The sequence below is a fragment of the Levilactobacillus sp. HBUAS70063 genome (assembly GCF_038374745.1).
Lineage (GTDB): Bacteria > Bacillota > Bacilli > Lactobacillales > Lactobacillaceae > Levilactobacillus.
In genome coordinates this window covers 1-57,462 of record NZ_JBANSM010000005.1, presented here as the reverse complement: position 1 = coordinate 57,462, position 57,462 = coordinate 1, and the positions used below count along the sequence as shown (strand labels likewise).

The window sequence follows — 57,462 nt, the reverse complement described above, 5'->3', positions numbered from 1 at the left end:
GATGGCGGCCGTTCATCGGTCGGTGAACGCTCACGCGCTGAGTCTCCGGCGACACCAGGGGCATTTGCACACGGCTTATCGGTGGACGCTGACGGCAACCCCCACGAAGCGTTGGGCCTACCTGAGTGTCCCCCAGGAGCAGGGCTGGCGGATTACGGTAAATGCGCAACCGGTTAAGCCCCGAACCGTGTTGGGTGACATGACGGCGGTGCCGGTGACGCCGGGGCAGAATCGGATCGTCATCAGTTACCACGTCCCGGGGAGCTTACTGGGGCTAGCGGCGACGCTCATCAGTGTCCTGACCTACCTGGCTTGCTGGTATCGAAAATGGTTGTAAGTTAAGCGAATGCGGTTACAGTTTCGCAGTGGAAAGTGGTCGCCTTACCGTTCGCCAAATATGGGTTGGATCGCGGTGGGCGGACGGGCCGAGCCACAGTGCGGTCTCGACACCTCGCTTTGAGCCGAGAAATCACGTCTCAAAGACGCCAGTTCCCTAAGCGGCATGAACCCGCGCCACTAAGGGAACTCCCACGGCTGAACCCATATTTGGCTCACTCACGGCTGCGAGAGTGCTGACCAGCAACCAATGGCTTACCCCGACGTAACAACCAACCTGTCGATAAACGACGGCGTTACTGATAAAAATCATGCCCGCCGGAGATCGCCAGGGGTGGAGCCAGCTGTGTTGACGCTGTAAGCTGAGGGGGCTTCTCAGCTTACAGCGTGGGGCGACTTGGGAGACTTGCGGGTTTGGCAAGGCTTCCAAGCGAACCGGAAGCCCGCTTTCCAGGCTGGAGGTGGCCCCCACAGCAGGCGGAACCCTTGGCAGGTGCAGGCTCCTGGTCTTACTAATTTTAGTGGACAGAACACTGCCGTTCCGGGAATCAACGCGTTGATTCTACTTTCAACCTTTAGCAATCAGAAAAAATAAGCACCGTCATCACCAATTTAGGCGATGACGGTGCTTTTCGTATCCAGTGAAGACGTTAAAGTTTAGGCTGGTCCTGGTTTTCAACGGCAACTTGTTTGGTATCCACGAGTTGACCTTGTTCATCGGTTCTGACGACCAGCACGTCGACCTTAGCCATTCGACTGACGTAGGCGGTGACGGACCCTTCGACCATCTGGGCCACGGCGCTCATCCCGGTGGCCCCCAGCATGATCAAGTCATTCTGGTGGTCTCGCACGAACTCGTGGGCAATGACCGTCTTGGGATTGCCGAACCGCACGTGGATGTCGAGGTCTTTAAAGCCGGTGGCCGCCGTCGTCGTTTCCATGAGCGACGTCAAATAAGACGTGGCGTCCGTGGCCAGTTCGTGGATGACACTCCCCGGCATGGAGCCGCTCGCGTAGAAGCCGTAGTGGTTGATCCGCAAGACGTTGAGCAGATCGATGTGAGCGTGGTTGCGTTGGGCCACGGTCACCGCCTTCTTCAAGGCCAGTTCCGCCTGAACGGAGCCGTCCACGGGCACGAGGATCTGTTGATATTGTTGTCCCATAATTAGCCTTCTTTTTTGAACGAAATTAAGGTTAGACGCGACCACGCAACGTAATCGTGGCGGTATCTAAGACGTGGCCATTAATTTGATGGAGGAGGTCGTTTAACCAGAAGCCATCGGCCAGGTCGAGCTTAGTATTTAACGCGTAGATGGTCAGACTGTAGTCGTGATCGGCGTTGGGTGGGAACGGCCCCGTGTAGTTTTGGTAAACCAAGGGGTCCGTGTTGCCCACCAGGGAGCCGGCATTGCTGTTGCGGCCATGCACGTGGGGGATGGCGTTCGTCCGAGAGACGTCCATGGGAATCTCCCGGGTACTGCCAGGGAAGTTGGCGGCAACCCAGTGAATCCACGGAAAGCCACTGACGGGAACGGCATCGAAATCAATGAGGTTCAACGCTAATGTTTGGGTCTTCTTCGGAATCTTATGAAGCTTGATGGGGAACGACTTGACGGGTTGCCCGCCGTAGACGTCATCGCCCGTAGCGTATTTGCTAAATTCATCGGCTAAAAAGCCATTTTCTTCGGTTGGCACAACGATTCGCATGAAATCCCTCCTAAATGTTAAGCACACTCTTCATTATACCGCAGTCAAACCCAAGTCGCGAATATTCATGAATAATGTATAAAAATACGAATAAATAGAATATTACTAATATAATTGCAAAATTAGCTTGATTTTTGCACGGAAGGGCGTATGCTAAGAACAACTTAACGAACCGATGAAAGGATTGACGCGGATGACACCCCAAGCAAAGATTGAGATTTTACAGCATTTAATTCAGATTCCTTCAGTAAACGATCACGAGGCCCAGGTGGCCGACTACATCGCCAGCCTGTTTGCCCCGTATCCCCAAGCGCAGATTGAAAAAGTCACTTACGCACCGGGCCGGGACAACCTGGTCGTGACGATTGGCCAAGATGGGCCGCAGCTGGGTTTGTGTGGTCACATGGATGTCGTGGCCGCCGGCGATGAATCCGCCTGGCAACATGCGCCCTTTGCCGGCGAGGTAGTGGGGGACCAGCTCTTCGGTCGGGGCGCCTCGGATATGAAGAGTGGTCTAGCTGCGATTGTCATCACGATGCTGGAATTTTTGGAACAGGGCACGTCATTGCCAGGAAGTATTCGGTTGTTAGCGACCGTGGGGGAAGAGACCGGGGAGTATGGTGCCGCTCAACTCACCGATGCCGGCTACGCCGATCAGCTGGCCGGACTCGTCATTGCGGAGCCTAGTGGGCTGGACAATGTGGTCTACACGGCCAGAGGCGTCATCGACTACAAGGTCGTGTCGACTGGCAAAGGCGTTCACAGCGCTCAGCCGGAGAAGGGCATCAATGCCATCGATAATTTGATGAAATTTTACAATGCCGTGGGACCGGTTATGGCAAAACACACGAAGACCGACCCCGTACTGGGGAGCCTCCTGCACAATGTAGACCTGATTTCTGGTGGCGAGCAGGTTAATTCCATTCCCGCCCACGCCGAACTCATGGCGAACATGCGGACCATTCCCGCCTATCCCAATCAGGTCATCTATGATGAATTGGAAGCCCTGATTGCCCAGCTCAATCAGGAGCCGGGCGTCCAGCTCGACCTCAGTTATAGCTTCCCCGAAGAGGCCATCCCGGGCGATCCGAATGCCCCGCTGGTCCAATTGGCCAAGCAGATTAGCGATCAAATCTGTGGCCACGAGACGAAGGTCGTGGGGTCCGGTGGGGCCAACGATGGTGCCGAATTCTTACGGGCCAAGGCGGACTTTACCAGCATCGAAATTGGTCCGGGCAGCAATACCTCGCATCAAGTCGATGAATACATTTCGATTAAAGAATACTTGCAGGCGATTGAATTCTACGAAGCGCTGGTTCCCGCGTTCTTAAAGCAAACTCAGGCAACCGTTCATAATTAAAGGTTGAAAGGCAAAAATCGACTAAAACTATGGTCATCGCGTAATTCATGGCGTTAATATTAGTCGGTTACAGTTTCGCAGTGGAAAGCGATTGCCTTACCGTTCGCCAAATAGGGGTTGGATCGCGGTGGGCGGACCGGACCGAGCCTGAAAAGCGGTCTCGGCCTCGCTTTGAGCCGAAAGCCCACGTCTCAAAGACGCCAGTTCCCTAAGCGGCATGAACCCGTGCCACTAAGGGAACTCCCATGGCTGAACCCCTATTTGGCTCACTCACGGCTACGAAAGTGCTGGCCAACAACCAGCGGCTTAACCCTACGTAGCAAATAATTTGTCGATAAACGCCGGTGTTGCTGACAAACACCGTCCCACCGGAACCCCTGGCAGGCGCAGGCTCCTGGTTTCACTAATTTTAGTGGACAGAACACCGTCGTTCCGCGAATTTTAGTTCATAATTAAATCTTAGACGCGTTTCTCCGGTAATCATGGGGAAACGCGTCTTTTTGATGGTTGGGAAAATATTAAGTTTGCATATAGAAACTAGCAAACTGTTAAAATTTCGCTCGCTCGGCTAGTAATTTTATACAGGCGGTTTATATTGGGCGTAAGTGTCAACAGGGAGAGGGGAAAAGCATGCTAAAGCGCAAAAAACATCGATTGATGGCCTATCACGTTGGCGTCACGCTTCTCACATTGTTGTCGGTGGGGCTGGTCGTGGTGCTACTTATGGGGTGGGGGCCGTCATCGTTGGAACTCCGGTGGATTAACGGCTTACTGGTCGTCTTCGCGGTGGACTACGCGGTTCGGTTCGTGATGGCCAAGAACCGTAAAATCTTTCTGATTAAATCGGCCTTCGATCTCCTGGGAATTATTCCGCTACACCCCGTCTTCGTGTTCTTTCGATTGGGGCGCCTCGTCCGACTGATTCGCTATCACCACCTTTTCTGGCGCTTAAGGATCACTAGTAAATGGACCCGGGCCTACCACCAATTTATCTACAAAACCGGCTTCATTTACCTATTTTCCATCAGCGTCAGCATCATCGTTCTCAGCGCCTTTCTCTTCTCCCTGACGGAAAAGCAGAGCCTGGCCAATTCCCTGTGGTGGGCGATGACCACGGCCACCACGGTGGGGTACGGGGACGAAACGCCGCATACGGCCTTCGGTAAGATCATTGCCAGCGTCCTGATGGTCGGCGGCATCGGCTTTATCGGGCTGCTGACGAGCACCATCAGTGGGTTCGTGGCGGACCGCGGGCACCAGGTCGTGGCGAAGCAGGAAGACCAGGAGCAGGCCGATCTCAACCAATTACTGGCTAAAATCGAAGTCCTCACCGAGAAGGTCGACCACCTACAACACCAACTAGACGCCACCAAGCATCAAGCTAAATAGAAAGTGTGCCTGGCCTTAAGAAAAAGGAGGGACCAGCCACATTGGCTGAACTAGCCGCCTACCGTTCGCAAAAGTTGTGCTGGATCGCGGTGGGCTGGACGCTGTGAGCCTGAGAAGCGGTCTCACAGCTCGCTTGGAACCGTGAACCCACGTTTCCAAGTCGCCATTCCCTAACCGGCAAAAATCCTGCCGCTAAAGGAATCCCACGGCTGAGCACAACTTTTGCTTCACTCTCGGCTACGGTAGCTGGGGTCAATTAGACTTGGTTTAAAGTCAGTCGACATTGTCAGTGAATTTTGTTGTTAATTAGAAAAGGCATCGCAAAGTTGCCGGTAATTACCACTCGTGCCGGAGGAGGCCAGGAGTGGAGCCAGCCGTGTCGATGGTGTTGGCTGGGGTCCTTTCCCAGCCTACAGCATGGGACGACTCGGGAGACTTGCGGGCTTTGCAAGGCTTCCGAGCGAGGTGGAAGCCCGTTTCTCAGGCTGAAACCGTTCCCCACAGCAGGTGGAACTCCTGGCAGCCGCAGGCAAGGTGGAAGCGTACCGAACGTCATGCTGCTAATTTTGTGTTAGGTTTAGCAGCGATTATTGAATTTTTGCCAAACAAAAAACGCGTTTGCTCCGAAGAGCAACGCGTTTAGCGGACAAACTGTAGATTGTAGTTTCCCTGACCATCCGACGTGATCGTATAGGTGGTGTAGCCAGCCTGCAACCACTGGTTCTTTGATGCCTGTGCCCAGTTCTGTGCGTCTTCCACGGAAGAGAAGGTGTGCACGGAATCAAAGGATGTAGGGTTGTGACTGCTGGTTGAAGAACTCGAGGCGCTACTGCTTGCCGAAGAAGACGATTTCGTTTGCGCTTGGTTCAGCAGCTTTTGTTCCCGCGACTGAACGGCACTGTTCGACTCGTCATTAATCATGTCTTGAAGCTTTTGTTTTTGCGAAACGGTAATGCCGTTATCGTTATAGCCATCGTACTTATTCTTGAAGCTCTCGTAGGCGGATTGTTCGGATACGGATGAAGCTTTGGCAACGAGTGACGCACTGTTACTCGTTGATGAAACGGTATTGGATGCGGAATTGTTATGGTGAGTGATGCCTAAGACCAACAGAATAGCGATGGCCAACGTTAATAGCGTCATGACCCAGGGCCACCAACGCCGCGGTTTCCGGGGCCGCTGACGGGTAGGCCGGTTGGGGTCTTGATTAAAGTTATACCGTTGTACGCGTGATTTTGGTTCTTGGTTGTTCAACTGAAAAACCTCCATGTCAGAAACGGTGTGAAAAAACAAGCTTGCCGCTGAAACGACAAACTACCACACTCTTCATCTTAACGCAAAATGGTCGCAGAAGAAAATTTTAATCTCAAATTTAGTGATTTCCTAGCTTTCTAGCCGCGAAAATTGCTGGCGTATTGTATGATAGTAATGGAACTAAGTTTGAAAGGTGGTTTTTATTTTGCATAATGACATTCCTGAATTACCGCTAAATAATGGTAATCGGATTCCCCAGCTTGGGCTAGGGGTCTTCCAAGTCGATAACGCCGAGGATACGAAGAACGCCGTGAAATGGGCGCTCGCTGCCGGGTACCGGCACATCGACACGGCCGCTTACTACGGCAACGAACAGTGGGTTGGCGAGGCCATTCGTGAGAGTGGCGTCAAGCGTGAAGATATCTTCGTAACGTCCAAGCTGTGGAACAGCGAACGCGGTTACGATGAGACGAAGCAGGCATTTCAGACCACGCTGGACAAGCTGGGCTTCGACTACTTGGACATGTTCTTAATTCACTGGCCAGCTCCCGGCTATGCCGAAAGTTGGCGGGCCATGGAAGACCTGTACAAGGCCGGTAAGATTAAGAACATTGGGGTCTCCAACTTCAATCAAGCACAATTGGAGAAATTAATGGAAACGGCCACGGTTAAGCCGGTCGTTGATCAGATTGAAACCCACCCGTACTTCCAGGAAGACGACTTACACGCCTATCTGGAAACGCAGGGCATCTTACACGAAGCCTGGAGTCCTCTAGGTGGCGGTAAGAACAGCGCCTTGACCGATCCCGTCATCAACGAATTGGCCGCCGCACACGATGTCAGTGCCGCCCAAATCATCTTACGTTGGCACATTCAACGCGAAGAGATTGTGATTCCGAAGTCCACCCACGAAGCCCGGATTCAACAGAACCGAGACGTTTTTGCCTTTGGTTTGGATGAAGATGAGATGCGGGCCATCAGCGCCCTCGATGCCGGCAAACGGGTCGGCCCCGATCCTGCCGATGAGGCGTGGCTCAAGCAATCACAGACGTATTCGAGTCGCAAGTAATTAACGATAACGCGGAATATCTTGTTCCTTAGCCAACACTTCCAGCTGGTCGGTTAATTGGTTAACCACGCTGAGCGGAACCTTGGCAAAGGGGCTGAAGAGACGGGGATGGTCCGGATCGGGCACATCCTGCGTCTCTTTTAATTTGGCAACCATCGCCACGAGGTCGTCCTTGTGATAGCCGAGTTTTTTAGCATAGTAGATGACTTCCCGATAGCTCACGTTTTTAAAGTAAAAGTAGTAACAGAGGCCAGCGGCGGTAAAGTACCAGAAGATGGTCCACTCGAGACCGACTTGCTTAGGGTCAATGATACCGGTGAAGATGGCCACGACCACGAAAGCCACATATAACAAGATTGACATGATCGCCCAAAATCTTTTGGAGGTCATAAAATTCAACTCGATTCCTGAATGATTTCATCTAGTTTACGGAGTTGGCGCCTAGATTTCAAGCTTTTTTTGGTGATAAGTCGGTGAGAGTTCAAACGGGTGGAGCGGTTCCCGGTAGCCAGTCGGTTGCCGGTTCGTGGGATGCTTGAGTCGTTAGCGGATCGGATTATTCACTCAGTTCGTTAAGATTCGTTAAGGGCCATGGTTAAGGGCGTTCGAAAATTTCGCATTTAATGGTGAGTCGTGTATAATAGCACAGTATTGATGCAGACCGCTTTGGAAATGAGAGGTAGAAAAATTGAATTTAAGCTTTGAAACCATCCAATCAGAAGATTATCATCAGGTAGACCAATTGGTAGCGGCGGCCTTTACTCCCGCCCAAGCCAGCGCCGGGACCGAGAGTAACTTGGTTCGTCGGCTGCGGTCAACTTACGATTATCAACCGAGCCTAGAGATTGTGGCCAAGCCGGCGATCGACCAGGTCGTGGGCCATGGCTTGCTGAGCCCGGTCACGGTTCGCGGCAATCGGCATACCACCACCATCCTCGCTCTGGCGTCATTGGCGGTGGACCCCGCCTGGCAGGGACAAGCGATTGGCAGTCAGCTGTTAAGTGAATTGGAATCCCGCGCCCGGTTGGCCGGGTTCTCGGCCGTCAGTGTGGTGGGCGACATGAATTTCTTTGGTAGCCGCGGCTACGTGATGGCAGAAGATTTTTCAATCCACAATAGTCTGGCCGTGCCGATGGGTAGCCACCTCATCAAACCGTTAACGGCTGGGGCTTTGGCCCACGTCGGCGGAATGCTGGAATACCCCACCTCATTTAAATAAATTTTAGATTAGAGGTTGACGGTCTTTTCTCATCGTGCTATTATCAAATCAATCAAATAACGAACGCTAATTTCCATTACCAAGTAGCGTGTCATCTGGGTGTCAGAAAGTCGGTGGTTGCTGCGAACCGATCAGGGTGATTACGACGAAATACAGTGGAATGTCCTGCTCCGGCAGGCGGAGAATAACTAGAACCGTTACCATCTAGTGAGTGGAGTTACTGGGTCTAGAACCAGTGGCTCAAGCTGGGTGGTACCACGGTTGAAGTCTAAATCGTCCCTGTTGCAATGTTGATTGCAGCGGGGGCGATTTTTTGTACATAATCTAGGCATAAACAAAGAGGAGCGATTTCTATGAAAGAACAAAACAGTAAACGCGCATGGAAGCCAGTTAGTTTTGGCGAAGCCATGATTATCTTAATTGGGATGTTATTAATTATGGGTTTGGGCGTCATCAAGTTTGGGTTATCCCCAATGACGCCGGTGTTATTGGTCATTGCATTGGTGATTCTGTGGGCCAAGGTCCGTGGTGCCGAATGGGATGACATTCATGGCGGCATTATCGACGGGATTAAGACCGGGATTATTCCCATCTTCATCTTCCTGTTGATTGGGGCCTTGATTAGTGTTTGGATTGCCGCTGGGATTATTCCATCCATGATGGTCTTAGGGTTCCACTTAATCTCCGCACAATGGTTCGTCCCATCCGTTTTCTTAGTTTGCGCGATCGTCGGAACTTCCATCGGGAGTGCCTTTACCATCATCTCCACGATTGGGATTGCCTTGTTCGGGATGGGGACGGCGATGGGCTTCAACCCCGCATTAGTCGCTGGGGCCATCATCTCCGGGGCCATCTTCGGGGATAAGACGTCGCCGTTATCCGATTCCACCAACTTGGCCTCGGCCATCGCTGAATCCGAATTGTTTGCCCACATCAAGAACTTAATGTGGTCCACGATTCCCGCCTTCTTGGTTTCATTAGTGCTGTACTTCTTGTTAGGGACGGGTGCTTCTAACGCCAACGCGCTGGGTAAGGTTAACCAGACGATTGCCACGTTGAATGGCCACTTCTCCATTACTTGGTGGGCCGCTTTACCTATCATTCTCATGTTCGTCTGCGCTTGGCGGAAAGTTCCATCCATCGCCACGTTACTGTTAAACATTGTCTTAGGGATTGTCATGTTATTCATCGAAAAGCCAAGCACGTCACTGAGCAGTATTGCCACGATGATCGAATCTGGTTTCGTTTCCAAGACGGGAAATGCCAGCGTGGATGCCTTGCTGACGCGTGGTGGGATTAGTGCCATGATGTCCACCGTTTCACTGATTATTCTAACGTTGACGTTAGGTGGTCTGTTGATGAAATTCAACATTATCCAAACGGCCATGGTTCCTTTGGCTCAACGTTTAAAGAACACCGGGTCAGTGGTTACGGCCGCAATTCTTTCTGGGATTGGCGTCAATGTCTTCGTTGGGGAACAGTACCTCTCCGTTATCTTGCCTGGTAAGGCGTTCAAGCAAACCTTTAACGACCGGGGCTTAGACAACTTGGCCTTGAGTCGGGTCTTGGAAGATGGTGGGACCGTTATCAACTACTTGGTTCCTTGGGGGGTTGCCGCCGTCTTTGCCGCCAACACGCTGGGCGTTTCGACGCTGGCTTACTTGCCATTCTGCTTCTTCAGTCTTCTGTCGCCAGTCTTCTCCATCCTCAGTGGGTTCACGGGCGTTGGTCTGAAGCGGTTGCCATCCTCTAACGACCAGAGTGCCACGGCTGCCACGGTGGCTGCACCGCGTCGTGAAGGTCAGGGTGCCTAAGTCTTAGTCGTAAACTGATTTCGCCGGATTCGCCGCTGTGGGCGTCAGGGAAGGTCTAGACTTCACTGACTGGCGACCGGAAATGTCACCATAATTAAATCGTATCCTCTAAAAGACGTGAGCGACTGGGCTCACGTCTTTTCGTTTACTTTCTGAAGGTTGAAGGACGGAAATCAGTTGGAACTACTGTTAGCATGCGACTCATGGCGTCAAAAATAGTCGGTTACGGCCTCACAATGCGAACTGGCCGCCTACCGTTCGCCAAATATGGGTTGGATCGCGGTGGGCGGACCGGACCGAGCCTGAGAGGCGGTCAGCTCCGGACAAAAATAACGCATGCGGGCGTCCAGCCTCAATTCTTGGCGTAAATGTAATCGGCCGCCTGATCATTGATGGTCAGCTCGCGGTGTTCGGCATCTTCTAAATAGAATAGATTTAGACTCGTATCGTGCTTGGTTACTCGTAGCGGAACGCCTAGGGGTAACGCTAGGTGCTGAAGGTAATCGACTAAGGCAGCCGACTCCAGGTAGCTTTCCAAGACCACCGTGGTGGGAGCAGTGATGGTACTCAATCGCTTACATAACTGGTCGTTAAGGAGCCGACTGGGATCAATCAACCCGCCGAAGGGACTTCGCTGCGGGTCATTTAGGTAGTGCTTGAGTGCCAGCGCGGTCTCCGGCGTTAGGGTATTGGCCATGGCCCAGGCTTGCGTGGGGACCGTGGCGAGTGGCAAATGGAGTTTTTGGACCAGAAAGGTCTCACAGAGCCGATAGTGTTGGAGTAACTGACAGGCTAGGCGTTGGCCGGATTCGGTCAGGGTCACGCCAGTATAGCGCCGCCGGTTGACCAGACCCGCGTGTTGGAGCGAGCGGGTCATCTCCGTCACGGTAGCGGGGGTGACGGCGGCAAAATGAATGATTTGTTTATTGCTGACACGTGGCCGAGCAAAACTACACTCGGCGATGATCTTTAAATAAGTATTTCGATGGTGCATCATCTAATCAACTCCCCAGTAATTTGAAAATAGTTAAGGTCCCCTAAAAATTATATTTTCCAGTATGAATTTTATCCGTTCTTCAGCTTCGTTGCAAATTTTTCTGAGATTAAGCGATTGCCCCCAATGAAAGTTCAGTTTATTTTATAGACAAAACGCCTATTTATGGGCATTTTTGACAATAGATGTTAGGGTAGTCGAAAAAACTTTTAGAATGATTAGAAATTAAAATGGTTACAGATAGAAGGTTAATTTAGCGGGGATGTAACCGCTTAATCAACGTAAAAATCTGTTAATGCAACTGCATTTTAAAGTTAAGTGGGCCTAAAAAAGTATTTGCAAAGGTTAACTTTTACGGTACAATGATCCCGGTTAGAAATTTTCGAGGAGGAGGCTTTTAACATGAGCGATAATGTTAAAAAGCACAAATTGATTGAATATGCCAACGGCCGTTCACTAGAAGAAATTAACGGTACGGTGGCAGTTCCCAAGAATATTAGTTTCTGGAAGGCTTTGTTTATGTATTCTGGGCCTGGCGCGTTGGTTGCGGTGGGGTACATGGATCCCGGGAACTGGTCAACGTCAATTACCGGTGGGCAAAACTTCCAATATCTCTTAATGTCCGTTATCTTGATTTCAAGTTTGATCGCGATGTTACTTCAATACATGGCGGCTAAACTTGGCATCGTGAGTCAAATGGACTTGGCCCAAGCTATCCGGGCTCGGACCAGTAAATCCCTAGGGATTGTGTTGTGGATCATGACTGAATTCGCCATCATGGCAACGGATATTGCCGAAGTTATCGGGGCTGCGATTGCGCTGTACCTACTCTTCCACATTCCGTTAGTTATCGCCGTGTTTATTACGGTTTTTGATGTTTTGCTATTATTACTGTTAACCAAGATTGGATTTCGGAAGATCGAAGCCATCGTGGTGTGCTTAATTCTCGTGATTCTGTTCGTCTTCGCTTACCAAGTTGCCTTGTCTAAGCCAGATTGGGCGGGTGTCTTTGCCGGCTTGATTCCAAGTCCTAAGACGATCGCATCCTCACCAACCGTTGGTGGTCAAACGCCAATCAGTGGGGCTCTAGGAATTATCGGGGCGACGGTTATGCCACATAACCTGTACCTGCACTCCGCTATTTCTCAAACGCGGCAAATCAACCACAAGGATGAGGACGATGTCGCCCGGACCGTTAAGTTCGCTAGCCTCGACTCTAACATCCAATTGACCTTGGCTTTCTTCGTCAACGCCTTGCTGTTAATCATGGGGGTTGCCGTCTTCAAGAGCGGGACAGTTAAGGATCCTTCCTTCTTCGGTCTGTTCCAGGCCTTGTCCGATACCAGCACCATGAGTAATGGATTGTTGGCCGGCGTTGCTAAGACCGGGGTCTTATCCACTTTGTTCGCGGTCGCCTTACTGGCTTCAGGGCAAAACTCAACCATTACCGGGACTTTAACGGGTCAGGTAATCATGGAAGGGTTCGTCCACATGCGGATGCCACTTTGGTTACGGCGGTTAGTAACCCGTTTGATTTCCGTCATTCCTGTTCTGATCTGTGTCACGTTAACCAGCGGTAAGAGCGCGATTGATGAACACACCGCGTTAAATGATTTGATGAACAACTCGCAAGTCTTCTTGGCCTTTGCCTTACCATTCTCCATGTTGCCGTTGTTGATGATGACGGATAGCAAGCTGGAAATGGGCAATCGTTTCAAGAACTCCTGGTGGATTAAATGCCTCGGCTGGTTCTCAGTCCTTCTGTTAACTGGTTTGAACCTGTACAACATGCCAGCTTCCATCCTTGCTTTCTTCGGCAATACGCCATCGGCTAGTGATACGACGATGGCCACGATCATTGCCTGGGCCCTGAACATCGCGATTATTGCTTTGCTAGCTTGGACCATCTACGAACTTCACCGGAGTGCTAAGCAGATGGCGGCCGATGCAGCGGCCAACAACCAGGAACTTCACTAAGGAGGAGATCAGCAATGGCAACGACATTCAAACGAATTTTAGTAGGGGTCGATGATTCGGCCGATGCGCTGCTCGCGTTTAACTACGCGATTCATCAGGCCAAGCGAGACGATGCCGAGTTGGTGATTGTCTCCGTCTTGGAAAGTGACGACATGAACGTTTACCAGGCGTTGGATTCCGACTACATTCACGGCGAACATCGCGAGTTGGAACGGCACGTGGCGAAATACCAGAAGCAAGCCGAAGACGCCGGTGTCCAGCAGGTTAAGATGCTGGTCGCCGAGGGTGATCCGGGCGAGACCATCGTCAAGGATGTGATTCCGCACGTTAAGCCCGATCTCCTGATTGTGGGGTCGGAAGCCAAGAAGGGTGCGCGGCGCCACTTTGGTAGCCAAGCCGCCTACATGGCGAAGTATTCCCCAATCTCCGTCTTGGTCATTCGTTAATCAAAATGAGCTGAAATAAAAGCCGATAAGCTGGAAAATACCAGTTTATCGGCTTTTTTGTGATCGTTGACGCCGTTATCTTTCGTTTCCAAACGTCGCGATGGTGCGTGGCCGCGCGAGGTGGCTACACTGGAGGCAAGAGAATTGACAGAGGAGGGATGGCTGATGACGGTCAAATTTAAACGAATCCTGGTCGGGGTCGATGAGTCAAAGGATGCCTTACTGGCGCTGGATATGGCGATTCAACTGGCCAAGCGCGATGCGGCGGAATTGGTGATTGTTTCGGTCTTGGAGAATGAGCAGTTGAGTATTTATCAAACGTTGGACAGCGACTATCTTCACGGCGAGCATGCCGAATTGGAACAGCGTTTACGGCAATATCGCCATCAAGCGCAAGAAGCTGGGGTCAAAGATGTCCGAATGATGGTGACCACCGGCGAACCCGGCGAGAGTATCGTGAAGGATGTTATCCCGGACATCAAACCAGATTTACTGGTCATTGGGTCGTTGGCCAAGCACGGCATCAGCCGCTACTTCGGCAGTCAGGCCGCCTACATGGCCAAGTACGCGCCCATCACGGTTCTGGTGGTCCGGTAGGCGGAACTGGTCGCCTAGCTGACTAGCCTGCGGCTGCCAGAAACTCCGCCTGCTATGGGGAACGGTTCCAGCCAAAAAGCGGGCTTCCACCTCGCTTAGAAGCCTTGCCCAACCCGCAAGCCTTCCAAGTCGTCCCACTCCAGTAACCTGGCCTAAAACGCCAGCTAACTGGGTCGTCACAGCTGGCTCCGTTTCTGGCCTCCTTCGGCGTGATGGCAGTTTCCGTTGCCTCCACCAGTCCATCGGGGAGGTGATAGGCCCTAACCTAGCCGTGAGTGAAGCGAAATATGAGCTCAGCTGTAAATGGCGACTTGGAAACGCCGGTCCTTGGCAGTTTCAAGCGAGAAACGAGACCGTCTCTCTGGTCTGGTCCTTCCCGCCACGATCCAGCCCGTATTTTGCGAACGGCAGGGCGGCCGTATCGGGCTAACGTTGCCGATGGATAAAATTCAAATGAAAAGTGACCCCCTGCCAGTCGGTGGAATACCGAGAGACAGGGGGTCACTTAGTGTGTGATTTTAGAGTATTGCGAAGGTGCACGTGATGGTGTGAAACGCGACGGCTAGTAGTTGTCGCCGTTCATGATGGAGCTCTTCACGATGACGTAATCCACGGTTCGAATGTCCAGCAGGTTGCGGCCGCCGGCATAGGAAATGGAGGATTGGAGGTCTTCTTGCATCGCGTTGAGTGTATCGGCAATATCGCCGCGGAAAGGCACTAGCATCTGCTTGCCTTCCACGTTGCGGTAGGCCCCCTTTTGCTTTTCGGAAGCGGAGCCCCAGTATTGTTTGAACGTCCGGCCATCAATCGTCAGGAGGCTCCCCGGCGACTGTTGGTGCCCGGCGAGCATGGAACCAATCATGACCATGCTGGCGCCGAAGCGAACGGACTTGGCGATATCGCCGTTGTAGCGGATACCGCCATCGGCAATGATGGGCTTCCGCGCCGCCTTGGCACAGAGCCGCAGGGCCGCGAGTTGCCAGCCGCCGGTTCCGAAGCCCGTCTTCAGCTTGGTGATGCAGGCCTTACCGGGACCGATGCCGACCTTGGTGGCGTCCGCACCAGCGTTTTCCAGTTCCCGCACGGCCTCGGGAGTGCCCACGTTACCGGCGATGACGAAGCTATCCGGCAGCTTATCCTTAATCTGCTGAATCATGCGAATCACGGAATCGCTATGACCGTGGGCGATATCGATCGTGATGTATTCGGGCACCAGGTGAGCCGCGGCCAGTTCTTCGATAAAGGCGTGCTCGTCGGGTTTTACCCCGACACTGATGGAGGCAAACAAGTTCTGTTCGTGCATGCGTTCGATGAAGCCACGCCGTTCTTGGGGTTGGAAGCGGTGCATGACGTAGAAATAGTCATTTTGCGCTAACCAGACGGCTAATGGTTCGTTAATCACCGTTTCCATATTGGCCGGGACCACCGGAATCTTGAACCGGCGGGGGTCAAATTCAACGCTGGTATCCGCGTCGTGGCGGCTGTCAATGATACATTTATTCGGAATTAATTGGATATCTTCGTAATCAAATACTTCGGCAGGATGCATTGAAGTCACTCCTTAGTCGTGTAAGTTAGGCGTTCCAGACGTCTTGTAAGATATTCGTCTGTTCGCGGTCGGGGCCAACGGAAAGGGTCGCAATGTCTACACCGACCAGTTCGGCCAACCGCTTCACGTAGTTTTGGGCGTTAACCGGCAGGTCTTCTACTGAGTGGCAGTGCGTAATGTCTTCCGTCCAACCCGGTAATTCATCGTAGATGGGGTGGCAGGCGTCCAAATCAACCAGGCTAGCTGGGTAATGGTAAATGGTTTCGCCGTTGAGCTCGTAAGCCTTGCAGATCTTGACCGTCTTTAGGCCGGTCAGGACGTCTAAACAGTTCAGTGACAGGCTGGTCAGGCCGGAAACTCGCTTGGCATGGCGGAGAACCACGCTGTCGAACCAGCCGATGCGCCGTGGCCGTTTCGTCACCGTTCCATATTCATGGCCGGTTTCGCGGATGGTGTCGCCAATCTCGTCGAATAATTCGGTAGGGAAAGGACCGTCACCCACACGAGACGTGTAGGCCTTGCAGACACCCACCACGTGGTCGATCTTGGTTGGGCCAACACCGGCACCAATCGTGACGCCACCGGCAACCGGGTTAGAGGACGTCACGAATGGATAAGTCCCGTGGTCGATGTCCAACATGACCCCTTGTGCCCCTTCGAAGAGGACGTTTTTCCCGGCATCGAGGGCATCGTTGATGACCACGGAGGTGTCGGTGACGTGATGCTTGATTTGTTGCCCGAGGGCGTAGTATTTTTCAAAAATTTCATCGAAGTCTAACGGTTCTTCATCGTAGAGCTTCGTTAAAACATTATTCTTTTCAATTAAATTTTGACGTAGCTTGTCGGCAAAGATGTCGTGGTCGAGTAAGTCGGCGACCCGAATCCCAATCCGTTCGGCTTTGTCCATGTATGCGGGGCCAATTCCTTTGTTGGTGGTCCCAATCTTATTTTCCTTCGTCTTTTCCTGCGCTTGGTCCAGCAGAATGTGGTACGGCAGGATGACGTGGGCCCGATCGGAAATCCGGAGATTGTCGGTGGCCACGCCGTTCTCGTGGAGGTAAGTGAGTTCTTCGACCAGAGATTGCGGGTTCAAGACGACCCCGTTACCAATGACGCTGGTCTTGTCCGCGTAGAAGATCCCGGATGGAATCAACCGCAGTTTAAACGTTTGACCGTTGAAAACAATAGTATGACCGGCGTTGTCACCACCTTGGTAGCGGGCAATGACATCAGCCTTCTCACTTAGAAAATCCGTGATCTTTCCTTTACCTTCATCGCCCCATTGGCTACCGACTACAACTGTTGATGACATAACAACACCTCATTACTTTATTTTGCCGGGCCGAACACCCAGCAAGAATTAGTGTAACAAGTTCGGGATTAAAAATCAACTGAAAAACGAACTATTTTTATATTAATAGCTAATAAAGTTCTATTTATATCAATATAAAAGTAATTATGGGGCGCAAGTAGTGGAAAACACTGGCAAAATTGGGATAATCTGTGGTATGATGATTAACGGAGCAACAACCCCTTAAATAAAAATAATGTTCGGGTTTTAGTCCGTATTTAGAGGAGGAAACGCATGTTAGAACGTTATACGCGACCGGAAATGGGTCAGATCTGGTCCCTAAAGAATCAATATCAATCCTGGCTAACCGTTGAAATTGCCATTGACGAGGCCTGGGCCCAATTAGGAGAGGTTCCCGCGGCCGATGCCCAAAAGATTCGGGACAAGGCCACCTTTGACGTGGACCGCATCGCAGAGATTGAAGCGGTGACTCACCACGATATGGTCGCCTTTACCCGGAACGTGTCGGAATCACTCGGGGCCGAACGGAAGTGGATTCACTTTGGCGTGACCAGCACTGACGTCGTGGACACGGCGCAGGGGTACCGGTTAAAACAGGCCAACGCGGTGATCCGGCAGAGCTTGACGACCTTGATTGCGACGCTGAAGACGTTGGCGATTCGGTACAAGAAGACGGTGATGATTGGGCGGACGCATGGGGTTCAAGCCGAACCCACCACGTTTGGCCTGAAGATGGCGCGCTTCTATGAAGAGATGCAACGCAACCTCGTTCGATTTGACCGAGCGGCCGCGGAAGTCGAGACCGGTAAGATTAGCGGTGCCGTGGGGACGTTTGCCAACGTGCCGCCCGAGGTGGAAGCCTTCGTCTGTGATCAGTTGGGGATTACGCCCCAGCCGATTGCGACTCAGGTGCTCCCCCGCGACCTGCACGCGGATTATATCGCGACTTTGGCCTTGATTGGGACCAGCGTGGAGAACATCGCGACCGAGATTCGCGGTCTCCAGCGCTCGGAGATTCACGAGGTCGAGGAACATTTCAATCCCGGCCAGAAGGGCTCTTCGGCCATGCCGCACAAACGAAACCCGATTGGTTCGGAGAATGTGACGGGGCTGGCCCGCGTGTTGCGGGGAACTATGGTCACGGCTTACGAAGACGTCAGCCTGTGGCACGAACGGGATATTTCCCACTCCTCGGCGGAACGCATGATTCTGCCGGAGAGCACCACGTTACTGGATTACATGTTGCACCGGATTAACCGGATTCTGACGAACCTGGATGTCTTCCCGGAAACGATGAAGGCCAACATGGGCCGGACTTACGGCCTGATTTACAGCCAACGGCTCCTCCTAAAATTAATCGAATCCGGTCTCAGTCGCGAGGACGCCTACGACTTGGTTCAGCCGTTGACGGCGCAGGCCTGGGATCAACAGGTGCAGTTCCGACCATTAGTGGAAGCGAATGAAGAGATTACGGCGCGATTGACGCCGGTACAGATTGAAGATGCGTTTGACTATCACTACCATTTGCGACGCGTAGACTATATTTTCCATCGACTAGGCTTAGACTAGCCACTAATTATAGGGGGAATGGCGTATGAAGACGACCTATTCACTGACTGATGCACAACAGAATTTCTTAGCATTGATGCAAGCGGCTAACGCGGGCAAACCAGTTAAAATTGAAGGCGATCATCAGGGAGCCGTTCTCCTCAGCGAGGACCGCTGGGCGGCGATCCAAAAGCAACTCCTTGCCACCAAAGAAACGGTGGAACAACACCACCGCGCGGACCTGTACCGGGCGTGGGGGCATTTGTAATTAATCGGTACGGTGAGTGGCTAATTCGCCAATGTAATCGGCAAGTTAATGCATTGGAGACAGTCGGTTACGGGTGATTTTGGCTGTCAGCGCAGCCGCAGGCAAAACTTACGAAAACGCAAAAAAGCCGCACGGTCTCGGGGAGAGACTGTGCGGCTTTTTTCATGAGGAGTGAGGTCACTTAGGGGGAGTGACGCTCAGTTTAGAGGAGTTGGTTAGGCTTGAGGGAACCTAACCGGGGATTGATTCTCTTAGGGGGAGAGAATCTAAAAGGGATTGGATATAGAATTGAGTAGTAACAGTTATTGGCTAATTACTATGGTTATTACTATACAGGACGTTTGTGAATAGAATCGGGGGAAAGCTGTGACGACTTTTTGACCATTTATTAAAGGAAGTCTTAACGTGTGAAGATTTTCTAGCGTTTATCGTCAAAGTAGGTCTGGAGAAACTCCTCCACGTGGGCCTGGTAGCGGGCCGGATTAATCCAGAAACTCTCGGCGTGCGAGGCATTCTTGACGATCCAAAGCTGCTTGGCCGCGTGGGTGGCGGCGTAATTCTCGTAGGCCATCCCGACCGGCACGTACACGTCCTTTTCCCCGTGAATAAAGAGAATGGGGCGCGTGTTCTTCTTCAGTTGGTCGGTTGAGGTGACGTCCCCCAGGTAATAGCCGAGTCGGCGCTTAGAAATGGTGCTGACGAGTGGTTCGATGGGGTACTTGGGCAAATGAAATTGGCGTTTCAGAAGGTAGGTCAATTCGGCCTCGATACTGGAATAGCCACAGTCGGCGATGATGGCCTTGACCTGTGGCGGCAGGGTCTCACCCGACAACATTTCCATCGTGGCCCCGCCCATGCTGACGCCGAAGAGGAGAATCTTCACGTCGGCATTGGCGCGGTCGATGACCTGGCCGATCCACTGCAGGTAGTCCAGTCGGTCCAACCAGCCGAAACTGATGTACTTGCCGGCACTCTCGCCGTGGCCGCGGTCATCGGGCAACAGCACGTTGAAGCCCAGCCGATGGTACATCTGAGCGAAGTTCGCCATGGTTTCACCGTTACCCTTGTAGCCATGAGAAATAATCACGGTCTTGGTGCTCGGCGTCTCGGCGGGGATGTATTCCGCCACCATCCGGTTCTTCGGGTCGTGCTCGTGGAGGTACCACTTTTCCTTAGGAATGGCTTGATACCAGTCCACATAGGCGTAGTAAGCATCGGCGTATTTCTGCTTATCCGCAGAGGTTTCCGGGACGTAATTGACCCGCTTAAAAGCGAAATTAAAAAGGTGTTCGCTCGCCACTAATGAAGTGGCCGCAATCCCGGCTAGCGGGAGGGCCCACGTCAAGGTTTTCTTCTTCAATCAATCAGGTCCTTTCGTGAGGTTGGTGAAAAACCAGACTAACCATGAGGCGGCTAGTCTGGCGGGAAATTTACATTAGTCTAAATAGAGGCGTTTCAAATCGGTGATGTCGCGGTTGGAGAGGCCGAGGACGTCGCGTAAATAGTCCTGAGCCCCGCCGTACTGGGTGTTCACAATCTTCGTGGCCGCGTCAAAGTAGTCGGCGTTTACGGTATACAGGGCACGCATGTTGGTGACGAAGATGTCGCCGAGGCCACGTTGCTTGGCGTCCGCACTCTGCTGGGCAATCCGGGGGGCAATGACCTTGTTGGTGAGCAGATAATCTTCGCGAATAATCTGCGGGTCAACGCCGAGGGCACTCAACGCGAAGTAGGCGCCCATCCCGGTGCGGTCCTTTCCGGCCGTGCAGTGAAACAAAACGGACTGGTTCGGCTGATCGTTGGCCAACAGCGTTTCAAAGAAATCGTGGTAGGCTACCTGGGCGGACCGCAACGTCATCATCTGCCGGTAAACATCCAACATGTGGCGGTAACCGGATTGGTCGTCCTTCGAGAAGCGTTGGGCCAACTGAATCTCAGAGGCCGAGGCGTCCGTCTCGTCATCGGCCGGAAAGACGGGCAGAAAGTGATATTTGACGCCGGCCGGCACCTTGTCGGGGGACTGAGCCTGTTCGTCCTTAGACCGGAAGTCCACGTCCGCCACGACACCGTAGTCACTGAGATGCTGCTGATCAGCGGGGGTGAGGTTGGCTAGTCCGGCAGTCCGAATCAGTTTATGCCATTTAACAGTGTGCCCATCAACTGTGGGGTAACCCCCTAGTTCTCTAAAGTTGAGGCCTCCAGTCACGGCTAAAATTCGGTTGTTTGTCATTAATTTTTCCACCCTTTCATGTCAGTTACTACGCGTTCTATTCTAACGGTTTTTGCGAAAATTACCTAGTAATTGATTCTGAGGGGGGCGTTTTTTCGCCAAACGCTGTATACTGGCATAAGAGTCCAGGCATGAGACTAGAGAATGGTGAAGGTTAAAAAGATAGGGTGATAGTCGTGAGTTTGCGTGGGAAATGGTTACTCTTCAAGACCCAGCATAGTCAGCTCAAGCAGCAGATGCAGCAAGCATTTTTACAGCCCAGTCGGCAGAATCAAGCCGTGATTCCTCAGAAGTTTCCGGAGGCCGTGGTGACCAAGGAGCGCGAGGTGTTCGGCGGGCGGATTCTGACTGCGGGTTCCGGCGCACCATTGCCCCAACACGTGATTTTGCTGCACGGGGGGGCCTACACGATGCAGGGGACGATTGGCCATCGGAAATTAATGGTGGCGCTCGTCCAGCAGGCCAATCTGCGGGTTTCCTATGTGGATTATCCACTGGCCCCCGAAGCCACGGTGGACCAGACCGTTTCGTTCGCGCTGAATGCGTACGATTATTTGCGGGCCCAGTATCCGGACGACCAGTTCTTCTTGATGGGGGATTCGGCCGGTGGTGGCCTGGCGTTGACGGTTCTTCAGCAGTTACAGGAGCATCAAAAGCCTCTCCCCGCGGGCACGGTGCTCATCTCGCCGTGGACCGATCTGAGCATGATGAATCCGGACCTGCACGTGGCGGCCAAGCGCGATCCGTTTCTAACCTTGGCGACGTTGAAAAAGATTGGCTACCAATACGCCGGCGACCGGCCCGTGACCGATCCCATCGTGAGTCCCATCTACGGGAATTTCGATGATCTCGGCCCGGTCATGTTGTACTACGGCACCAACGAATTGTTGTGGGCGGATGATCAGCGGTTGCTGCAGAAATTAGAGGCGGCGGACGGCACGCCGTTTACGGCTCACGTGATGAAGTCCATGCTTCATGATTATATCTTGTGGCCGGAATTGCCGGAATCCAAGAAAACATTTAAAGAGATTAAGCAGTTTATTCTAACGGGCGAGTTAGCGTAGGTGCTGCGTGGAAAGTTAGTGGCGTGAAGCTGGTGACTTTCCTTTTTTGATGTCCAAATTCAACGGCTGTTTAGCCAGATAACTAATTGACGATTTTATTTTCAATACAGTGGCCGTGCCGCGGTATAATGAATTGTAATTATTGGGTGTGTCTGGTTTACAGGCAACGAGGATTTTTCGAGTTGGAGGGGATTGGATGAAGGTACGACTCATTGTCGCTAGTCTGATGCTAGGGCTGGTTGGATTCGGTGGTATTTAGGCACAGGCGACCGCCACGACCACGGTGGCCACGCCTTACCGGGAGAGTGCGCTCAAGAACTTAAAGCAAGTCAAGCAGGTGGCTTCAAACAAAACGGTCACGGTCGACCTGGTCTTGAAGTCGCGCAACAGTCGGCAGTTAACGGACACCGCTTTGGCCGTGAACACGACCGGAAATCAACAGTTTAAGCGGTATTTGACGCCCGCGCAATTTCGGCAGAAGTTCGGCCAATCAACGGCCACCACGAAACGATTGACGACTTATTTCAAGGCGCACAAATTCAAGGTAACGACCTATAATAACGGCTTAATCATGCAACTGAAGGGGTCCGCCGCTGCGGTCAATCGGACGTTTGCCACGAATCTGAAGACGGCGCGCTATCACGGCACTAAGATTCAGTATTCCAAGAAGACACCGAAGTTACCGAAAAAGGTGGCGCAACCCATCCAGGCGGTGGTCGGGATTACCAACATGGTCAAACTCAGCAGTTTAGCGGCTAACACGGCGAGCGCTTCCGATGGACCCACCACGGACGGCGCCCCGCAGAACTTCATGACCCGCTACCATGCGACCAGCGCGGCCACGACCGGGAATGAAGGCCAGGGTCAGACCATTGGGATTGTCAGCTTTAGCCAAGTTAAGAAGTCCGATATTGCCCATTTCTGGTCGGCCGAGGGCGTGGCGCCTTCGACCTCGCGGATTAGTGTTAAGTCGCTGGGCGGCGACAACGTCTGGGGCAACGTCGATCCCGGCAATGCCGAAACGACGATGGACGTGGAACAGGCCGGGGCCATCGCACCCAAGGCCAAGATTCGGGTGTACACCGCGTCGTTGAGCGATGTCGGGTGGCTTAACACCTTTGCCAGTGCCTTTGGCGAAAATAAGGTTAGCTCGTTATCGTTGAGCTGGGGACTATCCGAGGGCGTCCTGCAAAGCCTCAATCGCTATCATCTATTGACGCCGCTGTACGGTAGCATTATGAATACGTTGCTGGCACAGGGCGCTGTTCAGGGGATTTCTACCTTCGCCGCTACCGGGGACACCGGGGCGTACGGCGAAAGTCTCAACCGTAATGGTTCCACGAACGAAGGGGTCTACGCGAACTTCCCGGCGAACAATCCATGGGTCACGGCGACTGGTGGTACCACGCTGCCCGTTGAAGGTACGCTGCGTGATGGCACGACGGTGAAAGTTGCCCGGGAACGGACCTGGGGCGGCGACTATCTCTTTAACGCTTACTGGCAGAACCGGGCCTTCTTTGAGAATAATTCAGATCTGATGGCAACGCTCCAGAGCGGGAGTGGCGGCGGAATTTCCACGCTATATGGGACGCCGAAATACCAGCAGGGTGTCTCCGGTGTTAACACCTACAATGCACGCCAGTACCTGACGGCGAGTGGGTTGCCACGCTTAAATCCCGGTTTGATTCAGGGCACGGCAAATGGCCGAAATTACCCGGATGTCGTGGCCGATGCCGATCCGTTGACCGGATACGACGATTATGACAGCGCGGATGGCTGGCAGATTGCTGGCGGAACCAGTGTGGTCGCACCACAATTTGCGGCCATGGCGGCGGTCATTAACAGCAATCGTAGCACGCGGATGGGCCTGTGGAATCCCCAGCTCTACGCGTTAGCCCAATCGGCGGATTCACCGTTCACCAAGCTAGATGCGTCAACGGATAATGGTAACCTGTACTACGTGGGCCAGCCGGGCAAGACCTACAACCAGGCGGCCGGATTAGGAACGGTTAACTTCGACGAGTTGGCGGCGGCGTTTAAGTAAAAAGAGTGCAGAACAAGGCGGTTAGGTCCTGAGCATTAACGTCACTAAGGTCAAAAGCCCGGGCTTGGCTTTGGAGCTTAGTGGGGTTAAGCGCAGGGACCTGTCTTGTGGCGCACGTTTCGGCTAGATAAAATTAAACAAACACTTATCAAAAGAACCGTCTTCCAATTTCAAGGAAGGCGGTTCTTACGGTCACGAGAGGTTATTTTAAGATGGAGACAAACTGCCGATTGCCAGAGATATATCCCCCAGCGACCTGATAGCGGAGGGTGTCGCCCTTGCTAAAGTCATGGGCGTTGGAATACTTCCAGCCCTTTACCTTAAAGGTAGCGTGAGATTTCTTGGTGTAGTGCTTATTCCGCTTGGTTAAATTAACAGTGTCGTAACGGTTCAGCGCGGTCTTGGCTTGAACGCGCTTAGGCATGGTCTGCTTGCCCGTCTTTACCAGTAGCTTGTTGGCGGTGACGTAGCGACCGTTGCTGAGGACGAAACGGGTTGTCAGGTTCTGGCGCACAATTTTTTTGACCTTTAAGACTTGTCCCTGCCGGTAGTGCGCCTTCTTATTGGTCAAGTTTTTCTTGCCATATGCGTTGACACCCTTAGGATTAATCACCGTAATGGTCTTCTGTTTAGTTGCGTAGTAAACGCGGCTGGTATACTTGGCGTTTGCCGTGACGTAGCCGGTTTGGCCGGCCGTTTTACTGTGGTGGTTGACATCCTTTACGCGATAACGTTCGACGCCGTTCTTGGATTTAGCATACCCCGTGACGACGAACATCGGCCGGTTAATCCGGGATTTTTTGGCGTACCATTGCTTGCGGGTCTGTTTGGTAAAGGTGGCGTGCTGGTAGAGGCCGATTTTCTTGGTGGCATAGATGACGGAACCCTTAGGCGCAATGGGATTGACCGCATCATCATTAGTATCATTAGTCGCAGCGGCGTAAGTGTAGGTGACGGATTTAGCGGTCGGGCTAAATGTTCCGGTTTCCTCGCCGGTGGTTTTAGCTAAGGTGTAGCCGGTGATGTTCAGCGGCTTCGTTTGGTAGTGCGTCCCCAAGATTCCTGTTAAGGTTTGGTCCGGTCTCAAAGATTTTCCTTGTTCATCAATGTAGTGAATGGTTACGGGCTGGCTGGAGGAGACGGGGGATGTAGGAGAAGGGACAGGAGGTAGCCCGCCTAAACTGTAAAGAGAGACGATGCCGTCAGGTAGAATTAGACCACTAAGAAAATAAGTGCCATCGGCTTGCTTGACTAAGTAATCCGTAAAGGGTTTTCTTAAGGCGTCTCTAACCAACTTTTCGGTTGATTCTGGGTCAAGTTGGCTGAGTTCTGGCAGGGCTAAACCGCTATAACCAAAGTGGGTGAGCATTTGAGGATTCAGAGTGCTTTCGAGAAGTTGGGCGCAAATGAAGTTCTTTTCGGAGGAAAAGGCGTCAGCGAGATCAGTTGTATTTCCTAAGGCATTTGCGAGTGGTCGAATGTGGTTAAAATAGTCTTGTTGAAGTTGTTTAAAGTTCATTACCCCTAGCTTGTATTGGGCCAAATCACGCGTGTTGTAGGCCATGTAAGCCACTAAATTAACAATGTAGTTGGCGGCTGCCGCTTTATTTTTAAAGGGGAGATTCTCGCCCATGCCCATACGCGGGTACCAGTAATCTAATAGAGTGGTAGTCGCATCAAGTTTAATGGTGGTTCCCCAAAAATTGGACAGCCTATTTGGGATGGTGCCGGCAACTTCACGGAGGGGGTCGTCTTCGGGGTACGGTGCGACTAAATTTTTCATGTAGTGTTCATCGTTGAGTTGCGTTAGGGTCAACGTGTGTGGTGCCTTGGTCAGCCAATATCTCCTGATGGCGCCGGCAGATGTTGCGGATAGAGAATAGGGCATTTCAGTTCCACTCAGTCGATAGGTTTTTGATGGTGGTACAGTAGCTGCATGAACTAGACGAGCGCTGGCAATGCTGGTGAACGACAGTATTGTGAAAAGAGCAATGATGACTTGATAGTAGGCCTTAGGCATTGAATCCTCTCCAGGTGTAATAGGTATTTTGAACTAGTTTAGCATATAGCTGGAATTAATTCTGCTTTAAGCTCTTATAAATTAAATGATTGAGATGGTTAGCATTTTATAAATTTATGTATAATACGGTAAAATATGAGGCAAACAATCAGACAACAGCAACCGAGAGTGCTGTGTTCCTCCGTAAAAAAGCCGCCGCTCCCATCTGTCGGGAACGGCGGCTTTAGTTTACTTAGAAGACGGAAACAAATTGTTTATTGCCAGAGATATATCCCCCAGAAACCTGGTAGCGGAGAGTGTCGCCCTTGCTAAAGTCATTGGCGTTGGAATAATTCCAACCTTTAACTTTAAAGGTGGCGTGAGATCTCTTGGTGTAGTGCTTATTCCGCTTGGTCAAGTTGACGTTGTCGTAGCGATTCTGCGCCGTCTTGGCTTGGACGCGCTTAGGCATGGGCTGTTTGCCCGTCTTTACCAGTAGCTTGTTAGCGGTGACGTAGCGACCATTACTGAGGACGAAGCGGGTTGTCAGGCTTTGTTTTACGATCTTCTTGACCTTCAGAACCTGGCCTTGCCGGTAGTGTGCCTTCTTATTGGTCAAGTTTTTCTTGCCGTACGCGTTGACACCCTTAGGATTAATCACCGTAATGGTCTTCTGTTTAGTTGCGTAGTAAACGCGGCTGGTATACTTGGCGTTTGCCGTGACGTAGCCGGTTTGGCCGGCCGTCTTACTGTGGTGGTTGACGTCCTTTACGTGGTAACGTTCGACGCCGTTCTTGGATTCGGCATACCCCGTGACGACGAACATCGGCCGATTAATCCGGGATTTTTTAGCATACCATTGTTTGCGGGCCTGTTTGGTAAAGGTGGCGTGCTGGTAGAGGCCGATCTTCTTGGTGGCGTAGATGACGGAACCCTCGGGGGCAATGGTATCGGCCGCCCCACCCGAGGTCACGACGGGTGAGTAGGTGTAGGTCACAGACTTAGCGGTTGTGCCAAAGGTTCCGGTCTCCTCGCCAGTCGTCTGGGACAACTGATACCCCTCGATGTCGAGTGGCGTGGTGGTGTAGGTCTTCCCCAGCTCGCCGGTCAGCGTTTGATCGGGCTTCAGCGTCTTCCCTTGGTCATCGACGTAGTGGACCGTCACCGGTTGACTGGTCTGTGGTGTCGGCAAGGGATCAGGGATGGTGGGCTTGTCTTCGTACCAGAAGCTGTATGCCAACAAGTCATTTAAGAACAGGCCGTCGATTTGGTAAGTGCCGTCAGCTTGCTTTTTGAAGAAATCGGACATCGGCTGGTTGATGATAGCGACCATCTGGCGATAGGAAGCATCGGGATCTAAGGTGCTGAGTTTTTGTTCAGAATAGCCCGTGAAGGAACCTGAGTTTACAAAAAGATCATAGACCAGCTTCCAGGCGCGATTGTAGTTTTCCTCATTTTTAAACAACGGATCCAACTGCTGAAAGATGGCAGTTGCATTTGGATATTTTTCAAATCTTGGACGGACATCATTTAGATATTCAGTTTGTGCTTGCTCGAAGGTCATCTGGTGGAGATCGACCTTTGCTAGGCGGCTGATTAACCAAGCAGTTAGATACGGACTAGAGGCTGATAAATCTTCGACTTGTTCTCTAGTGTATTCACTAGCGTGGCTCGGATAGACCATGTCGAGATAGCTCTGTTTTAAATTATAGTTGAGCCCATCCGCAACCATACCCTGGAACGTATCTTGTAAGTTTGCGAGGGCCGGTGTGTCCTTACTCAGCTGGGCCATGTAAGCGTCATCATTAATTTGATCGGCGGTTAAAATGGCCGGGGCCTTAGGATACGTATAGACTTTGTTAATCCCGTTCTTATCGCTGAACAAAATGTATGGCATCTCGATGGAACTAATCGTAAGCGCCGTCGTCTCGTTGTCACTGGCTTTAGTCGTGGCCTTGGTCGCTGTTGTCGCCGTTGAAGAACTATCGGCGTAAACTGCGCTGGGACTGACGACGCCACCGAAGAGAATCAGGGCGAGGCAGGCGGTTATTAGCATTCGTGTGGATTTGAACATTTTGATTACCCCCTATACTTTTTCCTTACTCATTAGAGAGCAGTATAACATAATTATAGTGATATTAATATACCAAAATGCCTTTATATCAGTCATGTAAGCGACTAAACTCGGAATGCATAAATGTATAGTTATTGAAAATGCTGGTTGCTCAATTTAACTAACTTGGTGTAATCCAGCGATAGGCACACCGGTAGAATATTTAGGGGGTAATTGAACGTCAGAAAAAGTGAGCAGAAAAGCCCACTGACATCGGCTTTAACGGAACCGGTCGTGGTGGTGAGACATGGTTAAAGGGCGGTATGAAAAAGTTAGGATAATCCTAAATCGACGCATGAAAAAACGCGGCCGATTAAAAAAATCAGTCGCGTTGCGTGATTAAAATATTTTTTTAATTTTAAACATCCACGTGGTGTTTTAATTGCGGGAAGACGTGATAATCCGACCAGCCCATGACGGCACCTTGGGCCACCAGCGCCAGCACCGTCCCAAAGCCGATGGCGTGGAGCTGCCCCGTGAAGATGTAGGACAACACGATAATCGTGACCGGCGGAATGTAGCTGGCCCACTGGGCGACGACGGCGGATCCTCTTAGAAAGCGAAACCGCAGGATATAAGCCAAATCATCGTTAGGGTGCATGATGATATTGCAACGCTGATAGATGGAAACAGCGGCCGCCACCCCGAACAGACCGATGATATCGACGATAACGCGGCCGGTTAGGTTCAGCGTGTTGACCCCAATCCAGTTCCAGAAATAGCCGATCCACTCGACCAGGTAACTGAAGGGGATGATGTAGAGCAGGTTGGACACGAAGCGCTTGCGGTCAAAGTGGCCCAAGAACAGTTGGTTCATGATGGTCACCACGATGCCGTAGCCAAACAGGGTGGTTCCGAGGGGCACGTGAATCCAGTTGGACAGGTTCACGGACGACCCGGTCCAGACGGCACTTCCGAGGTTGGTGGAGATGGTGAGGGCGTTAGCGGCGGAGTTCAGAAAAATGGAGAACACCAAAAAGCGCATGCGTTGTCCAAAATCTTTCATCTTTGCCACTGCTCGTCACCTGCTTTCTTTCAGTCCAGTATCTAGTTTAGTTTAATTTGGTCGCGATGGGAAGTTATTTTCACAAAGTTTTGGTGCGCTTAGCCGCCCGTTGGACAAAATTCTCAAAGATCCGGCGCGACTCGGCGTGGTGTTTGTACATGTTCTCGGGATGCCACTGCACGGCCAAAATCTGGTCGCTATCCGGCGACTCGAGGGCCTCGATCACGTGGTCATCGGCCGTGGCCGTCACCCGTAGACTCGGGGCCACGTCCTTGACGGCTTGATGATGCCGCGAGTTGACGTAGGGCCGTTCCCCAACCAATGGGCTGAGCATGCTGCCGGGCAACACGGTCACGTGGTGGCTGGGTTGATTGCCCATGGCGGCCTGGCTGTGTTTGAGCCGGGCGTCGGGGTCCTCGCTCAAGTCCTGATAGAGCGTCCCGCCCAGACCGACGTTAATCAGCTGAAGGCCGCGGCAAATGCCGAGAATCGCCTTGCCACTGGCGACCGACTGTTTCAGCAGTTCCACTTCGAAGAGGTCGCGTTTGCGGTAGGTCTTCCCTAAATGGAAGTGCGGTTCTTCGTGGAAGAAGGTCGGGTCAACGTCGGCACCACCGAGAAAGACCACGCCGTCAAAGAGCGGCAGGTAGTCGGCGACATCGGTCGGGTCGACGCTGGGCAGGATGACGGGGAGTCCCCCGGCTTTGACAATGGCCTCGACAGCGGGTCGGGGCGCGAAGGCGGCGTTCCGTTCATTAATGATGTTGGTCGCCTCATCGAGCGTATCGGCGGGCAAAGCAATTCGTGGGCGCATAGGCGTTACTTCCTTTCAAGATGAGCGAAAATGAATTCGCCCACAACTGATGTGATGATACTGCCTAGTATACCCATCTTGTGCGTAAATTGTCACGCTGACTAACGGCTGAAGGTAAAATTAAGGCGTTGAGTATTGGAACGACGGCGTTTGAGCTACTGAAATTGGTGAAACCATAAGCCTGGGCCTGCCAGGGATGCCGCCTGCTGTGGGGGACACCTCCAGCCTGAGAGACGGGCTTTCGGTCCGCCCACCGCGATTCAACCCATATTTGGCGAACGGTAAGGCAGCTGAGAAATATATTTTGACAAAATAGTTCACAATTTTTTTGAATAAACCTACAATAGAATAGTAGACAAAAAAATAAAGCGAGGTAAACGTGATGACAGAACGGCAAGTGATTCAAGAAATTTTGAATTCCGAAGCGATTCTTTACAGCTTTGAAAACGTCGATGAGGATTCAAAGGAATACACGCTTTTATTACAACGGCAAGACAAGGACGTTCGGCCTGTTGAGGAGTTAAACGACGAAATCAAGAAGTATTTCAAGAGTGCGAACTTCGATTACAAGGAAGAACTGAACCCCGAGGGCGATGCTGACATTCGGTTGGTTATCAAACGGGTTTAGTCTTGACGGTCTCAGAGTTATGGCAATGATGTAAACGCTTCAAATTTTAGATGAGTGAGAGCTTGGGTGATGACCCAGGCTCTTTTTAAGTACCTTCGCTGGTGTCCCAGTCGCGTGTTCGGTAAAATAGATCGTATTGGCATTAAATAAAGGAGGTAGTCACCGTGACCTTAGAAGAACTTTACCGCACCATGGCCCACGAGATGGGACCACAACCGTGGTTACGACCGGGAACACCGTGGGCCGAGACGCCGGTGGAAATCATGCTGGGCGCCATTCTGGTGCAAAATACCAATTGGCGTAACGTGGAACCGTCACTCATCAAGCTCAAGGCGCAGACCGGCTTTGATCCCGCCAAGTTGCGCGACTACACGCCGGAGACGCTGATCCCGGTGATTCGCAGCAGCGGTTTCTACCAGCGTAAGAGTGCGGCCATTCTGGCGCTGGCCACGTGGTTGGGTACGGCTAACGACGACCTGGCCGCGTTAAAACGCCGGGACGGCGCCAGTCTGCGCTCGGAGTTGTTAAGCATTACCGGTATCGGTAACGAGACGGCCGACTACATTCTGATGTATACGTTAGATCACGGCACGTTCATGGTTGATACGTATGCGCGGCGGCTCTTCACGTGGCTGGGGGCGACCATGCCCAAGACCTATCCTGCCTTTCAGAAGAAGGTCATGGGGCAACTGGACTTTGGTCTGAGTGACTACCAGGAATTTCATGCACTGATTGACGAGTTCGGCAAACGCGTGAAGAGCGACGCCGACTTCACCCAGTCCTTTCTGGCGGGATACCGGTTAACCGTTTAAGCCCGTCGTAAACCTTAAGAAATGATCAAACCCCGGCGTGGCCGATACAAAATCTGGTGTTTTTCACCGGGGTCGTGCTATGATTAGTGAAGTGAAAATTGGAACCGCTTCCGATTTGAAAGCAGTTATGGAGGGAGTCAATACATATGGCACTTAAACAACCGGAAGACTATATTTTAGCGATTGACCAAGGGACTAGTAGCACGCGGGCGCTTATCTTTGATCGCACCGGGCGCAAAGTCATTGAGGGCTACAAGGAGGTTCCCCAGTACTATCCTCATCCGGGCTGGGTGGAATCCGACGCCAACGAGATTTGGAACAGCGTCCTGTCGGTGATTGCCAGTGCGCTCATCGACGCCTCGATTCATCCAGAAAACATTCAGGCCATTGGCATTAGTAGCCAACGGGAAACCACGATCGTGTGGGATAAAATTACTGGCGAGCCGATTTATCACGCCATCGGCTGGCAAAGTCAACAGACGGCTAGCCTCGCTAAGAAGCTGGCGGCGGACGGTCGCACCAAGGCCATCAAGGACAAGACCGGGCTGGTACTGGACGCTTACTTCAGTGCCACCAAGGTACGGTGGATTTTGGACCACGTGCCCGGCGCGCAGGAACGTGCGGAGAACGGCGACTTATTGTTTGGAACGGTCGACAGTTGGCTGGCCTGGAAGCTCTCCGGCGGGAAGATTCACGTGACCGACTATAGTAATGCCAGCCGGACCATGTTATTTAACATTCACGAGCTGAAATGGGACCAAGACATTCTCGACTGGCTGAACATTCCAGCCGCCATGTTGCCGGCGGTTAAATCCAGTTCCGAGGTCTACGGCGTCACCCAGAACTTCCAGTTCTATGGCGTCGAGGTGCCGATCGCCGGGATCATCGGGGACCAGTCCGCCGCCTTGTTGGGGCAGTTGGCGCTAGAGCCCGGAACCGTCAAGAACACGTACGGTGACGGGGCCTTCGTCATGATGAATACGGGGGATGAACCCCGGGCGTCCGAGCACAATCTGTTGACCACGATTGCCTATCAAATGAACGGCCGGGTGACCTACGCGCTTGAAGGGTCCATTCTGGTGGCCGGAACGGCGCTGGCGTGGTTGCACGAAAGCATGAAGATTATCAACAACGTGCCGGAGTCGCGCCAGGCGGCCATGGCCTCGACCGATGACGATGAGGTCTACGTGGTCCCGGCCTTTAACGGGCTGGGGGCGCCGTACTGGGACCCGGATGCCAAGGGCGCGGTCTTCGGTCTATCGCGAGGAACCAACCGTAACGACTTCGTGAAGGCCACGCTGCAGTCGATTGCCTACCAGACCCGCGATGTCCTGCACACCATGAAGCAGGATACTGGGATTGAGATTTCCGAGCTGATGGCCGATGGGGGTTCTTCGCGGAACCGTTACCTGATGCAGTTCCAAGCCGATATCATCGACACGCCGGTGCAACGGGCAGCCGATGAGGAAACTACGGCCATGGGGGCGGCGATTACGGCCGGCCTCGCCGTGGGTTACTGGAAAGATCTGGAAGAAATCAAGCAGATCCGCAGTGCCGGGCGGCTGTTTACGCCGAACATGTTACCGGATCGGCGGGAACGCTTATATGCCGGTTGGAAACAGGCGGTGAAGGCGACCCGGGCCTTTAAACCGGACAATCAATAATGGTTAAAATAAGTAGAGGTCTGTGACGCTGGTCGCAGGCCTCTACTTATTACTAATGTAAAAATTAAGAATTTTGTTGCAGGTTTTACGAAAATAATTGCAGGAATCGTTTTAAGGAAACAATCGTTCAGTTGCTGACCGGTCCGTTAATCGGCGTCCTCCGGCGTGACAAACCGGATGGCGAGTTCCTTGCCCGCCGCCATGGCGATGTCACGGAGAACCTTGACGGAAACGTTCATCGTGCCGGCTTCGATGCGAATGATGGTCGACTGGGGTTTGCCAACCAGTTTGGCGAAGCGGTGCTGAGACAGACCGGTCTCCTGGCGCAATTGCCAAACGGCGAGGGCAACCTCGGGATTGGCGACGTGCTGCTGGGTTAACTGTTGAAGTCGGGTGGCTGAATTTACGGGGGGTCTTTCACTGGTCATAATCGGGGTCCTTCCAAAGTTAAATCTGACGCTGACTCATGGCCAGAAAAACCGGGCCATTGCGTTAGGCAATCCTATTTAGTTTAGCGAGTTAGCGGCCAGGCGACAAGCTATCCTGTCAAAAAGTAAGCAGATTGTCATACAACAGGGGGCTCAAGGGTAACGCGCGTTTCAGCCGGCTAAAGGTTGAAATGCGCTGATTCCCGTAACAGCAGTGTTCTGTCCACTAAAATTGGTGAAACCAGGAGCCTGCGCCTACCAGGGGTTCTGCCTGCTATGAGGGACACCTTCAGCCTGGGAAGCGGGCTTCCGGTTCGCTTGGAAGCCTTGCCAAGCCCGCAAGTCTCCCAAGTCGCCCCACGCTGTAAGCTGAGAAAAAACCTCAGCTAACATCGTCGACATAGCTGGCTCCACCCCTGGCGATCTCCGGCAGGACGGTGTTTATCGACAAACTGGTTGTTACGTGGGGTTAAGCCGCTGGTTGCTGGCCAGCACTGTCGTAGCCGTGAGTGAGCCAAATATGGGTTCAGCCGTGGGAGTTCCCTTAGTGGCACGGTTCATGCCACTTAGGGAACTGGCGTCTTTGAGACGTGGACTGTCGGCTCAAAGCGAGGCCGAGACCGCTTCTCAGGCTCGGCCCGGTCCGCCCACCGCGATCCAACCCATATTTGGCGAACGGTAAGGCGACCGCTTTCCACTGCGAAACTGTAACCGACTAATATTAACGCTATGAGTTGCGCGATGACCATAGTTTTAGTCGATCCCTATGTTTTAACCTTTAGTCGGCCAGTTAAAAAGTCCGGGCAGTTTTGCCGCGGACTCATGAACTTTACTATTTATATTTTAATTCCAAACGACTCATCCAGTAGCCCAAGGCACCGCCCACCAGCAGGGCTAGCAGGCTAAAGACCACCGTCATACCGGTGGCCCCGGCATAAGAGATGCTCTCGGCCGCGTGAGGATTGGGGACCAGAATCAGCACGGTGCTGGCGACGACAATGCCAAGGATGAAGTGATACACCCGCGAGTGAAAACGGTGAATCAGGTAGTCCATCCCCTTAGAGAACAGCAGCATGGCGATGATTCCACCTAGCGCGATGGGCAAGTAGACGCCGAGTAAATCGAAGTTCTTGAACCCCGTTAGCATGGGTGTAAATAGCCCGAGAATCAACAGGAGGTTCGAGGGACTCAGCCCGGGCACCAACACGCCCAGGGCGATGAGGGCCCCGGCAACCATGAATCCCCAGAAGTTAGCGGGCAGGGTGCCGAAGAGGTCGCTCATGAAATACAGCAGGCCGCCGCTGACGATCAGCGTACCAAAGAACCAGCCGTAATCGGCCGCATCCCGGGGATGTTGCGAGCTGGCTGTGGCCATCAGGGAGGGTAACGTGCCAATGATGGCGCCGGCAAAGCCCCAGAGGACAATCACTTGCCAGCGGGCCAGCAGGAATTCCAGCGGCGCCGATAACAGGGCAATCCCCACGATACCACCGAGTCCGACCGGCACAAAGTACCAGAAGTCGCGTTTGAAATTTTGCCGAAAATGGGCCATGAACCCAAGTAGGCGTTCGTAAATGCCCAGAATGGCGGCGAGAACGCCACCGGAAACCCCGGGCAGAATGAAGCCCAGGGCAATGATGACGCCCTTGAAAAAGCGTTTGATAGCGCTGTCGGATCGCGTCGTTTGCATACGTTACTCCTTCTCAAGTCGTTAACAGTCAGATTAGTACCCCTAATGTACCAAATCTATTTTGGCGGCGCAACTGAAACAAGACGAACTTAAGGTTTAATTTGCAAAACGTCCCTGGTCATTCGCCAACATGGGGGTGGGGTGGGAGCTGGCCGCCTTGCCGTTCGCCAAATCTGGGCTGGAACGCTGGGGGAGGACGTTTTGAGCCAAAGGGCGGTCTCAAAACTCGCTTGGAACCGCTAAAGACCAGCGTTTCCAAGTCGCCCACTGACGACTGAAAAAGCATCAGTCGTCAGTGCCCCGGCTGAGCCCAGATTTGGCTCACTCACGGCTGGGTTGGTGCCCACCAGGTGACCGACAGTCAGGTAGCGTGCGTTTGGTTTCGGTTAATGGCTCAGTGAGACAAAAGTTAGCGAGACTTCTTCTGATTGCGTCGCCGACATCGTTGCGTTGGGGTGGATTAGTCAGTGTTGCTGAATGTGATCAAAGGTAGCCGAGAGTGAAGCGAGAGATGAGCTCAGCCGTGGGATTCCCTTAGCGGTGGGCTTTGCCGGTTAGGGAATGGCGACTTGAAAACACGTGGGTTTCGTGGTTTCAAGCGAGTCCCGAGACCGCCCCTCAGGCTCGGGGCGTCCTGCCCACCGCGATCCAGCTCATCTCTCGCGAACGGCAAGGCGGCCAGCTCCCCACCCAAGTCGTCAGCAATCTAGGCCAATCCCCCAACCAAACGTAAGAGCAAGCAAAAAGGCAGGGCGTCCGTGAAGACGACCTGCCTGAGCTTTAATCGTTATTTTTGGGTTGCCAGTAGCGCGCCCGGGTCAACAAGTCCTTGGACCGTTCATCCGCCGGCACGAAGCCGCGGGTGAACAGGTGCTTGAAGTACATCATGTTGTAAAGCGACCCCCAGAGGAAGCCGCGCAACATTTCCCAGCCGCCGACAGCGAAGAACTGGGCCAACTGGTTGACGGGCACCATCATGGATAGCACCATCATGATGCTGAGCTCAACCCCGAGAATACAGAACAGGTTGTACCAGTCCGCCCGAAACATCGTTGGGAACGGGGGAAAGATAAACATCGTCCAGGAAAAGCCGACCTTGGCGATTCGCATATTCCCCGTCTCTGGGTTAACAACGGTTGCGTAATTTGGCGGTAACGGCAGTCCTTGAGGGCCGTCACCATTTTGGTTATCCGGATCATTATCGTTGTTAAAGCCCTTGAAAGGATCTTGCATGTCATTTGCCAACTTTCTACAGAATTCAGTGTGCTTACGTTAAATAAAAGTCTAACACGAAAAGTGGTGTCTGCCTATTAATCTATTGATACCTCGGCAGATAGCGCCGCTTATTGACGGCGACTCAACTTAACGACCGCTTCACACCGGGCGGTTTGCGGCATCATGTCGACGGATTGAATATAGTCCACCCGGTAATCATGAGCCAGCTCGACTAAATCCTTGGCCAACGTGGAGGGGTTGCAAGAAATGTAGACCAGCTTCGGTGGCCGCACGGCTAAGATCGTTTCGATCAGCGTGCCGTCCAAGCCGGTGCGGGGCGGATCGACCACGATGGCATCCGGATGGAAGCCGGCCATGACCCACTTCGGCAGGAGGTCTTCGGCAGTGCCCAATTCGTAGTGGGCGTTGGTAATGCCGTTAGCGGCGGCGTTTTCGTTCGCATCGGCCACGGCTTCGGGAATGACGTCCATCCCGCGAACCTCTTCGGCCACGCTCGCCAGGGACAGCCCAATCGTGCCGATTCCCGAGTAGGCGTCGACCACGGTTTCCCCCGGTTGAAGGTCTAAGGCCTTCTTAGCCTCGGCGTAGAGGATTTCCATTTGGTAGGGGTTCAACTGCAGGAAGGCCCGAGCGGACAGCTTGAAGGCTAGGCCATCCAGCTTCTCCGTGATGGCTTCCGCGCCGGCTAAATGCTGCGTCTCATCGCCCCAGACCAGTGACGTCTTGCCGGGGTTGATGTTTTGCATGACGGAAGTAACCTCGGGAAGCTCGGCCGCAATTCGGGTTAACAGCTCGTGCTTGTGCGGCAGCTTGGTCGAATTGGTGATGAAGACCAGCTGCACGTCGTCGGTGTGAGCGGCGGCCCGGACGACCAAGGTTTTGACGATACCGGAGCCTTGTTCTTCGTCGTAGATGGGCATGTCGAGGTCTTGGAGCATGGCGACCACGGCCCGCATGACGTGCATGGTCACGGGCATCTGAACGGAACAGGTGGGTAAGTCCACCAGGTCGTGGCTACGTTCCGCGTATAGGCCGGCTTCGACCTGACCCGCGGCGTTGCGACGAACCTGGAATTGGGCCTTGTTACGGTAGCCGTAGGGGTCGTCCATCCCCAGTGTCGGCCGTAAGTCATAATGCTTGTAGCCGGCGGGTTGGTAGCGTTCCAGGGATTGGGCGACCACGTCTTTCTTGAATTTCAATTGTTCCGGGTAGTCGAGGTGTTCCAGTTCAAAACCACCGACCTGATCGGCGTAGCTGTCGCGGGGGTCTACGCGGTGGGGACTGGTCTGGCGAATCCGGTGGACCTTGGCCCGCAGGTAGCGGGTGGCCACGCTGGTGACCTCGGCCACGACCTCTTCACCGGTCAGCGCGCCGGGAATGAAGACGGCCATGCGCTTGTAGTAGCCGATCCCTTCGCCGTTAATGCCCATGCGCTTGATGGTTAACGGAAAACGTTGGCCGATTTCGACCTGAACTTGGGGCGTTTCGCGCCGCCGCGGCTTCGACCGGTAGTTGCGCGTTGATTGGCTACGGTTACCGGCACCGTGTTGTCGGCGGTCGTTGTGAAAGCCGCGGTGATTCTTTGACTCATAATTTGGCATATCTTTCTCCTACTTAGGTTGACGTGAGTGTTTCGCTTATTTTTTCCGAACAATTACTATCTTGAACATTATACCAAACTTTAGCAGTCGCCGGGGTTTTGCGGTTTTTTCGGCAAAAATGAAGCCGTTTCCATAGGCAAGCTACCGCCAGTTGGGTATAATCAATTTATATGTGAAAAGGAGGCCGCGAGTGTGAGTCTTTTGGAATTAAAGCAGGTCGGCTACCAGGTCGGTGACACGCCGATTCTGCGGGGAATTGACCTCAACGTTGACGCCGGCGAGTGGGTGACCATCTCCGGGCCTTCCGGGAGTGGCAAGTCTACCTTGGTCCGCATCATCGCCTCATTGTTGAGCCACACCAGCGGGACGCTGCGGTTTGCCGGGAAGGCCATCGAGGACTACGATCCCATCGCCTATCGTCGGCGAGTGTCCTACAGCTTTCAGCAGCCCACGCTTTTTGGCGAGACGGTTTACGACAACCTGGCCTTTCCCTATCAGATTCGTCAGTTGCCTTTCGACCGTCAGCGCGCCGTGGCCGCCCTGGAATACGTGGGCTTGACGGCTAACGACTTGGACAAGGCCGTCATCGACCTTTCCGGTGGTCAGCGCCAACGGGTGGCCCTTCTGCGTAACGTCATGATTTATCCGGAAGTCCTGATTCTAGACGAGGTGACGGCCGGGCTGGACGCCGAGAATAAGGCGTTTGTCTGGTCGATGGTTCGCCATTTTAACCAAGACGACGGCATCACCGTGATTGCTATTACGCACGACCAGGCGGAAATCACGGCCGCCCAGCGATTGGTCACACTAGTTAATGGCAGAATCGTTCCAGGAGGTGCACAATGAATTTAGCGGTAAATAACCAGTCGTTAATGTTGGAGTTGGGCCTGGTGATGATTGCACTAGCGATTGGCTGGCACGAGAAGCTGGGAATTGATCGGGACATGGTTATCGGCGTGGTGCGGGCGGTCATCCAACTTTTTATCGTCGGTTACCTGTTGAAGTCCGTCTTTCGCGTGAACAACGGGTGGTTGACGGGGACGCTCATCCTCATCATTATCTTTAATGCCGGTTACAATGCCAAACAGCGTAGTAACGGGATTCCCCACGCCCTGCCCATTTCCGTGGGGGCGATTCTCATCAGTACCGCCGTGACGCTGGGAGTGTTGATGCTGGCGGGGGCCATCGCCTTTATCCCGTCGCAGATGATTCCCATTGCCGGGATGATTGCGTCCAACTCGATGGTGGCCATTGGCCTGTGCTATCGCAATCTCAATGCGCAGTTCAAGCAGGAACGGCAGGCCGTCTTGGAGAAGTTGGCGCTGGGAGCGGACCTCAAGGACGCCTCCAGAGAAATCGTTCGGGACAGCATCAAGACGGGGATGCAGCCGACCATCGACTCGGCCAAGACGATGGGCATCGTGAGTTTGCCGGGGATGATGTCGGGCTTAATCTTTGCCGGGGTGGACCCGGTGCGTGCGATTAAATACCAGATTATGGTGATTTTCATGCTGACATCGGCAACCAGCATTGGGTCGGTTCTGGCCTGTTACGGGGCCTACCGCGAATTTTACAATGAACGTAAACAGTTAGTCGGTCCGTCAAATTAGGAGGTAATAAGTATGGCACATCGAAAAGTTGCGTTGGTTACAGGAGCGTCTTCGGGCATCGGCAATGCGATTGCGCGGAGCTTACATCGAAACGGCGTCACGGTCTATGCCGGGGCGCGGCGGGTGAGCCGAATGAATGATTTGGATGACTTGGGCATCACCACGCTGGCGCTGGACGTGACGAAGCCCGAGAGCGTGGAGCACGTGGTCGATCGGATTGTGAGTGAGACCGGACGAATCGATATTCTGGTGAACAACGCCGGTTACGGTCTGATGGGGGCCATCGAAGAGGTGCCGTTAGAGCAGGCACAGAACCAATTCGATGTTAACTTGTTCGGCGTGGCGCGGTTGATTCAGTCGGTCTTGCCGATGATGCGCCAGCAACACGCCGGACGGATTATCAACATTTCTTCCGTGGACGGCAAGGTGGCACAGCCCTTTGGCGGCTGGTACGTGGCGTCTAAGTTCGCCCTGGAAGGCTTGTCGGATGCCCTGCGCTTTGAACTGGCCTCCCAGGGCGTTCAGGTGGCGGTGATTGAACCGGGCGGTATCCAGTCGGAATGGTCGGACATTGCGGCGGAACATTTGCAGGAAACCTCGGCTAACGGGCCGTACGCCCAGGGTGCGAGTCGAGCGGCGGCCATCTTAACGGCGGCCAAACGCTTTGCCAGCAAGCCCCAGGTCATTGCCCGATTGGTGGACCGCGCGGCGCTGTCTCGGCGGCCCAAGACCCGCTATACGGCGGGCGCGGGTAATGAGATTCTGATTGCCCGCCGGCTGTTATCCGACAAGGCCCTCGACCATCTCTGGCGGTTAGTCGGTAAAGCCGCTGAACAGATTATCCGATAATACGAGAATCGTTGACGTAACGGGAAAACCTGTTATGCTGGAATTAACCAAAACACTAGGGGTGTCCACGATGGACTGAGATGCGGGAGTGCCCGTGATCCCTTGGAACCTGTCAAGTTGGGACTTGCGAAGGGAATGTGTCGTGGCACCTCGGGGCCGCTGGTTCACAAACCTTGTGAGCTGGCGGCCCGTTTTTTATGCCGGCAGAGCGGTGGTCGATGGACACGTCTAGTGTTGGGGAAGCTGGAGATTGGGTGGCGTCGTTTGGAAGATAGAAATCAGGGTATGCAATGGGTTGTTGCTTTCAAAACAGAATTTTGTGAACGTCCCAACGACTGAGAACTTGCCCGGATGAAAATCGACGCACGTTGAAAGCGTGAAATTTGAGATGCGCAAAGTTGCCGTAGCCGTAGGAGGCCAGGGATGGCGCCAGCCGTGGGTGCAAAGTTAGCTGGGACTAGTTGCTAGCAACCACCTCGTGTGGCAATGGCAGTGAGTAATGCTGTGTTAGCCGTGAGTGAGTCAAATCTGGGCTCAGCCGGGGCATTTTCGACTGGCGGGTTACCAGTCGAAAATGGGCGACTTGGAAACGCCGATCTTTGGCGGTTCCAAGCGAGTTTCGAGACCGTTCCTTGGCTCGAAACGTCCTTCCCCAGCGTTCCAGCCCAGATTTGGCGAACGGCAAGGCGAAGTCATATCACCAATTTCCAGTGCCAGCAATAGAACAGAAGCCAGCAGATTCCTAAGGGGGAAACACTATGAAATTAGACTTGTTAGAAACGCTACGCCAACAGAATCCCATTGTTTTTAATATCTCCAACTTCGTCACGGTTCAGGACGTGGCCAACGGGTTAAACGCGCTCGGTGCCTCACCGATCATGTCCGAAGAGGTCGCCGAGGCCGATGAAATGGTCGGTTTGGCCAATGCCGTTTGCCTGAACCTCGGGGCCTTTACCCAGCCGCAGGTCGAGCAGATTCGCAAGGTGGGCGAGCTGGCCAACCAGCACCACAAGCCGTTGGTGATTGACCCCGTGGCGGTGGGCGCGGTGACGTATCGCAAGCACGTGGCGTTGAATCTGTTGACACACTTTCAGCCGGACGTGATCCGCGGCAATGCCGGTGAGATTGCGGCATTAGCCGACGTGGATTGGCAGGCCAAGGGGATCGATGCCGGTGAGGGGACCGGCGATCTCGTGGCGATTGCGCAGGCCTGTGCGCAAAAGTTAAAGTGTGTCGTGATCCTCTCCGGGCCGACCGATATCATTACAGACGGCACGCGGGTGGTCAAGGTCCTAAACGGCACGCCGCTTTTCCAGATTCACGTGGGGTCCGGGGACATGTTGTCGAGCATCGTGGCGGCCTTCTGTGCCGTGGATGACGACTATTTCGAGGCCGCTCAGACGGCTTGCCTAGTCTTCGCGGCGATTGGTCAGCGGGTCGCCCAGGCCACGCCGAACCTCGGGGCCGGGAGCTTCATCGTCCAGTTATTGGACGGGTTACAATTGACCACGACTGCCCAGATTGAGGCAATCGCGGCTTATCAGTAGAAGGGATGTATGTAGGATGGCAAATGAATTTCCACAGACGTTAACGATCGCGGGAACCGATAGCGGGGGTGGCGCCGGTGTCATGGCCGACCTGAAGACGATGCAGGAGCGCAACGTCTTCGGCACGGCCGTGGTGGTCGCAGTGACGGCTCAAAACACACTGGGCGTTCAGGATTTCATGGCCTTACCGCAAAAATTAGTGGATGAACAGTTCGCCTCGCTGGCGGCCGACCTGAAGATTCGGGCCTGCAAGACGGGGATGTTGGCGGATGCCGAACACGTCCACGGCGTCGTCGAGAACTTGAAACGCTACGACTTCGGCCCCCTGACGGTTGACCCGGTGATGATTGCCAAGGGCGGCGCGGCGCTGTTGGCGGACGATGCCGTGACCACGGTTCGTGACGAACTGGTGCCATTGGCCGACGTCCTCACGCCGAACTTGCCGGAGGCGGAACGGTTGACCGGCGTCAAGATTACGGATGAAAAGGCGATGGAGGCTGCGGCGGTGGTCTTGCAAGACCTGGGCGCTAAGAACGTCATTATCAAAGGCGGTCACGAGACCACGCCCAAGGAAGCCCGCGACTTTGTCCTTCTCGCCGATGGCCGGTCATTCTGGTTATCCGCGCGGCGAATCGATACCGTACGGACACACGGGACTGGTGACACCCTGTCGTCGTGCATTACGGCGGAGTTGGCGAAGGGCCAGGACTTTGAGTCGGCCATTCGCATCGGCAAGGACTACGTGACGGCGGCCATTGCCAATCCGATTGCAGTTGGAAACGGCCACGGCCCGTTGAATCACTGGGCGTATGGCCAAGGAGGTGCGCAATAATGTCAGTAACTTTTGAGCCCGGTCTCTTACGGGCCTACTTTGTGGCGGGGAGCCAAGACGTTCCCGGTCAAGATTTGCGCGAGGTGTTGGCGACCATGTTACGGGCCGGCATTACCGCGTTTCAGTTCAGAGATAAGGGCGCTAGTACCTTGACGCCCGACAAGCGCCTGGCGTTAGGCCGCGACTTGCGAGAACAATGTCGCGCGGCGAGTGTGCCCTTTATCGTGGATGACGATGTGGACCTCGCCCTGGCCCTGCAGGCGGACGGAATTCACGTCGGCCAAAGCGATGAGCAGATCACCAAGGTCCTCCAGACGGTGGACGGTCGCCAGATGTTCGTGGGCCTGTCGTGTAATACGGCGGCCGAGGTGGCTCAAGCCAACCAGATCAAGGGGATTTCCTACATAGGAAGCGGCCCCATCTACCCGACCACGTCCAAGGACGATGCCGATCCGGTGATGGGCGTGGCTGGCCTGCAGGCGCTGGTGGCCCAGGCCAACGTGCCCGTGGTGGCAATTGGGGGCGTGACGGTTGCTTCGCTGCCGGCCATTGCGGCAACCGGGGCGGCCGGCGTGGCGGTGATTACGCTCTTGACGCGCAGTGACCACCCGCAGGCGGATACGCAAGCGATGCGCACGGCCTTTACCGCGACGAAATAAAGAGACGACAGCTGTCGACTACCGGAATTTTTCCGGTAATCGGCAGCTTTTTTTGGACACGGGTTAGTGTAAACGAATTGTCACTGGTTTGTAACAATTACTTAACAGCGTAACAGTAAGAAAACACAAAAAAACAGAACCAGTTCTACCGCGTTTAAGTGACGATAAACCTGATCCTGCATTTAAAGTTGAGGAAGCTAGTTGACTAGGGCTAACTTCACAAGTTCATAGTAACACGGATAGTCGAGAAATGCTACCTAAATGCCAAAATTTAAATATTCATAATTAACCGGGTTAGACGGCGGCTATTGGTGAGGGAAAGGGCCCTTTGTTCGTTGAACTAGTTTACTGAATGCTTTATTTTTTAGAATGAATGGTCTACACAGTATACCGGCAAAAGAACGGGTAGTGGTGATGGTTCGCTGGGGGGGAAGGCCGCGTTAAAAGTTTTAAAAAAAGAGGTTGCATTGCCGAACAAATGTTCGTATAATAAGAACAACAAGCGAGGGGGTTACGGACATGGATTATCGAAATGAACCGCATGGACTGTTCTTTATGATTGATAACAAGTCCTTCTACGCCAGCGTGGAGAGCGCGGCCCGGGGGCTTAATCCGTTACGGTCGGTGATTGTCGTGATGTCCGAGGCGGACAATACCGGCAGTGGGCTGGTACTAGCGGCCTCGCCCATGGCGAAAAAACTCTTCGGCATCAGCAACGTTTCGCGGCAGTATGAAGTGCCCGACGATCCCCGTATCTTAGTCGTCCCCCCGCGCATGAACCTCTATATTCAGGAGAATCTGAAGATTAATAAAATTTTCCGGGAGTACGTGGCCGATCACGACCTGTTTCCGTACTCGATCGACGAATCCATTCTGGATATGACCAAGTCCTGGCGACTGTTTGGTCGGACGCCCGAGGAGGTGGCTCGCCGGATTCAGCTCCGAATTCGTCACGAGATGGGGTTGTATACGACCGTGGGCATTGGCGAGAATCCAGTTCAGGCGAAGCTCGCTCTGGACTTGCAAGCCAAGCACGACCACGAGCTGATTGGTCGCTTGACCTATGAGACGGTGCCACAGAAGATTTGGCCGATTACCAAGCTCGAGAGTGTCTGGAGCATTGGCCATCGCACGGCGGCCCACCTCCAGCGGTTGGGGATTCATAGCATGCGCGACTTAGCCAGCGTCAATCCCTACGAATTGCAAGCGGAAATGGGCGTGATTGGTGGACAACTCTTTGCGCTGGCGTGGGGTATCGATCGCAGCCAACTCCACCAGTTGCGGCCGGCCAAGGAGAAAAGCTGGAGTAATTCGCAGGTTCTGCCCCGCGATTACCGAGCGCAACCGGAGATTGAGCTGGTGATTCGTGAGATTGCCCAGCAGACGACCTCGCGGATGCGGCACCATCACCAGCAGGCCGGGTGCGTGAGCCTAGGCATTGGGTTTGCACGTACCGGCGAAGCGGGCGATGGTCGCAGTGGTTTCCACCACAGCTGTCGCCTCGATCCCACCGATAACGTGCAGACCATTGCGGCCACGTTGTTGCGATTATTTCGCCAGCACTGGGAAGGCCAGGCCATCCGCAATATTAGCGTGGGCCTGTCGCGGCTGAATACGAGTCGGGGCCTGCAACTGGATATCTTTCAAGACCCCCACCGCCAGATTAAGGACGAGCGGTTCGACCGGGTGATTGACGAACTTCGGGATAAGTTCGGCAAGACCGCGGTCATTCCCGCCAGCAGTCTGATGCCCGGGGGCACCATGCTACGGCGCGCCGCGTTGGTGGGCGGCCACAATGGGGGGAATAGTTTTGATTGATCCCAAGCAGGAAGCGGATTTGATTTATGCGCGGCTGGCCAAGCTGTTCACGGCCCAATGGCACTGTCGGTATCGGGTGGATGTCGTGAACGACCAGTACGGCCAGACGTTTAATTTCTTCATGAATATTCAACGCCAACGGCACCGCGCTCGCTCGATACCTCTGCATACGCTACGGACAACCGACCTCGAGATCTTGGAGCAGGTCGTCAACGCGTTGCGGCAACAGACCCAGCTGTCCCTGAACTTCGTCAACTTTGGGCGGGTCCGCTGGCCGGAGAGTCAACGTTGGATTCACTAAGGAAGTGAGCCGTCATGATCTTACATCGCACACCGGACGATCGGCTGGCCGCCGAGTTCTTTCGGCGCGACTACCGGGATCGCGGCATGTTGAAATGGGGCGGGTTCTACCTGTCCGACCACACCAGCGCCTTGGCCAAGATGCACGCCGCAGAACAGGTCGAACGGCCCCACGACCAGCAACCCTTGCCGCAACTCAGTCGGCAGTTGGCCGCGGCTTGGCGATCGCAACGGCCCGTGCATCTACAGCTAAATAGCCTGGATGATAATCAGGTGTTGACCACCTTAGATGGCGTCATTGCCGGCGTCGATGCGGATCAGATCGTGGTGCGCTTGGCCACCGACCACTACCGCAAGCTACAACTCGCGGAGATTCGCTGTGTGCTGGCCGGTGACGATCAATCCAGTTAACCTTAGCGACGGGTACGGAGAGCCCCGTCGCTTTTTGACTAATAGTTAGGATAGGTAATTGGTTAATCTGCTTAATGGATTGCGCGCATAAGGGTCGCAATTTTAAGCGTTTTCAGGTATGATAGGCAGTGAAAAATGGCCCCCAGATCGTCTAATCTGAGGACCATTTGTAGCCCCACCGGTGAACGGCTGAGGACGCGCCGCCTGTCGAAACGCGGTATGATAGAGACAGAAGCCAGACAGGAGGTCAGCCACCATGGATTTTATTGATTTCACGCCGATTGCGTTGCGGCATACGCCGTTGGGCACGCGTTCGCAGTTGCCCAAACAGCACGATTGGCAGTTGGACTGGGATAAGTTAGCGGCCCTGATTCGCGATAACGCCGATGTGATGGCGGTCGTGCAGGCGGGCCTAGCCGAGGACTGGTTGAACACCCAGGGCACCATTTGGGATGAGGACCGCGGCTATTACCGCTATCCCAACGATCCGCGCGAGCCGGACGATACCGTTTTTTGGGCGGCATCCACTTGGGCCACGCCGGCCATTCTGGTGACGTTTCACAATGAGCTGACGCGGGCCTTCGCCTGTTACCGCGCGGGGCGTGATCCGGATTTTCACTATTTGGGTAGAACGCAGTAACTGAGGTTACGTGAAAGGAGACCATCATGAAGTTAGTCGACGGACCCCACCTCACCCTGAGCGTTGAGCGCACCACGCGCCGGGGAAAGTATGAGGCTGGTATTGGCCTAGCCGTCTTATTGATGATTGCGGTGATCTTCGCGCTACTGTAGAAGCATCGTCGAAAAGTTAGCAAAGGGAACGTCAACGCCGGGCAGGCGCTGGTGTTCCCTTTGTTGGAGATTGAGTTATGGTAGTTATTCCAGGCGGATGGCTAAAATGTCAATCCGTCTCGGGGCCAGTATAACATTGTCCGCGGCGTTTGAGCAGTATTTGGGTCGAGAAAGCGGTTAAATTTCACGGAATCGCCGGCCCGGTTCGCCCGGAAACCTGGCTTTCAGACGGACTTAGCCCCATAACCCACAAAACCAGTTACCTTCTCAGCCAAAGCGGCGGGATGGTAACTGGTTTTTGTTTTTTGGTGATAGTCGCCTCCGTTGGGGGACCGTGATGAAACCGGCCGCCTTACCGTTCGCCAAATCTGGGCTGGAACGCTGGGGGAGGACGTTTCGAGCCAAAGAGCGGTCTCGAAACTCGCTTGGAACCGCCAAAGACCGGCGTTTCCAAGTCGCCCATTGGTATCTGATAAGTCATCAGATACCAGTGCCCCGGCTGATCCCAGATTTGGCTCACTCACGGCTACGTTGACACGTGTCAGTAGCGGTTGTCTATGCCAACCGTGAACGTGGCCACGGCAACCGGGCGGTATCTCATAACCGTAGCCGAAGGAGGTCAGGGTGGAGCCAGCCGTGGGCGCGAAGTTAGTTGGCGTTTTGGGCCAGCTTACTTCGCTGGACGTGTTTGAAGACGTGGGCTGGCGGCTTCAAACCGAGGTGCGAGACCGCTCTGTGGCTCGCACCGGTCCCCACAGCAGGCGGAACCCTGACAGCCGCAGGCGAACAGCGAGACTAGAACTTGTTGTTCGTGGCCTGCATCAACTCGGCGCCCTTGTTGACCAAGAGGTAGCTGGCCCCGTTCTTGGCGAATTGGATGCCTTCGAACTCGCGCTTGCCGCTGAAGTTCGAGGCCTCAACTTGGCTGGCCTTCAGCTTGCCTAACTTGGAAACGGGGATCGAGGAGATACTGCTATCGGAAACGAAGTACAGCCGGTTACGCTTGGCGTTGTAGGCCATCGACTGTGGCTTGGTGCCGGGACGGTTGCGTAGGCCTTGCATGACCAGGTGGAATTTGACGGACTTGCTGCCAATCTTCCCTTGGTAAATCTTGACCGCGCCCTTAGGTGCCCAACCACCGTTAGAGTACGTGAAGAAGTAGGCATTACCGTGCTTATCGAAGGTCAGGTTGGAGCCCATCGTGACGGTGCTCTTCAACTTGAAGTTAATCTTGGTGATCGGCTTCAAGCTACTGGTGCTGACGCGTTGGACGTTGGTCTTGACGGCGACCGGCTTACCGATGAACCAGAGTTGGCCGTTCTTAGGGTTCATAGCCAGGGATTGGCCGTGGCCCGTATTGAATGTCGGCCCCACCTTGACGTATTTCATAATCTGCTTGTCCTTGCTGGTCATCTTGCCCACGGAATGGTCGTAGCTGGCCCGGCGCAGGGCATCCATGTGAGTCGTGCTGATGCCAAACTTGTGCCGCAACTGCCCCAGGTTGTATTTGACAATCCAGCCCTTGTTACGGTTGCTACTCTGAGTAATCAGTTCGTAGAGGGTGTTGCCGTCTTTGGACAGGACCTCGGCTTGGGGATTACCCCAGTCGGCGGAATGGTTGTAGGTCACGGGCAAAAAGACGTTGGACTTGAACGTGGCGGCCTTTCCCTTGGTCGTGTGAATGCTGGTGGGCTTGGTCTGGAAAATGTTGCTATAGCTGGTCTTAAACGTATAGCGCTTCACGAATAGATTCTTATTCTTGACCGTCTTGTACTTCTTGACGTTGTAACTGGCGAGGGCGTTTCCCTTCTGGTTGTAGGTCTTGGCCTGCGCCAGCGTGGTGGAACCGCCGAAGAATAGGGCCGCCGCAGCGACCGTGGTGAGCAATGTTGCTTTATTCATCTGTAAAGTCTCCTCCTGGAATAGACGGTGATGCGTTGCGTGTCAGCGGCAGACGAGATTCATCGGGGTTGGCAAAACGACCACCGGTATTAAATTTTCTCTACATAACTATTTATAACACAACCTAATCCGTTTGCCGCAAATAAATTTATTTTAGCCAAAAAATCGTAAAAAACCGGCCAAATGCGGGAATTTCGTGTGGACCCCGCAAGCGCGTCAAACCGGGATCGGCGGCGTTTAGCGTCATTCGGGCCGACATTTTTGCCAAATAATCGCACGAATCTGGAAATAATCGCATTCGCGGGCTGCGGCGACCTCCGGTAAGGTAGGGGCTGACCATAGCGCTATGGATCACCACACTTGAAGGGATGATTCAGAAGATGACGACCGATACCGCCGCCGCGTACCGCTTCTTATATACCGGCGATCACGAAACCATTATTTATGCCGCCTTGAAAAACCTCCGCCTGCGAGCCGACCAGGACGAATATGAGGACTACCTCCAGGAGGGCCGGGCGTACTTTCCGCAAATCTACGCCAACTTTCCCGATAATCCGGAGGAAAAGCCGCATCAGTTCCTGGCCTACGCCCAACGCGCGCTGACCTGGGAGCTGGGGAATCAGCTCCGCAACCGCCGGCGATTGGCCGTGCCGCTGGAACCCGGCGACCACGACCCGTTGATTGCCGAACTGCCTAGCGATGAGGACGTGCTCAATGCGATTGGCCTCAATGACTTTCGGGCCTACCTGATTCAGCTGATCGGTGGGGCGGGCAATACCGGGGAGTGGCGCTTTCTGGTCGGCACCGTGGTCGATCAGTTGACCCCCGCCGAGATTGCGGCCAAATACGACGTGAATCGGACCACCGTCTTTCGCTGGCGCCGGTCGCTCACCCGCCGGCTACTGCGGACTTTGACGCCGCCGGAAAAACTTTTTTAAACTTTTTTGCGAAATCGTGCAACAAAAAAGCCATTTTTTACATTAGTAATAAGTGTAAGGGTTGGCCAGCCACTTATAAAATCTCGCACCACGGAAGGAGCACCACCATGCAAACGAATTGGAAGAAAACGACCATTACCTTTATCTTCGGCGACATCGACGAAAAGCCCGTCAAGATCGTGTTACAAAACGCGATCAGCGCGCCGGTCGCTAAGCAAGTCGAAGATTTCGGCGGGTACCTCTCCGGTTTGACCGGCTTACCGTTCCGCACCGCCGTCGTGTCCACGCAAAGCGACATCGCCTAACGTCCGTCTCACCCGCAGAATAGAAAGGAAGTTTCTCTATGAAGACATTAGAATTGAGTTTTAAAGGTTCCGACAAGCGCGTCAAGCACCTGCGTCTCAAGTACGTCAACACCGACCTCACGCCGGCGGAAGTCGAAAAGCTGATGAAGCAGGTCGCCGCGGCTAAGTTGTTTGCCAAGGGGGACGTTGACCTGTACGCCGAACCCCTGCGTGCCGAAATCGTGGAAACCACGAAGACGGCCCTGGTCGGTGGCCCGCAACCGGCACCCGCCGTTTAAGGTCGGCTAGTCTCAAGACACTAAGGCAAACGTAACGCAACATCTCGGCGGTCGGCTCTCAGGATGAGGGGCGACCGTTTGGGGTACATAACGATGACAATGTTGTGAGATTTCAATGAAATATTTATTTTTGAGAAAAAATCTCAATTACTTGCAAAACGCCTACAAATCAGATATTCTTCAAGGGAGGTGATGACAATGCTCCACCAATTTACGTTTAAAAATTATCGGTCTTTTCGTGATGAAGTGACCCTCGACCTGACCGCATCGGCGATCAAAGAATTACCCGCGGATGTGGTCACGGATGTGCAACATGAGCGCGTGTTGAAGTTGGCTGCTATGTACGGGGCAAATGCTTCTGGAAAGAGTAATGTCATTAAGGCCTTTCGGGCGATGGCAACGGCCGTTTTATCGTCCTTTTCCGATGACGCGGCGTTGCGAAAGATTGAACCATACTGGTTTTCGGAAGTCACGGAGCCAACGGAATTCAGTGTCTTGTTTTCAACCCAGTCGGATATTTTTCAGTATGGGTTTAGCTGTGTCCAGGGTGCCGTCATCGAGGAGTATCTCTATCAGCGTGATAAAGAACGCATTGGTGAGCAGTATCGGCTCATCTTTGATCGCAGTGCTACTGGTATTTCGGGTGAGATTGCGACACAAGCAGAGGTCCAGACGTTGGGCCAGCTGATTGAGCCGGAGACGCTACTGTTGTCCGCGTTAGCGCGATTAAATTTACCGACTATTAAGGCGGTCGATGCGTGGTTTCGGCATGTCCGAGTGATTGATTACGGTGATCCACGTGGCGAGGTAACGAAAGGTAGCCGATTAAATGCCGATCGGCCCCAGAATCCACTGGTGGCCTTGCTAGAAGATTCCCGGGAAAAGAAACGTTTCGAAGCGTTCGTCCGAGCGGTGGATGTGGGCATTGCAGGATTGGGGCTGGTGTCGTTGGAAAGTGATTTGGCACATGAAGGTCAGCCCCAGCAACGCGTAGTCGCTTATCATCGTAACCCGAAGACAGGAAAGTTGCGGCAAACACCAATTGCAGCGGAATCGAGTGGCACCCGCAAGATGTTAATGTTATACGTTGATTTAAAGCAGGTTCTAGACCAAGGGCAAATTCTCTTGATTGATGAACTAGATGCTAAACTCCATCCGCTCCTATTGCGGTATATCTTAATTATGTTTCATGACCCGGCGCTTAATCCGCGAGGCGCACAACTCATCTTTACGACTCAGGAATTGTTTACATTGGATAAGGATAACTTTAGACGAGATGAAGTGTGGTTCGTAAATAAGGATGAAGATGGCGTATCGGATCTGTACGCCTTGGATAGCATTCGAATTGATGATGGGAAGAAAGTCCGTAATGATGCCAGTTATGGTAAGGATTATATTTTGGGGAAATTCAAGGCCACACCGAACTTAAAACGTCTGGGGGAAATGAATGAGTAGACGAGTTGGGAAGAAACCCAAACGTAAGAAAATGTTGCCCTTACCGGGGAGCTATTTAATTGCAACGGAGGGCATTCAAACGGAGGTCCTGTATTTTAAAAGTTTGGCTGCTGAGTTAGCGGAAAAGTATGCCGGGCTTGCGGGGCGAATTGCGGTTACCATTCCTAGTCTGACGATCAAAGGAACAGGGGTTAGCAATTTGACCCTGATTGATCGGGTCGCCGAGGTTATCCAACTGAGTCCGACCCTCTTCGAACACGTGTGGGTGGTCTTTGATAAGGACGATATTCCACTCGATAAATTCGATAATGCGATTAAATTAGCTGAACAATTGGGATGGCACGCGGCTTGGAGCAATGATTCATTTGAGTTGTGGTACCTCTTACACTTTGAATTTCTTAATACAGCAATCGACCGAGAGGCGTATAAAGATAAGCTGACGCGACACATGCGTAGTCAGGGTATTCAGGGGAAGTATGAGAAGAATACGACCACGATTCTGCCATTGCTGACGGCCGAGAAGCGGCAACGGGCAATCCGGTTTGCCAAGAAGTTGGCCGATTATTATCAACCGACAGTGCCCTACCATTTACGAAATCCCGGAACGACGGTGTATCAACTGGTGGCGGAATTAACCGATTTAGAGCAGCGAGCGGAGGTAGTACGCCGAAAGCTCACCGGCGAGTCGGCGACACAAAATTAGCGGAATCAAATATGGCGTGATGGCCGTCAAAAAAATCGCAATCGCTCACCGGCACCCGGTAAAGCGATTGCGATTTTAATAAACTGCAAGGCAAGCGCGTTACTTCTTCTGTTTTCGTTCTTTCAGGAATTTTTCAAAGTGTTCGTCGATATCATTTTTCGCATCATTTTGATTTTTCTCATTAAGTTGAAGAATACTAATGCGTTCGTTCAGTGTTTCTCGTACGTATTTGATAATTAATGATTCGAAGGGTTCGAGATCTCCGGTTTCACGAGACGTGGCTAGGGCTTCCATATAAGCGGTGCGGGCTTCCTTGTCGGGTTGCACGTTGATGACGGGATAGCCGGCTTGGGTCAAGGCCATGTTCATGAGTAGCCGTGCAGTGCGGCCGTTGCCATCGGCGAAGGGATGAATTGAGACAAACTTTTGATGGAGATCGGCGGCGTATTGAACGGGATGACGATCATTTTGCGCAGTCCGTGACCAAGTCATTAAGTCGTCCATTTGAGGCGCAATATCGAATGGGGCAACGTACGGCTTATCTTCACTACCATAAGGCCAGGCGGCTAAAATTCGGTAGACCCCGGCATTGGCCTTGTCTGTGGTCGTTTGTAACGTCACAATTCGGTTGAGTGTCCGAATCAAGGTTGAACTCAGTGGTGTTTTTTGGCTGGCCAATGTCATCATATATTCATAGGCCTCGTTTAAGTCCAGCGTTTCAAGAACGTCTTTGACGGGGACACCGTGGACGGTCATTCCTGTGTTTAAGATGGAGGCCGTCTCATAGCGAGTTAAGGTATTACCCTCAATAGCGTTCGAAGACCACACGTGTTCAATTCGGACGCGCTGATCAAGTTCTTTGACCTGCTGAGCGGATAGCGGTCGAAAAGTATCCATTTTTGCTTTAATTGTGCTGATATTCTTTAATTCGTCTTGAATGGACATCGTCAGGATTCAACTCCTTTTGATAGATTAATTGATGCTATTATAGCAAAAAACGCGAGAACGACCTAGTTTGTAACACGGTTTGAGACAAGATTACTAAGTAGCGGTAGGGTGTTACGTCAAAAAATCGCAATCACTCACCGACACCCGGTAAAGCGATTGCGATTTTATCTGACGTTTAAGCGTTACCCCACATGCGGATGGGCCAGCACCTTGTCCGGGTACTTGGCCGTTACGTAGTCGGTGATGGCGCCAATCATCTTGGCGGTCGAGGGGGCCTTGGCCTGTTCGGAGTTGACGACCAGGCAGATGGTGCGGAAGAATTTCGTATCGAACGGGTAGACGTTGACGTTGCCACTGACCCGTTCTAACGCCAGTTCCGGGAGAATCCCCATGCCCATGCCGGCCTCGACCATGGCAAGAATCGACTGGTCATCGATGGAGAACCGCAGGGCGTTGGGCCGAATCTGGTAGTGGTCCAGCGCGGCCTTGGTGTCCTTGTCGTAGTCGCCGCGCTGGAGGATGAAATTCTGATCGACCAGGTCGGCGGCGGTCACCGTGGTGCGGTTGGCGGGGATGAAGTCGTTGGGCGTGATGCAGTAGATCTCGTCTTTGACCAGCGGTAGGATCGTCAGCTTTTCGGAAACGGGTAGCGCGGAGAAGCCGAGGTCCAGACGACCGGTCTTGACGGCCGCGGCGATGTTACTGAAGTCGGCCTGTTCCACGTTGATGGCGATGTCCGGGTAATCCTGCTTGAACTGCCGAATGATGGGTGGCAGCCAGTTGATGCATACAGACGAGAAGGCCCCCATGCGCACGGAGCCGGCGTTCATGCCGTTGATGTTGGCGGCGGCCTGCTGGAGCCGGTCCTCGGCGTTAATGATGGCCTGAATCAGCGGCAGGATGGTCTTGCCGTCCGGCGTCAGTTCGACCCCGGTGCGGTTTCGAATAAATAGGGGGAAACCGAGTTCCTTTTCCAGTTGATTGACCGAGTGGCTGATGGCTGAGGGCGTGACGTTTAGCGTCTGCGCGGCCCGATAGAAGGTCTGTTCCTGAACAATAGTTTGAAAGACGCGATAGGCAAAGGGTAACATCGTGGCCACCTCCGATTGGTTAAGATGAATTACATTCACGCTATTTCTAGATAGTTGAAATAGTTTTTCTGTCAACGGTATTCTATCATACTCCTAGGAAAGCGGGAAGCGATAATTCGATGTTGGGATAATTGTGGGCCGTAATGACCGGTCGGCTAAGGGAGCGAATGGCTTGGATGGCCTCGGCGGGGTGCCGGGGGTCGTCTTAGAAAGGTGTGGTTACGATGTTAAAAGACTTGTTGGCGCAACGCGTGAATCCCGATGTGCCCTCTGCTTTGAGTGGGCTGTTTCCGAAAGACGATGACCCGCGGGCGCTGTCCTTTGCGGCGGGCAGTCCGCGCGAAGACTTGTTTCCAGTGGCGGCGATGCAGGCGGCCTTTACGACCGCGATTGCCGAGAACGGCGCGCACCTCTTTCAGTACCAGACGGCGCAGGGCAACCCGGCGTTACGGGCGAAGTTGGCGGCCCGGATTGGTAAATGGGGCCAGGTGACAACGACCGCCGATCAGGTGGTGCTGACCAACGGCGGGCAACAGGCTATCGAGCTGGTCGCTAAGGCGCTGCTGAACGTGGGGGATGAGGTGGCCGTGGAGGTGCCGACTTACATCGGGGCGCTGGCCGCCTTCGACCTGTATCAGCCGACCTACCACGCGGTGCCGCTGCAGGCGGATGGCCTCGATCTCAATCGCTTGGAGGATACGCTGAAGCAGCACCCGCGAATTAAGCTACTCTACACCGTGCCGGACTATCACAATCCGACCGGCATCACCATGAGCGTGACTAAACGTAAGCAGTTGGTCGATCTGGCCAATCGGTATGATTTCATCATCTTGGAGGACTCGCCGTACCGCGACCTAGGCTACACCCATGATCCGTTGCCGGCGATTAAACATTTCGACACCGAGGGGCGGGTGGTCTTCGTGTCCAGCCTGTCGAAAATTCTGATGCCGGGACTGCGAACGGGCTGGCTAGTGGCCGAGGGTGACCTCCTGACGGCCATTCTGCGGACACGACAGGCGAGTGACCTGGAGGCCAATAACGTGGTTCACGCGGCGATTAACGCCTATCTGGACACGCATGACTTGGACGCCCACGTCGCCGCGTTACGAGCGAATTATCGCGATCAGTGTGCGGCCTTGGTGCGGGCACTGACGGCCTACTTCCCGGATGAGGTGGCCTTTACCCAGCCCAATGGCGGCTTCTTCGATTGGGTGACGTTGCCGCCGGAGGTCGATACGGCGGACCTGTTGACGCGAGCGGCGATTCCGCAGGCGCACGTGTCCTACGTGCCGGGGACTAACTTCTACCCGGCTAGAAACGTCCACAACGGCCTGCGCCTGTGCTTCACCGGCCTGACGCCGGACGAGATTGACCTGGGCATGCAGCGGCTGGGTACCGTGATCAAGGCTGCGGTGCGTGAGGTGCGGCCGGTGGTGTGAGTTTAAAATGAACATAAAAGATAAACGTCCAGCATGGCCGATTGATAGACCGTGCTGGACGTTTGGCTTGCCATCGTTTGGTCAGCCGTGAATTCGTAATTGTCCACGCCCCATGTTAGGGAAGGGCCAGGAATCAAGCGAGTCAGCCCAAGAATGCTTAGTTGCCCAATTATAGGAAGAAACACAATTCCTAGTCAAAACGTCACCTATGTAAGATTGATACATCCCAATCGCGACGTATCAATTCTAAGGAACAGCCGAAACGTTCAGCCCTAGTCAAACGGGGTGGTCGTCACCGGTCAGTTAATCCGTCTCCGAGTCCGTTGTCTGATAGAAGATTCCAGTCTCCTCATCAAAATACTGGCCAAAGCCAACCTCCAGGTAATCACCGCTACGTAGTTCCTCATCGGTGGGCGTCGGGGTGCTAGCGACCAACGTCCGCAGGAACTCGGGGTCGTCCTTCACCGCGTCATACCAGCGGGCAAGTTCTTGACCGGGGTGTTGCCAGAAGCGTTCGGCGCTGACGGAAGGCTGGCGAGCAGCCAACGCTCGTGCGCGGAGGTCGGCGATTCGGTAGGTCTTAACGACTGAGAAACGAGGTTTGTTATGAGATAGCATGAGCACGCTCCTTAAGTGTAGTAGTACCGTTATCTTTGGTACATCCTCACTATAGCGGAGCCCCGGCCGACGTGCACGCCATATACATAGCCGGCGTCAGAATCCGAAGACAATCAATCGCAGCTTGCGTAAATCGGCGGAAAACGTCAATTGAGCTGTTAGTAGCCTCACGAACCGCTAAAAATAGCCAAAACAAAAGCGCCAGCGAGATAATTTCGCTGACGCCTACCTTAAAGAAGTTAGTCGTTTCCGTTCTCCGCGGAAGCGATCACTTTAAGGTAACAATTCCCAGTTGCCAAAAAGCATCACCCCCTTTCACTTGATGACCACAGTGTAGACCCGCACCGGGAGAAAAGCAAGTGAATTGACTTACCTTAATGGCGGGTTAAAGTTAAGCAAAACGAAAAAGCTTATGCGGGGCTTAACGAATATCTTTCAGAGCGTTTTCAATGTTTAAAGATCAAGAGTTTAAATGACAACAATATTACAAAATCCGCGGTATTATTTCATTCAAACGACAAAAGAGAGATAATCCTTGTTTCTTAGCGCTTATCCGGCTATAATCATAATCGTAGTTAGGGGATAGCTTGACGAGTTGGTGAGTCGAGAGAGAAATTTCTTAACAAAATCGCTAACTTCGGTTATACTATTCTTGCTTGATAAATTACATACATTATGTTTGGAGGAAGAAATTTATGCAATCAAGTTGGCAAATTACAAGTTTAATCCGAACAAGCCCGGAATCTTTCAATGGCAGTCTGTTGATGATGTATTTTTAATGGTCGTTGATTAATTAGTT

54 protein-coding genes and 1 riboswitch (1 of these 55 only partly in view) are annotated in these 57,462 nt (G+C 53.3%); of the genes, 33 read left to right on the top strand and 21 right to left on the bottom strand.

Translation table 11 applies throughout. The features are described from left to right. Positions 1-337, top strand: partial view of a YfhO family protein gene (locus tag V8I28_RS08870; RefSeq protein WP_341779763.1) — the final stretch only. Its footprint begins 2,225 nt before the window's first position; the window shows 337 of its 2,562 coding nt (coding positions 2,226-2,562); its start codon lies off the left edge, out of view; its stop codon occupies positions 335-337. A 649-nt stretch (positions 338-986) separates the two neighbouring features. Here V8I28_RS08870 and V8I28_RS08865 read toward each other — a convergent pair. Both V8I28_RS08865 and V8I28_RS08860 read right to left on the bottom strand, forming a co-directional pair. Next, positions 987-1,499 carry a universal stress protein gene (locus tag V8I28_RS08865; RefSeq protein WP_341779762.1) on the bottom strand — a complete coding sequence of 171 codons (513 nt, stop codon included), beginning with the start codon at positions 1,497-1,499 and terminating at the stop codon, positions 987-989. 31 nt (positions 1,500-1,530) lie between these two features. Further along, on the bottom strand, positions 1,531-2,043 hold the full coding sequence (locus V8I28_RS08860) for a YbhB/YbcL family Raf kinase inhibitor-like protein (RefSeq protein WP_341779761.1): 513 nt from the start codon (positions 2,041-2,043) through the stop codon (positions 1,531-1,533). A gap of 193 nt (positions 2,044-2,236) precedes the next feature. Here V8I28_RS08860 and V8I28_RS08855 point away from each other — a divergent pair, with 193 nt between their 5' ends. Then, a complete protein-coding gene (locus tag V8I28_RS08855) occupies positions 2,237-3,403 on the top strand; it encodes an ArgE/DapE family deacylase (protein WP_341779760.1) in 1,167 nt (388 codons plus the stop codon). Positions 3,404-4,033: 630 nt separating this feature from the next. Beyond that, positions 4,034-4,792 (top strand): potassium channel family protein, encoded by a 759-nt coding sequence (locus V8I28_RS08850; RefSeq protein ID WP_341779759.1) that lies wholly within the window; start codon positions 4,034-4,036, stop codon positions 4,790-4,792. Between the two features lie 639 nt (positions 4,793-5,431). Here V8I28_RS08850 and V8I28_RS08845 read toward each other — a convergent pair. Continuing rightward, positions 5,432-5,935 carry a hypothetical protein gene (locus tag V8I28_RS08845; RefSeq protein WP_341779758.1) on the bottom strand — a complete coding sequence of 168 codons (504 nt, stop codon included), beginning with the start codon at positions 5,933-5,935 and terminating at the stop codon, positions 5,432-5,434. Positions 5,936-6,251: 316 nt separating this feature from the next. Between V8I28_RS08845 and V8I28_RS08840 the strand changes: the two genes are divergently transcribed. Beyond that, positions 6,252-7,115, top strand: coding sequence for an aldo/keto reductase (locus V8I28_RS08840; RefSeq protein WP_341779757.1), 864 nt, complete (start codon positions 6,252-6,254; stop codon positions 7,113-7,115). Here V8I28_RS08840 and V8I28_RS08835 read toward each other — a convergent pair whose 3' ends face one another. Further along, positions 7,116-7,478 carry a hypothetical protein gene (locus V8I28_RS08835; protein ID WP_341779756.1) on the bottom strand — a complete coding sequence of 121 codons (363 nt, stop codon included), beginning with the start codon at positions 7,476-7,478 and terminating at the stop codon, positions 7,116-7,118. 325 nt (positions 7,479-7,803) lie between these two features. On the opposite strand from V8I28_RS08835, the gene V8I28_RS08830 reads away from it, so the two are divergent. Continuing rightward, positions 7,804-8,334: a GNAT family N-acetyltransferase gene (locus V8I28_RS08830; protein WP_341779755.1), complete on the top strand. Its 531-nt coding sequence runs from the start codon at positions 7,804-7,806 to the stop codon at positions 8,332-8,334. A gap of 353 nt (positions 8,335-8,687) precedes the next feature. Continuing rightward, the gene (gene nhaC / locus V8I28_RS08825) at positions 8,688-10,148 is read left to right on the top strand and encodes a Na+/H+ antiporter NhaC (RefSeq protein WP_341779754.1); all 1,461 of its coding nucleotides are present in this window, start codon (positions 8,688-8,690) and stop codon (positions 10,146-10,148) included. 352 nt (positions 10,149-10,500) lie between these two features. Here the strand turns inward: nhaC and V8I28_RS08820 are convergent, their stop codons facing one another. After that, entirely contained in the window at positions 10,501-11,145 is a 645-nt protein-coding gene (locus V8I28_RS08820) for a metal-dependent transcriptional regulator (protein ID WP_341779753.1), read from the bottom strand. A gap of 399 nt (positions 11,146-11,544) precedes the next feature. Here V8I28_RS08820 and V8I28_RS08815 point away from each other — a divergent pair, with 399 nt between their 5' ends. The 3 genes from V8I28_RS08815 (at position 11,545) to V8I28_RS08805 (ending at position 14,162) form a co-directional block, all read left to right on the top strand. Next, on the top strand, positions 11,545-13,119 hold the full coding sequence (locus V8I28_RS08815; protein WP_341779752.1) for an Nramp family divalent metal transporter: 1,575 nt from the start codon (positions 11,545-11,547) through the stop codon (positions 13,117-13,119). A 14-nt stretch (positions 13,120-13,133) separates the two neighbouring features. Further along, entirely contained in the window at positions 13,134-13,565 is a 432-nt protein-coding gene (locus V8I28_RS08810) for a universal stress protein (protein ID WP_341779751.1), read from the top strand. Positions 13,566-13,730: 165 nt separating this feature from the next. Beyond that, positions 13,731-14,162: a universal stress protein gene (locus tag V8I28_RS08805; protein WP_341779750.1), complete on the top strand. Its 432-nt coding sequence runs from the start codon at positions 13,731-13,733 to the stop codon at positions 14,160-14,162. Positions 14,163-14,724: 562 nt separating this feature from the next. Here V8I28_RS08805 and V8I28_RS08800 read toward each other — a convergent pair. Together V8I28_RS08800 and V8I28_RS08795 are read right to left on the bottom strand one after the other, a co-directional pair. Beyond that, positions 14,725-15,711: a GMP reductase gene (locus V8I28_RS08800; protein ID WP_341779749.1), complete on the bottom strand. Its 987-nt coding sequence runs from the start codon at positions 15,709-15,711 to the stop codon at positions 14,725-14,727. A 25-nt stretch (positions 15,712-15,736) separates the two neighbouring features. After that, on the bottom strand, positions 15,737-17,023 hold the full coding sequence (locus tag V8I28_RS08795) for an adenylosuccinate synthase (RefSeq protein WP_341779748.1): 1,287 nt from the start codon (positions 17,021-17,023) through the stop codon (positions 15,737-15,739). 273 nt (positions 17,024-17,296) lie between these two features. Here V8I28_RS08795 and purB point away from each other — a divergent pair, with 273 nt between their 5' ends. Both purB and V8I28_RS08785 read left to right on the top strand, forming a co-directional pair. After that, complete coding sequence (gene purB / locus V8I28_RS08790) at positions 17,297-18,592, top strand: adenylosuccinate lyase (RefSeq protein ID WP_341779747.1); 1,296 nt, start codon at positions 17,297-17,299, stop codon at positions 18,590-18,592. A 25-nt stretch (positions 18,593-18,617) separates the two neighbouring features. Further along, positions 18,618-18,839, top strand: a complete 222-nt coding sequence (locus V8I28_RS08785; RefSeq protein WP_341779746.1) for a hypothetical protein — start codon at positions 18,618-18,620, stop codon at positions 18,837-18,839. A gap of 418 nt (positions 18,840-19,257) precedes the next feature. Here V8I28_RS08785 and V8I28_RS08780 read toward each other — a convergent pair whose 3' ends face one another. Both V8I28_RS08780 and V8I28_RS08775 read right to left on the bottom strand, forming a co-directional pair. Next, positions 19,258-20,199, bottom strand: a complete 942-nt coding sequence (locus tag V8I28_RS08780) for an alpha/beta hydrolase (protein ID WP_341779745.1) — start codon at positions 20,197-20,199, stop codon at positions 19,258-19,260. Between the two features lie 75 nt (positions 20,200-20,274). Next, a complete protein-coding gene (locus tag V8I28_RS08775; protein ID WP_341779744.1) occupies positions 20,275-21,069 on the bottom strand; it encodes a tyrosine-protein phosphatase in 795 nt (264 codons plus the stop codon). 176 nt (positions 21,070-21,245) lie between these two features. Between V8I28_RS08775 and V8I28_RS08770 the strand changes: the two genes are divergently transcribed. Next, positions 21,246-22,133 carry an alpha/beta hydrolase gene (locus V8I28_RS08770; RefSeq protein ID WP_341779743.1) on the top strand — a complete coding sequence of 296 codons (888 nt, stop codon included), beginning with the start codon at positions 21,246-21,248 and terminating at the stop codon, positions 22,131-22,133. Positions 22,134-22,416: 283 nt separating this feature from the next. Next, a complete protein-coding gene (locus V8I28_RS08765) occupies positions 22,417-24,177 on the top strand; it encodes a S53 family peptidase (RefSeq protein ID WP_341779742.1) in 1,761 nt (586 codons plus the stop codon). Positions 24,178-24,379: 202 nt separating this feature from the next. On the opposite strand, the gene V8I28_RS08760 is transcribed toward V8I28_RS08765, so the two are convergent. The 4 genes from V8I28_RS08760 to V8I28_RS08745 form a co-directional block, all read right to left on the bottom strand. Continuing rightward, positions 24,380-26,065 (bottom strand): DUF5776 domain-containing protein, encoded by a 1,686-nt coding sequence (locus V8I28_RS08760; protein WP_341779741.1) that lies wholly within the window; start codon positions 26,063-26,065, stop codon positions 24,380-24,382. A 364-nt stretch (positions 26,066-26,429) separates the two neighbouring features. Continuing rightward, complete coding sequence (locus tag V8I28_RS08755; protein ID WP_341779740.1) at positions 26,430-28,250, bottom strand: DUF5776 domain-containing protein; 1,821 nt, start codon at positions 28,248-28,250, stop codon at positions 26,430-26,432. Positions 28,251-28,647: 397 nt separating this feature from the next. Further along, positions 28,648-29,295, bottom strand: coding sequence for a YczE/YyaS/YitT family protein (locus V8I28_RS08750; RefSeq protein ID WP_445928202.1), 648 nt, complete (start codon positions 29,293-29,295; stop codon positions 28,648-28,650). A gap of 79 nt (positions 29,296-29,374) precedes the next feature. After that, entirely contained in the window at positions 29,375-30,109 is a 735-nt protein-coding gene (locus tag V8I28_RS08745; RefSeq protein WP_341779738.1) for a gamma-glutamyl-gamma-aminobutyrate hydrolase family protein, read from the bottom strand. Between the two features lie 382 nt (positions 30,110-30,491). Here V8I28_RS08745 and V8I28_RS08740 point away from each other — a divergent pair, with 382 nt between their 5' ends. From V8I28_RS08740 to glpK, 3 genes are all read left to right on the top strand, one after another. Further along, positions 30,492-30,737, top strand: a complete 246-nt coding sequence (locus V8I28_RS08740; protein ID WP_233670484.1) for a hypothetical protein — start codon at positions 30,492-30,494, stop codon at positions 30,735-30,737. 164 nt (positions 30,738-30,901) lie between these two features. Beyond that, positions 30,902-31,549, top strand: coding sequence for an endonuclease III domain-containing protein (locus V8I28_RS08735; RefSeq protein WP_341779737.1), 648 nt, complete (start codon positions 30,902-30,904; stop codon positions 31,547-31,549). A gap of 146 nt (positions 31,550-31,695) precedes the next feature. Then, a complete protein-coding gene (gene glpK / locus V8I28_RS08730) occupies positions 31,696-33,213 on the top strand; it encodes a glycerol kinase GlpK (protein WP_341779736.1) in 1,518 nt (505 codons plus the stop codon). Between the two features lie 146 nt (positions 33,214-33,359). Here the strand turns inward: glpK and V8I28_RS08725 are convergent, their stop codons facing one another. The 4 genes from V8I28_RS08725 to rlmD all read right to left on the bottom strand — a co-directional run bounded on the left by V8I28_RS08725 (position 33,360) and on the right by rlmD (position 38,168). Continuing rightward, positions 33,360-33,641, bottom strand: coding sequence for a helix-turn-helix transcriptional regulator (locus tag V8I28_RS08725; RefSeq protein WP_341779735.1), 282 nt, complete (start codon positions 33,639-33,641; stop codon positions 33,360-33,362). Positions 33,642-34,473: 832 nt separating this feature from the next. After that, complete coding sequence (locus V8I28_RS08720) at positions 34,474-35,331, bottom strand: DUF368 domain-containing protein (protein WP_341779734.1); 858 nt, start codon at positions 35,329-35,331, stop codon at positions 34,474-34,476. 780 nt (positions 35,332-36,111) lie between these two features. Next, positions 36,112-36,564 carry a hypothetical protein gene (locus tag V8I28_RS08715; RefSeq protein WP_341779733.1) on the bottom strand — a complete coding sequence of 151 codons (453 nt, stop codon included), beginning with the start codon at positions 36,562-36,564 and terminating at the stop codon, positions 36,112-36,114. Positions 36,565-36,674: 110 nt separating this feature from the next. Continuing rightward, positions 36,675-38,168 carry a 23S rRNA (uracil(1939)-C(5))-methyltransferase RlmD gene (rlmD, locus tag V8I28_RS08710; protein WP_341779732.1) on the bottom strand — a complete coding sequence of 498 codons (1,494 nt, stop codon included), beginning with the start codon at positions 38,166-38,168 and terminating at the stop codon, positions 36,675-36,677. 192 nt (positions 38,169-38,360) lie between these two features. On the opposite strand from rlmD, the gene V8I28_RS08705 reads away from it, so the two are divergent. From V8I28_RS08705 to V8I28_RS08655, 11 genes are all read left to right on the top strand, one after another. Next, positions 38,361-39,014, top strand: a complete 654-nt coding sequence (locus tag V8I28_RS08705) for an ABC transporter ATP-binding protein (RefSeq protein ID WP_341779731.1) — start codon at positions 38,361-38,363, stop codon at positions 39,012-39,014. Further along, positions 39,011-39,778, top strand: a complete 768-nt coding sequence (locus tag V8I28_RS08700; protein WP_341779730.1) for an ABC transporter permease — start codon at positions 39,011-39,013, stop codon at positions 39,776-39,778. Before V8I28_RS08705 ends, V8I28_RS08700 begins: the two co-directional genes overlap by 4 nt. Before the next feature lie 12 nt (positions 39,779-39,790). Next, on the top strand, positions 39,791-40,627 hold the full coding sequence (locus V8I28_RS08695; RefSeq protein ID WP_341779729.1) for an oxidoreductase: 837 nt from the start codon (positions 39,791-39,793) through the stop codon (positions 40,625-40,627). A gap of 47 nt (positions 40,628-40,674) precedes the next feature. Beyond that, positions 40,675-40,780, top strand: a riboswitch (TPP riboswitch). 605 nt (positions 40,781-41,385) lie between these two features. Further along, on the top strand, positions 41,386-42,174 hold the full coding sequence (gene thiM / locus V8I28_RS08690) for a hydroxyethylthiazole kinase (RefSeq protein WP_341779728.1): 789 nt from the start codon (positions 41,386-41,388) through the stop codon (positions 42,172-42,174). 16 nt (positions 42,175-42,190) lie between these two features. Next, the gene (gene thiD, locus V8I28_RS08685; RefSeq protein ID WP_341779727.1) at positions 42,191-43,006 is read left to right on the top strand and encodes a bifunctional hydroxymethylpyrimidine kinase/phosphomethylpyrimidine kinase; all 816 of its coding nucleotides are present in this window, start codon (positions 42,191-42,193) and stop codon (positions 43,004-43,006) included. After that, on the top strand, positions 43,006-43,665 hold the full coding sequence (gene thiE / locus V8I28_RS08680) for a thiamine phosphate synthase (protein WP_341779726.1): 660 nt from the start codon (positions 43,006-43,008) through the stop codon (positions 43,663-43,665). The genes thiD and thiE overlap by 1 nt, the downstream gene beginning before the upstream one ends. A gap of 519 nt (positions 43,666-44,184) precedes the next feature. Further along, the gene (locus tag V8I28_RS08675; protein ID WP_341779725.1) at positions 44,185-45,483 is read left to right on the top strand and encodes a Y-family DNA polymerase; all 1,299 of its coding nucleotides are present in this window, start codon (positions 44,185-44,187) and stop codon (positions 45,481-45,483) included. After that, the gene (locus V8I28_RS08670) at positions 45,476-45,784 is read left to right on the top strand and encodes a hypothetical protein (RefSeq protein WP_341779724.1); all 309 of its coding nucleotides are present in this window, start codon (positions 45,476-45,478) and stop codon (positions 45,782-45,784) included. Before V8I28_RS08675 ends, V8I28_RS08670 begins: the two co-directional genes overlap by 8 nt. A gap of 14 nt (positions 45,785-45,798) precedes the next feature. Beyond that, on the top strand, positions 45,799-46,194 hold the full coding sequence (locus V8I28_RS08665; RefSeq protein WP_341779723.1) for a hypothetical protein: 396 nt from the start codon (positions 45,799-45,801) through the stop codon (positions 46,192-46,194). A 256-nt stretch (positions 46,195-46,450) separates the two neighbouring features. Next, positions 46,451-46,834: a hypothetical protein gene (locus tag V8I28_RS08660; RefSeq protein ID WP_341779722.1), complete on the top strand. Its 384-nt coding sequence runs from the start codon at positions 46,451-46,453 to the stop codon at positions 46,832-46,834. Between the two features lie 26 nt (positions 46,835-46,860). Next, positions 46,861-46,986, top strand: a complete 126-nt coding sequence (locus V8I28_RS08655) for a hypothetical protein (protein ID WP_341779721.1) — start codon at positions 46,861-46,863, stop codon at positions 46,984-46,986. A gap of 795 nt (positions 46,987-47,781) precedes the next feature. On the opposite strand, the gene V8I28_RS08650 is transcribed toward V8I28_RS08655, so the two are convergent. After that, positions 47,782-48,888 (bottom strand): hypothetical protein, encoded by a 1,107-nt coding sequence (locus tag V8I28_RS08650; RefSeq protein ID WP_341779720.1) that lies wholly within the window; start codon positions 48,886-48,888, stop codon positions 47,782-47,784. Positions 48,889-49,268: 380 nt separating this feature from the next. Between V8I28_RS08650 and V8I28_RS08645 the strand changes: the two genes are divergently transcribed. From V8I28_RS08645 to V8I28_RS08625, 5 genes are all read left to right on the top strand, one after another. Further along, a complete protein-coding gene (locus V8I28_RS08645) occupies positions 49,269-49,826 on the top strand; it encodes a sigma-70 family RNA polymerase sigma factor (protein ID WP_341779719.1) in 558 nt (185 codons plus the stop codon). 107 nt (positions 49,827-49,933) lie between these two features. After that, positions 49,934-50,131, top strand: coding sequence for a hypothetical protein (locus V8I28_RS08640; protein ID WP_341779718.1), 198 nt, complete (start codon positions 49,934-49,936; stop codon positions 50,129-50,131). A gap of 38 nt (positions 50,132-50,169) precedes the next feature. Beyond that, positions 50,170-50,409, top strand: coding sequence for a DUF2922 domain-containing protein (locus tag V8I28_RS08635; RefSeq protein WP_341779717.1), 240 nt, complete (start codon positions 50,170-50,172; stop codon positions 50,407-50,409). 198 nt (positions 50,410-50,607) lie between these two features. Further along, positions 50,608-51,864 carry an AAA family ATPase gene (locus V8I28_RS08630; protein WP_341779716.1) on the top strand — a complete coding sequence of 419 codons (1,257 nt, stop codon included), beginning with the start codon at positions 50,608-50,610 and terminating at the stop codon, positions 51,862-51,864. Then, positions 51,857-52,567: an RloB family protein gene (locus tag V8I28_RS08625; protein WP_341779715.1), complete on the top strand. Its 711-nt coding sequence runs from the start codon at positions 51,857-51,859 to the stop codon at positions 52,565-52,567. The genes V8I28_RS08630 and V8I28_RS08625 overlap by 8 nt, the downstream gene beginning before the upstream one ends. Positions 52,568-52,666: 99 nt before the next feature. On the opposite strand, the gene V8I28_RS08620 is transcribed toward V8I28_RS08625, so the two are convergent. Both V8I28_RS08620 and V8I28_RS08615 read right to left on the bottom strand, forming a co-directional pair. Next, positions 52,667-53,464 carry a Fic family protein gene (locus V8I28_RS08620; protein ID WP_341779714.1) on the bottom strand — a complete coding sequence of 266 codons (798 nt, stop codon included), beginning with the start codon at positions 53,462-53,464 and terminating at the stop codon, positions 52,667-52,669. Positions 53,465-53,697: 233 nt separating this feature from the next. Then, the gene (locus V8I28_RS08615) at positions 53,698-54,606 is read right to left on the bottom strand and encodes a LysR family transcriptional regulator (RefSeq protein WP_341779713.1); all 909 of its coding nucleotides are present in this window, start codon (positions 54,604-54,606) and stop codon (positions 53,698-53,700) included. 224 nt (positions 54,607-54,830) lie between these two features. Between V8I28_RS08615 and V8I28_RS08610 the strand changes: the two genes are divergently transcribed. Then, positions 54,831-56,045, top strand: a complete 1,215-nt coding sequence (locus tag V8I28_RS08610) for an aminotransferase-like domain-containing protein (protein ID WP_341779712.1) — start codon at positions 54,831-54,833, stop codon at positions 56,043-56,045. Positions 56,046-56,348: 303 nt separating this feature from the next. Here V8I28_RS08610 and V8I28_RS08605 read toward each other — a convergent pair whose 3' ends face one another. Continuing rightward, entirely contained in the window at positions 56,349-56,663 is a 315-nt protein-coding gene (locus tag V8I28_RS08605; RefSeq protein WP_341779711.1) for a hypothetical protein, read from the bottom strand. Positions 56,664-57,462: the final 799 nt, after the last annotated feature.

What these genes read in the sequence shown, in the direction of transcription:
- V8I28_RS08665 (WP_341779723.1), top strand. Translation starts at nt 45,799, where the DNA reads ATGATCTTACATCGCACACCGGACGATCGGCTGGCCGCCGAGTTCTTT.
- V8I28_RS08630 (WP_341779716.1), top strand. Translation starts at nt 50,608, where the DNA reads ATGCTCCACCAATTTACGTTTAAAAATTATCGGTCTTTTCGTGATGAA.
- V8I28_RS08855 (WP_341779760.1), top strand. Translation starts at nt 2,237, where the DNA reads ATGACACCCCAAGCAAAGATTGAGATTTTACAGCATTTAATTCAGATT.
- V8I28_RS08850 (WP_341779759.1), top strand. Translation starts at nt 4,034, where the DNA reads ATGCTAAAGCGCAAAAAACATCGATTGATGGCCTATCACGTTGGCGTC.
- V8I28_RS08775 (WP_341779744.1), bottom strand. Translation starts at nt 21,069, where the DNA reads ATGACAAACAACCGAATTTTAGCCGTGACTGGAGGCCTCAACTTTAGA.
- V8I28_RS08745 (WP_341779738.1), bottom strand. Translation starts at nt 30,109, where the DNA reads ATGCGCCCACGAATTGCTTTGCCCGCCGATACGCTCGATGAGGCGACC.
- thiD (WP_341779727.1), top strand. Translation starts at nt 42,191, where the DNA reads ATGGCAAATGAATTTCCACAGACGTTAACGATCGCGGGAACCGATAGC.
- V8I28_RS08810 (WP_341779751.1), top strand. Translation starts at nt 13,134, where the DNA reads ATGGCAACGACATTCAAACGAATTTTAGTAGGGGTCGATGATTCGGCC.
- V8I28_RS08800 (WP_341779749.1), bottom strand. Translation starts at nt 15,711, where the DNA reads ATGCATCCTGCCGAAGTATTTGATTACGAAGATATCCAATTAATTCCG.
- V8I28_RS08625 (WP_341779715.1), top strand. Translation starts at nt 51,857, where the DNA reads ATGAGTAGACGAGTTGGGAAGAAACCCAAACGTAAGAAAATGTTGCCC.
- rlmD (WP_341779732.1), bottom strand. Translation starts at nt 38,168, where the DNA reads ATGCCAAATTATGAGTCAAAGAATCACCGCGGCTTTCACAACGACCGC.
- V8I28_RS08760 (WP_341779741.1), bottom strand. Translation starts at nt 26,065, where the DNA reads ATGCCCTATTCTCTATCCGCAACATCTGCCGGCGCCATCAGGAGATAT.
- V8I28_RS08650 (WP_341779720.1), bottom strand. Translation starts at nt 48,888, where the DNA reads ATGAATAAAGCAACATTGCTCACCACGGTCGCTGCGGCGGCCCTATTC.
- V8I28_RS08805 (WP_341779750.1), top strand. Translation starts at nt 13,731, where the DNA reads ATGACGGTCAAATTTAAACGAATCCTGGTCGGGGTCGATGAGTCAAAG.
- V8I28_RS08865 (WP_341779762.1), bottom strand. Translation starts at nt 1,499, where the DNA reads ATGGGACAACAATATCAACAGATCCTCGTGCCCGTGGACGGCTCCGTT.
- V8I28_RS08720 (WP_341779734.1), bottom strand. Translation starts at nt 35,331, where the DNA reads ATGCAAACGACGCGATCCGACAGCGCTATCAAACGCTTTTTCAAGGGC.
- glpK (WP_341779736.1), top strand. Translation starts at nt 31,696, where the DNA reads ATGGCACTTAAACAACCGGAAGACTATATTTTAGCGATTGACCAAGGG.
- V8I28_RS08675 (WP_341779725.1), top strand. Translation starts at nt 44,185, where the DNA reads ATGGATTATCGAAATGAACCGCATGGACTGTTCTTTATGATTGATAAC.
- V8I28_RS08755 (WP_341779740.1), bottom strand. Translation starts at nt 28,250, where the DNA reads ATGTTCAAATCCACACGAATGCTAATAACCGCCTGCCTCGCCCTGATT.
- V8I28_RS08715 (WP_341779733.1), bottom strand. Translation starts at nt 36,564, where the DNA reads ATGCAAGATCCTTTCAAGGGCTTTAACAACGATAATGATCCGGATAAC.
- nhaC (WP_341779754.1), top strand. Translation starts at nt 8,688, where the DNA reads ATGAAAGAACAAAACAGTAAACGCGCATGGAAGCCAGTTAGTTTTGGC.
- V8I28_RS08795 (WP_341779748.1), bottom strand. Translation starts at nt 17,023, where the DNA reads ATGTCATCAACAGTTGTAGTCGGTAGCCAATGGGGCGATGAAGGTAAA.
- V8I28_RS08820 (WP_341779753.1), bottom strand. Translation starts at nt 11,145, where the DNA reads ATGATGCACCATCGAAATACTTATTTAAAGATCATCGCCGAGTGTAGT.
- V8I28_RS08640 (WP_341779718.1), top strand. Translation starts at nt 49,934, where the DNA reads ATGCAAACGAATTGGAAGAAAACGACCATTACCTTTATCTTCGGCGAC.
- purB (WP_341779747.1), top strand. Translation starts at nt 17,297, where the DNA reads ATGTTAGAACGTTATACGCGACCGGAAATGGGTCAGATCTGGTCCCTA.
- V8I28_RS08655 (WP_341779721.1), top strand. Translation starts at nt 46,861, where the DNA reads ATGAAGTTAGTCGACGGACCCCACCTCACCCTGAGCGTTGAGCGCACC.
- V8I28_RS08645 (WP_341779719.1), top strand. Translation starts at nt 49,269, where the DNA reads ATGACGACCGATACCGCCGCCGCGTACCGCTTCTTATATACCGGCGAT.
- V8I28_RS08815 (WP_341779752.1), top strand. Translation starts at nt 11,545, where the DNA reads ATGAGCGATAATGTTAAAAAGCACAAATTGATTGAATATGCCAACGGC.
- V8I28_RS08785 (WP_341779746.1), top strand. Translation starts at nt 18,618, where the DNA reads ATGAAGACGACCTATTCACTGACTGATGCACAACAGAATTTCTTAGCA.
- V8I28_RS08725 (WP_341779735.1), bottom strand. Translation starts at nt 33,641, where the DNA reads ATGACCAGTGAAAGACCCCCCGTAAATTCAGCCACCCGACTTCAACAG.
- V8I28_RS08740 (WP_233670484.1), top strand. Translation starts at nt 30,492, where the DNA reads ATGACAGAACGGCAAGTGATTCAAGAAATTTTGAATTCCGAAGCGATT.
- thiE (WP_341779726.1), top strand. Translation starts at nt 43,006, where the DNA reads ATGTCAGTAACTTTTGAGCCCGGTCTCTTACGGGCCTACTTTGTGGCG.
- V8I28_RS08660 (WP_341779722.1), top strand. Translation starts at nt 46,451, where the DNA reads ATGGATTTTATTGATTTCACGCCGATTGCGTTGCGGCATACGCCGTTG.
- V8I28_RS08750 (WP_445928202.1), bottom strand. Translation starts at nt 29,295, where the DNA reads ATGAAAGATTTTGGACAACGCATGCGCTTTTTGGTGTTCTCCATTTTT.
- V8I28_RS08620 (WP_341779714.1), bottom strand. Translation starts at nt 53,464, where the DNA reads ATGGATACTTTTCGACCGCTATCCGCTCAGCAGGTCAAAGAACTTGAT.
- V8I28_RS08845 (WP_341779758.1), bottom strand. Translation starts at nt 5,935, where the DNA reads ATGACGCTATTAACGTTGGCCATCGCTATTCTGTTGGTCTTAGGCATC.
- V8I28_RS08700 (WP_341779730.1), top strand. Translation starts at nt 39,011, where the DNA reads ATGAATTTAGCGGTAAATAACCAGTCGTTAATGTTGGAGTTGGGCCTG.
- V8I28_RS08835 (WP_341779756.1), bottom strand. Translation starts at nt 7,478, where the DNA reads ATGTCAATCTTGTTATATGTGGCTTTCGTGGTCGTGGCCATCTTCACC.
- V8I28_RS08605 (WP_341779711.1), bottom strand. Translation starts at nt 56,663, where the DNA reads ATGCTATCTCATAACAAACCTCGTTTCTCAGTCGTTAAGACCTACCGA.
- V8I28_RS08635 (WP_341779717.1), top strand. Translation starts at nt 50,170, where the DNA reads ATGAAGACATTAGAATTGAGTTTTAAAGGTTCCGACAAGCGCGTCAAG.
- V8I28_RS08615 (WP_341779713.1), bottom strand. Translation starts at nt 54,606, where the DNA reads ATGTTACCCTTTGCCTATCGCGTCTTTCAAACTATTGTTCAGGAACAG.
- V8I28_RS08610 (WP_341779712.1), top strand. Translation starts at nt 54,831, where the DNA reads ATGTTAAAAGACTTGTTGGCGCAACGCGTGAATCCCGATGTGCCCTCT.
- thiM (WP_341779728.1), top strand. Translation starts at nt 41,386, where the DNA reads ATGAAATTAGACTTGTTAGAAACGCTACGCCAACAGAATCCCATTGTT.
- V8I28_RS08695 (WP_341779729.1), top strand. Translation starts at nt 39,791, where the DNA reads ATGGCACATCGAAAAGTTGCGTTGGTTACAGGAGCGTCTTCGGGCATC.
- V8I28_RS08860 (WP_341779761.1), bottom strand. Translation starts at nt 2,043, where the DNA reads ATGCGAATCGTTGTGCCAACCGAAGAAAATGGCTTTTTAGCCGATGAA.